Source organism: Myxococcus sp. CA033, from assembly GCF_013336625.1.
GTDB classification, from domain to species: domain Bacteria; phylum Myxococcota; class Myxococcia; order Myxococcales; family Myxococcaceae; genus Myxococcus; species Myxococcus llanfairpwllgwyngyllgogerychwyrndrobwllllantysiliogogogochensis.
This window is the reverse complement of record NZ_JABUMU010000005.1, coordinates 127,545-182,644: the sequence shown is the minus strand read 5'-3', so window position 1 is coordinate 182,644 and position 55,100 is coordinate 127,545. Positions and strand designations below refer to the sequence as shown.

General features: G+C 68.6%; 53 protein-coding genes and 1 pseudogene (2 of these 54 cut by a window edge). 30 read left to right on the top strand and 24 right to left on the bottom strand.

Translation table 11 applies throughout. From position 1 onward, the window contains the following. A protein-coding gene (locus tag HUA78_RS15860) for a hypothetical protein (RefSeq protein WP_174456354.1) crosses the window boundary here: on the bottom strand, window positions 1–670 show its 5' portion. Its footprint begins 434 nt before the window's first position; 670 of the gene's 1,104 nt are visible here — the first part of the coding sequence; its start codon is at window positions 668–670; its stop codon lies off the left edge, out of view. A gap of 325 nt (window positions 671–995) precedes the next feature. On the opposite strand from HUA78_RS15860, the gene HUA78_RS15855 reads away from it, so the two are divergent. Next, entirely contained in the window at window positions 996–1,178 is a 183-nt protein-coding gene (locus tag HUA78_RS15855) for a hypothetical protein (protein ID WP_174456353.1), read from the top strand. Between the two features lie 62 nt (window positions 1,179–1,240). On the opposite strand, the gene HUA78_RS15850 is transcribed toward HUA78_RS15855, so the two are convergent. Beyond that, a complete protein-coding gene (locus HUA78_RS15850) occupies window positions 1,241–1,810 on the bottom strand; it encodes a cysteine hydrolase family protein (RefSeq protein ID WP_174456352.1) in 570 nt (189 codons plus the stop codon). Window positions 1,811–1,921: 111 nt separating this feature from the next. Between HUA78_RS15850 and HUA78_RS15845 the strand changes: the two genes are divergently transcribed. After that, window positions 1,922–2,905: a GlxA family transcriptional regulator gene (locus HUA78_RS15845; RefSeq protein WP_141641448.1), complete on the top strand. Its 984-nt coding sequence runs from the start codon at window positions 1,922–1,924 to the stop codon at window positions 2,903–2,905. A gap of 78 nt (window positions 2,906–2,983) precedes the next feature. Continuing rightward, a complete protein-coding gene (locus HUA78_RS15840) occupies window positions 2,984–3,334 on the top strand; it encodes a nuclear transport factor 2 family protein (RefSeq protein ID WP_174456351.1) in 351 nt (116 codons plus the stop codon). Between the two features lie 67 nt (window positions 3,335–3,401). On the opposite strand, the gene HUA78_RS15835 is transcribed toward HUA78_RS15840, so the two are convergent. Beyond that, the gene (locus tag HUA78_RS15835) at window positions 3,402–4,430 is read right to left on the bottom strand and encodes a hypothetical protein (protein ID WP_174456350.1); all 1,029 of its coding nucleotides are present in this window, start codon (window positions 4,428–4,430) and stop codon (window positions 3,402–3,404) included. A gap of 263 nt (window positions 4,431–4,693) precedes the next feature. Between HUA78_RS15835 and HUA78_RS15830 the strand changes: the two genes are divergently transcribed. Beyond that, the gene (locus HUA78_RS15830) at window positions 4,694–5,707 is read left to right on the top strand and encodes a M91 family zinc metallopeptidase (RefSeq protein WP_174476625.1); all 1,014 of its coding nucleotides are present in this window, start codon (window positions 4,694–4,696) and stop codon (window positions 5,705–5,707) included. Window positions 5,708–5,764: 57 nt separating this feature from the next. Here HUA78_RS15830 and HUA78_RS15825 read toward each other — a convergent pair whose 3' ends face one another. Further along, a complete protein-coding gene (locus HUA78_RS15825; protein WP_371745592.1) occupies window positions 5,765–7,723 on the bottom strand; it encodes a PAS domain S-box protein in 1,959 nt (652 codons plus the stop codon). Window positions 7,724–7,953: 230 nt separating this feature from the next. Here HUA78_RS15825 and HUA78_RS15820 point away from each other — a divergent pair, with 230 nt between their 5' ends. From HUA78_RS15820 to HUA78_RS15805, 4 genes are all read left to right on the top strand, one after another. Further along, a complete protein-coding gene (locus HUA78_RS15820) occupies window positions 7,954–8,781 on the top strand; it encodes an AraC family transcriptional regulator (RefSeq protein ID WP_174456347.1) in 828 nt (275 codons plus the stop codon). A 75-nt stretch (window positions 8,782–8,856) separates the two neighbouring features. Then, complete coding sequence (locus tag HUA78_RS15815) at window positions 8,857–9,657, top strand: GNAT family N-acetyltransferase (protein ID WP_174456346.1); 801 nt, start codon at window positions 8,857–8,859, stop codon at window positions 9,655–9,657. 110 nt (window positions 9,658–9,767) lie between these two features. Then, entirely contained in the window at window positions 9,768–11,645 is a 1,878-nt protein-coding gene (locus tag HUA78_RS15810; RefSeq protein ID WP_254623737.1) for a M48 family metallopeptidase, read from the top strand. 141 nt (window positions 11,646–11,786) lie between these two features. Next, window positions 11,787–12,203: a hypothetical protein gene (locus HUA78_RS15805; RefSeq protein WP_174463946.1), complete on the top strand. Its 417-nt coding sequence runs from the start codon at window positions 11,787–11,789 to the stop codon at window positions 12,201–12,203. A gap of 56 nt (window positions 12,204–12,259) precedes the next feature. Here HUA78_RS15805 and HUA78_RS15800 read toward each other — a convergent pair whose 3' ends face one another. Next, the gene (locus HUA78_RS15800) at window positions 12,260–12,964 is read right to left on the bottom strand and encodes an NADPH-dependent F420 reductase (RefSeq protein ID WP_174456344.1); all 705 of its coding nucleotides are present in this window, start codon (window positions 12,962–12,964) and stop codon (window positions 12,260–12,262) included. Between the two features lie 315 nt (window positions 12,965–13,279). Between HUA78_RS15800 and HUA78_RS15795 the strand changes: the two genes are divergently transcribed. The 3 genes from HUA78_RS15795 to HUA78_RS15785 are packed head-to-tail and all read left to right on the top strand — an operon-like array spanning window position 13,280 to window position 16,836. Continuing rightward, complete coding sequence (locus tag HUA78_RS15795) at window positions 13,280–15,331, top strand: PAS domain-containing sensor histidine kinase (RefSeq protein WP_174476624.1); 2,052 nt, start codon at window positions 13,280–13,282, stop codon at window positions 15,329–15,331. 56 nt (window positions 15,332–15,387) lie between these two features. Further along, complete coding sequence (locus tag HUA78_RS15790) at window positions 15,388–15,984, top strand: hypothetical protein (RefSeq protein WP_174456342.1); 597 nt, start codon at window positions 15,388–15,390, stop codon at window positions 15,982–15,984. Between the two features lie 39 nt (window positions 15,985–16,023). Then, complete coding sequence (locus HUA78_RS15785; RefSeq protein ID WP_174476623.1) at window positions 16,024–16,836, top strand: hypothetical protein; 813 nt, start codon at window positions 16,024–16,026, stop codon at window positions 16,834–16,836. 26 nt (window positions 16,837–16,862) lie between these two features. Here HUA78_RS15785 and HUA78_RS15780 read toward each other — a convergent pair whose 3' ends face one another. The 4 genes from HUA78_RS15780 to HUA78_RS15765 form a co-directional block, all read right to left on the bottom strand. Continuing rightward, window positions 16,863–17,894 carry a class I SAM-dependent methyltransferase gene (locus tag HUA78_RS15780; protein WP_174456565.1) on the bottom strand — a complete coding sequence of 344 codons (1,032 nt, stop codon included), beginning with the start codon at window positions 17,892–17,894 and terminating at the stop codon, window positions 16,863–16,865. A gap of 470 nt (window positions 17,895–18,364) precedes the next feature. Next, a complete protein-coding gene (locus HUA78_RS15775) occupies window positions 18,365–19,147 on the bottom strand; it encodes a polymer-forming cytoskeletal protein (RefSeq protein WP_174463944.1) in 783 nt (260 codons plus the stop codon). A 76-nt stretch (window positions 19,148–19,223) separates the two neighbouring features. After that, window positions 19,224–19,877, bottom strand: coding sequence for a hemolysin III family protein (locus HUA78_RS15770; RefSeq protein ID WP_174464686.1), 654 nt, complete (start codon window positions 19,875–19,877; stop codon window positions 19,224–19,226). Window positions 19,878–20,198: 321 nt separating this feature from the next. Further along, a complete protein-coding gene (locus tag HUA78_RS15765) occupies window positions 20,199–20,642 on the bottom strand; it encodes a DUF4267 domain-containing protein (protein WP_174476622.1) in 444 nt (147 codons plus the stop codon). 146 nt (window positions 20,643–20,788) lie between these two features. Between HUA78_RS15765 and HUA78_RS15760 the strand changes: the two genes are divergently transcribed. After that, window positions 20,789–21,751, top strand: coding sequence for an AraC family transcriptional regulator (locus tag HUA78_RS15760; RefSeq protein WP_174464647.1), 963 nt, complete (start codon window positions 20,789–20,791; stop codon window positions 21,749–21,751). 86 nt (window positions 21,752–21,837) lie between these two features. Continuing rightward, a complete protein-coding gene (locus HUA78_RS15755) occupies window positions 21,838–22,263 on the top strand; it encodes a PaaI family thioesterase (RefSeq protein ID WP_141647832.1) in 426 nt (141 codons plus the stop codon). Between the two features lie 91 nt (window positions 22,264–22,354). On the opposite strand, the gene HUA78_RS15750 is transcribed toward HUA78_RS15755, so the two are convergent. Continuing rightward, window positions 22,355–23,311 carry a GlxA family transcriptional regulator gene (locus HUA78_RS15750; protein WP_141647833.1) on the bottom strand — a complete coding sequence of 319 codons (957 nt, stop codon included), beginning with the start codon at window positions 23,309–23,311 and terminating at the stop codon, window positions 22,355–22,357. Between the two features lie 92 nt (window positions 23,312–23,403). On the opposite strand from HUA78_RS15750, the gene HUA78_RS15745 reads away from it, so the two are divergent. Next, window positions 23,404–24,246, top strand: coding sequence for a dienelactone hydrolase family protein (locus HUA78_RS15745; RefSeq protein ID WP_174476621.1), 843 nt, complete (start codon window positions 23,404–23,406; stop codon window positions 24,244–24,246). Between the two features lie 232 nt (window positions 24,247–24,478). On the opposite strand, the gene HUA78_RS15740 is transcribed toward HUA78_RS15745, so the two are convergent. Next, window positions 24,479–25,714 carry a hypothetical protein gene (locus HUA78_RS15740; RefSeq protein ID WP_174476620.1) on the bottom strand — a complete coding sequence of 412 codons (1,236 nt, stop codon included), beginning with the start codon at window positions 25,712–25,714 and terminating at the stop codon, window positions 24,479–24,481. Between the two features lie 115 nt (window positions 25,715–25,829). Between HUA78_RS15740 and HUA78_RS15735 the strand changes: the two genes are divergently transcribed. Continuing rightward, window positions 25,830–26,654: a hypothetical protein gene (locus HUA78_RS15735; protein ID WP_174476619.1), complete on the top strand. Its 825-nt coding sequence runs from the start codon at window positions 25,830–25,832 to the stop codon at window positions 26,652–26,654. Between the two features lie 12 nt (window positions 26,655–26,666). On the opposite strand, the gene HUA78_RS15730 is transcribed toward HUA78_RS15735, so the two are convergent. Then, window positions 26,667–27,470: a helix-turn-helix domain-containing protein gene (locus HUA78_RS15730; protein WP_174476618.1), complete on the bottom strand. Its 804-nt coding sequence runs from the start codon at window positions 27,468–27,470 to the stop codon at window positions 26,667–26,669. 238 nt (window positions 27,471–27,708) lie between these two features. Here HUA78_RS15730 and HUA78_RS15725 point away from each other — a divergent pair, with 238 nt between their 5' ends. From HUA78_RS15725 to HUA78_RS15685, 9 genes are all read left to right on the top strand, one after another. Further along, window positions 27,709–28,719 carry a zinc-dependent alcohol dehydrogenase family protein gene (locus HUA78_RS15725; RefSeq protein WP_174463936.1) on the top strand — a complete coding sequence of 337 codons (1,011 nt, stop codon included), beginning with the start codon at window positions 27,709–27,711 and terminating at the stop codon, window positions 28,717–28,719. A gap of 431 nt (window positions 28,720–29,150) precedes the next feature. Beyond that, on the top strand, window positions 29,151–30,242 hold the full coding sequence (locus HUA78_RS15720; protein WP_217440866.1) for an acyl-CoA desaturase: 1,092 nt from the start codon (window positions 29,151–29,153) through the stop codon (window positions 30,240–30,242). Next, complete coding sequence (locus HUA78_RS15715; RefSeq protein ID WP_141647839.1) at window positions 30,239–30,610, top strand: hypothetical protein; 372 nt, start codon at window positions 30,239–30,241, stop codon at window positions 30,608–30,610. Before HUA78_RS15720 ends, HUA78_RS15715 begins: the two co-directional genes overlap by 4 nt. 149 nt (window positions 30,611–30,759) lie before the next feature. Continuing rightward, window positions 30,760–31,350, top strand: a complete 591-nt coding sequence (locus tag HUA78_RS15710; RefSeq protein ID WP_174456331.1) for a DKNYY domain-containing protein — start codon at window positions 30,760–30,762, stop codon at window positions 31,348–31,350. A 22-nt stretch (window positions 31,351–31,372) separates the two neighbouring features. Further along, on the top strand, window positions 31,373–31,753 hold the full coding sequence (locus tag HUA78_RS15705) for a GFA family protein (RefSeq protein WP_174463935.1): 381 nt from the start codon (window positions 31,373–31,375) through the stop codon (window positions 31,751–31,753). 8 nt (window positions 31,754–31,761) lie between these two features. Beyond that, complete coding sequence (locus HUA78_RS15700; RefSeq protein WP_174476617.1) at window positions 31,762–33,903, top strand: M28 family peptidase; 2,142 nt, start codon at window positions 31,762–31,764, stop codon at window positions 33,901–33,903. A gap of 248 nt (window positions 33,904–34,151) precedes the next feature. Next, a complete protein-coding gene (locus HUA78_RS15695) occupies window positions 34,152–36,047 on the top strand; it encodes a bifunctional UDP-sugar hydrolase/5'-nucleotidase (protein WP_254623736.1) in 1,896 nt (631 codons plus the stop codon). Between the two features lie 237 nt (window positions 36,048–36,284). After that, window positions 36,285–36,488: a cold-shock protein gene (locus tag HUA78_RS15690; RefSeq protein WP_141640366.1), complete on the top strand. Its 204-nt coding sequence runs from the start codon at window positions 36,285–36,287 to the stop codon at window positions 36,486–36,488. A gap of 218 nt (window positions 36,489–36,706) precedes the next feature. Next, window positions 36,707–37,138: a DoxX family protein gene (locus tag HUA78_RS15685; RefSeq protein ID WP_174456328.1), complete on the top strand. Its 432-nt coding sequence runs from the start codon at window positions 36,707–36,709 to the stop codon at window positions 37,136–37,138. Window positions 37,139–37,200: 62 nt separating this feature from the next. Here the strand turns inward: HUA78_RS15685 and HUA78_RS15680 are convergent, their stop codons facing one another. Both HUA78_RS15680 and HUA78_RS15675 read right to left on the bottom strand, forming a co-directional pair. Next, on the bottom strand, window positions 37,201–38,295 hold the full coding sequence (locus tag HUA78_RS15680) for an SGNH/GDSL hydrolase family protein (protein ID WP_371745591.1): 1,095 nt from the start codon (window positions 38,293–38,295) through the stop codon (window positions 37,201–37,203). A 211-nt stretch (window positions 38,296–38,506) separates the two neighbouring features. Further along, the gene (locus tag HUA78_RS15675; protein WP_174456327.1) at window positions 38,507–38,767 is read right to left on the bottom strand and encodes a hypothetical protein; all 261 of its coding nucleotides are present in this window, start codon (window positions 38,765–38,767) and stop codon (window positions 38,507–38,509) included. Between the two features lie 184 nt (window positions 38,768–38,951). Between HUA78_RS15675 and HUA78_RS15670 the strand changes: the two genes are divergently transcribed. Beyond that, window positions 38,952–41,279: an arylsulfatase gene (locus tag HUA78_RS15670; RefSeq protein WP_174476616.1), complete on the top strand. Its 2,328-nt coding sequence runs from the start codon at window positions 38,952–38,954 to the stop codon at window positions 41,277–41,279. 31 nt (window positions 41,280–41,310) lie between these two features. Here HUA78_RS15670 and HUA78_RS15665 read toward each other — a convergent pair. From HUA78_RS15665 to HUA78_RS15655, 3 genes and pseudogenes are all read right to left on the bottom strand, one after another. Then, window positions 41,311–41,478, bottom strand: a pseudogene (locus HUA78_RS15665) (deaminase); the annotation flags it as partial. Window positions 41,479–41,607: 129 nt separating this feature from the next. Further along, the gene (locus HUA78_RS15660; protein ID WP_174476615.1) at window positions 41,608–42,597 is read right to left on the bottom strand and encodes an aldo/keto reductase; all 990 of its coding nucleotides are present in this window, start codon (window positions 42,595–42,597) and stop codon (window positions 41,608–41,610) included. 229 nt (window positions 42,598–42,826) lie between these two features. Further along, window positions 42,827–43,699: a hypothetical protein gene (locus tag HUA78_RS15655; protein ID WP_141640362.1), complete on the bottom strand. Its 873-nt coding sequence runs from the start codon at window positions 43,697–43,699 to the stop codon at window positions 42,827–42,829. Window positions 43,700–44,109: 410 nt separating this feature from the next. On the opposite strand from HUA78_RS15655, the gene HUA78_RS15650 reads away from it, so the two are divergent. Beyond that, window positions 44,110–44,544 (top strand): DUF2147 domain-containing protein, encoded by a 435-nt coding sequence (locus HUA78_RS15650; protein ID WP_254614800.1) that lies wholly within the window; start codon window positions 44,110–44,112, stop codon window positions 44,542–44,544. 78 nt (window positions 44,545–44,622) lie between these two features. On the opposite strand, the gene HUA78_RS15645 is transcribed toward HUA78_RS15650, so the two are convergent. Both HUA78_RS15645 and HUA78_RS15640 read right to left on the bottom strand, forming a co-directional pair. Beyond that, a complete protein-coding gene (locus tag HUA78_RS15645; RefSeq protein WP_174476614.1) occupies window positions 44,623–45,108 on the bottom strand; it encodes a (2Fe-2S)-binding protein in 486 nt (161 codons plus the stop codon). Between the two features lie 2 nt (window positions 45,109–45,110). Beyond that, a complete protein-coding gene (locus HUA78_RS15640) occupies window positions 45,111–47,270 on the bottom strand; it encodes a molybdopterin cofactor-binding domain-containing protein (RefSeq protein ID WP_174476750.1) in 2,160 nt (719 codons plus the stop codon). A 373-nt stretch (window positions 47,271–47,643) separates the two neighbouring features. Here HUA78_RS15640 and HUA78_RS15635 point away from each other — a divergent pair, with 373 nt between their 5' ends. Beyond that, a complete protein-coding gene (locus HUA78_RS15635; protein WP_254614798.1) occupies window positions 47,644–47,937 on the top strand; it encodes a hypothetical protein in 294 nt (97 codons plus the stop codon). 107 nt (window positions 47,938–48,044) lie between these two features. Here HUA78_RS15635 and HUA78_RS15630 read toward each other — a convergent pair whose 3' ends face one another. Both HUA78_RS15630 and HUA78_RS15625 read right to left on the bottom strand, forming a co-directional pair. Next, complete coding sequence (locus tag HUA78_RS15630) at window positions 48,045–49,319, bottom strand: hypothetical protein (RefSeq protein WP_174476613.1); 1,275 nt, start codon at window positions 49,317–49,319, stop codon at window positions 48,045–48,047. Window positions 49,320–49,878: 559 nt separating this feature from the next. Continuing rightward, a complete protein-coding gene (locus HUA78_RS15625) occupies window positions 49,879–50,595 on the bottom strand; it encodes an SDR family oxidoreductase (protein WP_174476612.1) in 717 nt (238 codons plus the stop codon). A 61-nt stretch (window positions 50,596–50,656) separates the two neighbouring features. On the opposite strand from HUA78_RS15625, the gene HUA78_RS15620 reads away from it, so the two are divergent. Further along, the gene (locus tag HUA78_RS15620) at window positions 50,657–51,592 is read left to right on the top strand and encodes a LysR family transcriptional regulator (protein WP_174456321.1); all 936 of its coding nucleotides are present in this window, start codon (window positions 50,657–50,659) and stop codon (window positions 51,590–51,592) included. A gap of 147 nt (window positions 51,593–51,739) precedes the next feature. Then, entirely contained in the window at window positions 51,740–52,666 is a 927-nt protein-coding gene (locus HUA78_RS15615; protein WP_371745590.1) for a hypothetical protein, read from the top strand. 32 nt (window positions 52,667–52,698) lie between these two features. Here HUA78_RS15615 and HUA78_RS15610 read toward each other — a convergent pair whose 3' ends face one another. Both HUA78_RS15610 and HUA78_RS15605 read right to left on the bottom strand, forming a co-directional pair. After that, entirely contained in the window at window positions 52,699–53,532 is an 834-nt protein-coding gene (locus HUA78_RS15610; protein ID WP_174476611.1) for an NAD(P)H-dependent oxidoreductase, read from the bottom strand. After that, window positions 53,529–54,554 (bottom strand): NAD(P)-dependent alcohol dehydrogenase, encoded by a 1,026-nt coding sequence (locus tag HUA78_RS15605; RefSeq protein ID WP_174476610.1) that lies wholly within the window; start codon window positions 54,552–54,554, stop codon window positions 53,529–53,531. Before HUA78_RS15605 ends, HUA78_RS15610 begins: the two co-directional genes overlap by 4 nt. A gap of 74 nt (window positions 54,555–54,628) precedes the next feature. Between HUA78_RS15605 and HUA78_RS15600 the strand changes: the two genes are divergently transcribed. Next, window positions 54,629–54,973 carry a helix-turn-helix domain-containing protein gene (locus HUA78_RS15600; RefSeq protein ID WP_141640352.1) on the top strand — a complete coding sequence of 115 codons (345 nt, stop codon included), beginning with the start codon at window positions 54,629–54,631 and terminating at the stop codon, window positions 54,971–54,973. A 48-nt stretch (window positions 54,974–55,021) separates the two neighbouring features. On the opposite strand, the gene HUA78_RS15595 is transcribed toward HUA78_RS15600, so the two are convergent. Beyond that, window positions 55,022–55,100, bottom strand: the 3' portion of a protein-coding gene (locus HUA78_RS15595) for a hypothetical protein (RefSeq protein WP_174464665.1). It continues 269 nt past the right edge of the window; 79 of the gene's 348 nt are visible here — the last part of the coding sequence; the start codon falls outside the window, past its right edge; the stop codon is at window positions 55,022–55,024.

Genomic DNA, 55,100 nt, shown 5'->3' with positions numbered 1-55,100 from the left:
CGTCGGTGAGTCGGATCGCGCTGATGCGGGAGTAATGGGTGGTGGAGTAGAGGATGTCTCGGTCCGGGGACAGGACCGCCTTCACCTCCTCGTCGAACAACAAGGCGGGCAGCAGGGGTTCGCAGGTGAGCGTGGCCAGGGAGATCCTCACCAGGGACGGCTCCGGCGTCACGAGCGCGGGATGCGCGGCGGCGAGGGCCGGGTCCACCCTGCGCGTCTCGGACCTCACCGGGTTCCCGTCCGGGAACGCGAGCTTCCAGTTCGGGGACTGGGCGATGAAGTGCGCGTCGTCGACCCATACGAAGGGCCGCATGACGGGCAGCGTGTGGACGACCTGGAAGGAGTGCAGGTCGATCAACTGGCAGCAGGCATGCTGCCCGCCGATGCGCGCGCCTCCCGCGAGGAGCCAGCGTCCGTCCGGCGAGAGCGCCCCCGGGCCGATGAGGCCTGGGAGCTCGGCCTCAAGGTCGAAGCGGGGTCCGCTCCGTCGCCGCAGCCGCCCAAGCTCACGGGCGAGGTCGGGGGACTCGACGACCAGGAGCGAGCCTCGCGGCTCGAAGGCGAGGAACTCGACGAAGGGGAGCGTGTCCTTCGCGACGATGGTGGGCGCCGCGCGCGGTGACGCGGGCGCGGACCGGGGGAACACCTCCGTGCACTCAACCCTTTTCATGCGGGGACGCTATCACGAGCGCACCAGGCGCCCACCCCTGAGCGCCATGCCAGGAGGGCACGCTACGCCGCGAAGCGCGGCTCGCGAGGGTGAACGGGCAAGCTCTCGGCCACATCGCGCAGCGCGGCTCGCGAGGATGAACCGGTGCGCATCTCCGCCACATCGCGAAGCGCGGCTCGTGGAGACGTACCGGCAAGCCGCTCCGCCACGCCCGACACCGATGCGGCCTCCGCGCCAGGCGCAATGCCGATCAGTTAGGTGGCCCTTGCATGGGCCTACCAAGCTGGTGCGTGTTGAGATGGAGTGAGCCGCGGATGAGGCCGGCGTGGAGCCGACGCGCATCAGCTTCGTCAATGCGCTGTCGCTCATCCGCAACGCATGGCTGGTCTGGTCGACTCCGCCGCTGGCTCCCGGACGGATTCCGGAGCACCTGCTCGACCTGCGCAGGCACTGGGACTGCTGCTACTCCCGGAACGAAGAAGCGAGAGGCGCTACCCACGAGTCGTAAAGATGAGCAACTACGACAAGAAGTGGGTGAAACGCCCCCGCCCTCACTGACCGGCATTGGCGCTAGCGTCCGGACTGGGCGAGGAACTCGGCCGTCGGTACGAGCTTGCCGTAGCCCATGCCGAGCGCCGCGAGGAACGCGGCGTGGACCTGCGGCGCGGAGACGTGCTGGCCGTTGAACTCCAGGCTCCGGGCCGCGCAGGCATCGTGGAGGATGGTGACCGCGTAGCCCTGGTCCGCCGCCGCGCGCGACGTGGCGTCCACGCACATGAGCGTCATCATCCCGGTGACGACCAGGTGCTTCACGCCCAGGGCCCGGAGGCGCTCCTGGAGGTCCGTCTCCCGGAAGCTGTTGGGGAAGTGCTTGAGCACCACCGCTTCGCCGGGCCGGGGCTCGACGCGGGAATGGATCTCCGCCCCCGGAGTCCCCGGCAGGAAGAACGTGGCCCCGGGCTGCGGCGACTCGTGACGGATGTGGATGACCGGCAGGCCCCGCTCACGGAAGAAGTCGAGCGCCGCCCGTGCCTTGCCGGCCGCCACGTCGGCGCCGTCCAGCTCGAACCGACCTCCGGGGAAGTAGTCATTCTGGATGTCGATGAGCAGCAGGGCAGTGTTTTCCAGGGGCGTGTCCATGGGTGTTCTCCTCCAGCGGGTTCTCGTCTGTTGTCCGGCTGAATATCCAGGCGCCGCCCCCGGCAGGAGTGCTCGGATTGACAAAGTCCGGGCGGAAACCGACAAGCGCTCATGGCCGCCAGGTCCTCGTCACTCCACATCGCGGTGTTGGCCCTGGAGGGCTGCGTGGCCTCCAGCGTGACAGGACCGCTGGATGTGTTCGCCATGGCCAACCTCCTGAGCCGCGAGCAGGGCCGGAGCGAGCCCTTCACTGCCGAGCTGGTGTCCGCTCGCGCTGGCCCCGTTCGGAGCTTCCACGGCCTGGAGCTGGCCGCCGCGCGGGTGCCGGCCCCCACCGACTGCTTCGACGTCGTCTTCGTCCCCGCCGTCATCGGCAACCTGGAGGGCAGCGTGGCCGAGCGGTCCACGGCGGACTGGCTTCTGGGGCAGCACGCGAAGGGCGCGCAGCTGGCGGCGGTATGCGCCGGTGCCTTCCTGCTCGCGAAGACGGGCCTCCTGGATGGGCGGGAGGCCACCACCCACTGGGGCCTCGCCCAGGACTTCGAGGCGCGCTATCCGCGCGTGGCGCTCAAGCCGGAGCTGCTCCTGGTGGACCACGGCGACGTGCTCACCGCGGGCGGCGTGACGGCGTATCTGGACCTCTGCCTGCATCTGGTGGCGAAGCACGCCTCACCGGAGCTGGCGGCGCTGTGCGCGAAGATGCTCCTGGTGGAGCCCGGCCGTCGGTTCCAGGCGCCCTATGCGGTGCATGCCGCGCCTCGGGGCCACGGGGACGATGCCGTGCTGCGCGCCCAGGAGTGGCTGGAGGCCCACCTCTCCGGCCCGGTGAGCCTGTCGGGCGCCGCCGTGGCCGCGAGCCTGGGAGAGCGCACGCTGCTGCGCCGCTTCCGCAAGGCCACGGGTGACACGCCGCTGGATTACGTCCAGCGCCTGCGCGTCGAGGCCGCCCGGCGCCTCCTGGAGACGACCCCTCGCACCGTGGAGGACATCTCCCAGGCCGTGGGCTACGCGGACACCACGTCGTTCCGCCGCCGCTTCAAGGCTCGCACGGGGCTGACGCCCGACGCCTACAGGCGGCGCTTCGCCTTGCGTTGACCGGAAAGCAGTTCGCTCAATCCTGACACACCGGTGTCAGCGCCCTGGGAGAGGGTGGAGGCTCTTTCGGAGGTCGACATGGGAAGTCCAGCGGAAGTGGTGAAGGCGTACTTCGACGCGTGGAGCGAGAAGGACGAGGCGAAGTTGCGCGGCACGCTCGCGCCCGACGTGAGCTTCGTCGGTGCGCTGGGGACGGCGGACGGGGCCGACGCGTGCGTGAAGGGGTTGGTCAACGGCATGTGGAAGGTGTCGCCCCAGGTGACGGTGCTGCACCGCTTCGTGGACGGTGCCGAGGTGATGACCTGGTTCGAGATTCATCCCTCCGACGGAGCTCCGATTCCGGTCGCGAACTGGAGCCACGTCGAGAACGGGCGCATCACCCGCATTCGCGTCACCTTCGACCCGCGTTCGCTCCTGGCGAAGCGCTGACCGACGGCGACCTCCGGCTGTCCTGGCGCTGAGGCGGCCCCAGGACAGCCGCTGATGCGGCGCGCCGCTATTCGATGGAGGCGACCTTGTCGTCCTTGTCGAACGTGACCTTCACCTTGGAGATCTTGCTCTTCCAGTAGGTCCAGACGGTGGAGTCGAACGAGGGCGTCTCGTGCGGAGGAGGAGGGCCCCACGCCATGCGCACGGCGGTGCGGGACATGCCGGTCACCACCTCCGACGCGGAGACCTTCTTGCGGTCCTCCGCCGACAGCGTCGCGAGCTTGGGGGCCTGGTCCTCGGGGGCGAACGCGGCCTGGAACAGCGCCCAGGTGTCCGCACCAGAGCGCGAGTCATTCTCGAACACGAACTCCTTGCCCGTCTCCACGACCTTGAAGCTCACCTTCGAGTCGCTCTTGTCCAGCACCTCCACCCGGGTGTTGAACGGGAGGATGGGGCCCTTGAGGTAGTTCACCCAGGACAGGGTGTCGCCCTCGAAGTGGAAGTTCGCCGTCGCGTGGTGGAAGACCTTCTCCGTGGGGACGGGGGCGGGGGCGGGCGCCGGCTCATCGCCGAACGAAACCACCTTGCCCGCGCTGTCGAAGACCACGTCGAACGTGGAGAACTTCGAGCTCCAGTAGGTCCACTTGGTGCTCTCGAGCGACAGCGTCCGGTGCGGCGGCGGCGGCCCCACGGTCAGCAGCACCGCGTCCCGGGACATGCCCTTGGCCAGCTCACCCGCCTTGACCTGCTTCTGCTCTTCCGGCGTGAGCGCGGCGATTCGCGCCGCGGGGTCCGTCGCCGCGAAGAAGCCGGGGAACAGCGCGACGGCGCTCTTGCCCAGGCTCTTGTGGGAGACGAACTTGAACTCGGCCCCCGAGTCGAGCACCTTGCAGCGCACCTCGTCGTCGCTCCGCTTGAGGACCTCGACCTTGGTCCCGACGGGAATCGACAGCCCCTTGCCGCGATAGTTCACCGCGGAGAGCTGGTTCTTGTTGAGCAGGAGGTTGGCCTGGGAGAACAACACCTCGGCCTGGGCACTCACGGTCGTCAGCAGTCCCAGTGCGAGCAGGGTGCTGAGCACGTTCTTTCGATTCATACGATGGATGAGCCTTGGGTGGATGAAGGGCGTGCTTCTAGGCGCCCACCCCAGGGTTTGCCAGTCTGGAGGGCGCCGCGCCTGATGACGGCGGTCATCAGCCCCTTGTTCACGGTCATCAGCCAAGGCGCTCCGAAGAGCCCCATGCCTGGTGGAACCTCTTGAAATCAGGGCGCTCCACGGCCGCTGTTCGCCACGGGGAGGCTGGCACACCGGATGCTCTAGGGAGCCTCGTCACCGACTCCCTCCAGAGGCGATCCCCCATGAAGCTCCGCTCCAAGCCGTCTTCCCTTCGGTCCCCGTCCTCCTCCTCCAGCTCGCGTTCCCGGAGCACCAGCGCTCCCCCGAAGCTGGAGACGAGCTCGCCGAAGTCGCCGGAGAAGAGCCCGCCGAAGAAGACCGAGTCGGCCCCGAAGCCCGACGCTCCCCGCCCGACCCCCGCCGAGCTCCAGAACGGCAAGAACAACCTCAAGCCGACGGACTACGGCGTGGCGCACCCGGACCTCCAGGGCATCCGGACCCGCCGCGACAGCGGCCAGTCGGGCGCGGACTTCGCCGACTTCACCTCGGATGTCCGCGACTCCACGCACCGGCTGACGAGCAAGCCCGAGGGCGGCCGGTTGATGACGGAGCTCAATGACCGGACCTCCCACGTGAATCCGGGGGCCATCGGCACGCAGCGCAACCCGCTGACGGTGGCGGACATCTACTCGGGCCGCGACGCCGCGATGCCCATGTCGCACGCGCCCCGGCACAACGGCGGCCTCGACTCGCTCCGCCCCGCGTACCGCTACGAGGGCCAGCCCGGAGCGGGCACCGCCAGCCGCATCAACTACAACGAGAACGCCCCGGGGCAGCGCTTCAACAGCCTGGGCCACGAGTCGGTCCACGCCTGGCGCGCGGCCAATGGCGTGCAGGTGAGCCCGCTGGCGGCCAGCAAGCACCACGACGCGGACGTCTTCAAGCGCTTCCCCGAACACTCCGCCAACATGAAGGACACCGTCGAGACGCGCCTGCGTCTGCGCGAGGAGTTCGAGACGGTGGGCCTGCGTCCCACGCCGCACACGCCCGCGGGCTGGGCCCCCACCGAGAACAAGATTCGCCAGGAGCACGGGCTGCCGTCCCGCCAGGACTACTCGGGCATGCTGCCGGACCGGAACCAGAACGACGTCAACCTCGGCAACTATGACGCGGGCTCGGACACCCGGAACCCGTTCCAGAAGATGCTGGGCACGCCGTCGCCCATCGGGAAGATTCTCGGCGACCTCGAGAAGTGAGCTCCCGGGCGCGGCCCTTCATTCAGAGGGGCCGCGGCTCGCCGTCGAGAGAGGACTTCAGCGAGGCGCCGAGCTGCGCGCGTGGCGGGGCAGGGTCACGATGAACGTGGTGCCTTTGTCTGTCGAGGACCGCACGTCGATGCGGCCCCCGTGCGCGTCGACAATCGACTTCACGATGAACAGGCCGAGTCCCACGCTGCGGCCCGCCTTGTCCACGCCGTCGGTGCCCCGCTGGAAAGGCTGGAAGAGGGCGGGGAGCTGGTCCTCCGGAATGGGCGCCCCCATGTTGTGCACGCTGAACGTCACCTGCTCGCCGTCGCCCTGACAGGCGACGTGGATGGGCGTCTCCGGCTCGCCGTACTTCAGGGCATTCGTCACCAGGTTCTGGAGCACCTGGGAGAGCCGGTCCCCATCCCACGAGCCCTGCCCGTTTCCGCGCAGCTCCACGCGGACCCGGGCGGAGGGGTTGGCCGCTTCCACCTCCTCCACCATGGCGCGTATCAAGGCGTGGAGGTCCGTGGGGCCACACTCAATCCGGATGCCGCCGCCCATCCGGGCCTGGGTGAAGTCCAGCAGCTCGTTCACCATCCGCACCGCGCGCGCGGCGGAGGACTGGATGCGGGCCGCCAGCTTGCGGACACCCGGGTCCAGCCCGTCCTGCTGGTTCAGCCGGGCGGCCCCCATCAGGATGGCGCCCAGGGGATTGCGCAGGTCATGGCTCACGATGCCGATGAGCTGCTGTTCGAACTCCGCTTGCCGCCGCTGCTGCTCGACCGAGTGCTCTCGCTCCTTCGCCAGCCTCCGCTCGGCGGTGATGTCCTGGAGCAGCGCCACATAACCGCCCGGGTCCTGCCCCGGCTCCCGGTGCGCGATGAAGGTCACCTTCACGTCGCGCGTGCCGCCCAGGCGATAGGGGACGTCGTGCTGCTCGAACGAGAAGCTCTCGCCCGCGAGGCCTCGCTTCACGTACGGGCCGAGCACGGCGTACGCCGCCTCCCCGATGACCTCCCGGATGGACCTTCCCCGGAGGCTGTCCTGCTCAATCCCGAACCACTCCTCATAGGCCTTGTTGACCCGGCCGTAGGTCTCGTCCGGTGCGACATACGAGACGAGGACGGGGATGGCGTCGAGCAGCACGCGCAGCTCGGCCTCGCTGGCGCGAATCTTCGCGTCCAGGGCTTCACTGTGTCGCCTCACGCGCGTCTGCTCGGTGACGTCGCGGAAGACGAGCACGGCGCCGGTCAGGTCGCTCGCGCCCACGCGGATGGGGGCGGCGCTGTCCTCGATGGGGACTTCGGAGCCGTCCTTGCGCGACAGCAGCGTGGCCCCGATGAGTCCCTGGGGCGTGCCGAGCGTGAGCACGCGGCCCACGGGGTCCTCCACCGGGGCCCGCGTGCCCGCGTCGATGAGGCGGAAGACCTCCGACACGGGACGCTGGCGCGCGTCCGAGTCATGCCAGCCGGTGACCCGCTCGGCCACGGGGTTGAGGAAGGTGATGCGCCCGGCCCGGTCCGTGGTGATGACGGCGTCGCCGATGCTGGAGAGCGTCGTCGCCAGGTACGCCTCGCGCTCGCGCAGCTGCTGCCCCTGGGCCCGGATGCGCAGGAGGCTGCCCACGCGCGCGAGCAGCTCCGCGTCGTCATAGGGCTTGGCGACGTAGTCGCTGGCCCCGGCCCGCAGGCCCTCCGTGAAGTCCGCGTGGGCTCCGCGCGCGGAGAGAATCAGGATGGGCAGCGAGACGTCATCGTAGTGCTCGCGCACGTAGCGGCATGCATCCAGGCCCGAGACGCCCGGCAACTGCCAGTCCAGCAGGAGCACGTCGGGAGGCGGACCCTGGGTGAGCCGCTCGAGCATCGTCTCCGCGTCGCGGAAGGTCTCGACCGCGTGGTGCTTCGACAGGAGCGCGCGAGCCCGCTCCATCTGCATGGCGCTGTCATCGACCATCCACACGCGGGCCGGGTCCACCGCGCGGGGAGGTGCAGGGTCGATTCCAGGGCCAGGGATGCGCGAGTTCACGAGTGGGGCGGGGGAGGGATTGGAGCGGCGAACGGTGAGGCGAGGATTGCGTTGCGTAGCACGGAAGCGAAGGTGCCGTGCGAACACGACGTTCCGCGTTGAACTCATTCGCGGCCCGTGTGAGGTCCCGCTCGGCTGGCGCTGCGATGTTCATGAATCTGGACATACGCTGGCGTCGCCCTGGAAGCCGACCCGAGCTGGAGCGCCACGTGACAGGACCTGCGAGACGGATGGAACCCCTGGCCTCGGTGGCCTGGGAGGGCGTGGGCGTGGCCCTCTACCAGCATCAACAAGTGTGCACGGCGGAGCACCATCATCCGGAGTCGCAGCTGCTCATGCCGCTGGTCCGCCAGTCCCTCCAGGGACGGTGGCGGCCCGCCGGGCGTCCGGTGGACCTTCGCGTGACCTGCGAGGAGGTGGGCGTCGTCAGCCCCGAGCAGCCCCATGCCTTCGCGTGGGCGGAAGGCGCCCAGGTGGTGTCCTTCTTCCTGCACCCGGAGCGGCTCGCCGTGCTCAGCGGGGAGTCCGGCGCGGGGCGCGGACTGCGGTCCATTCCGTCCGCGTGTCAGAGAGACCCGGTGCTGCGGGAGCTGCTGCGCGCCAGCGGCGAGGCGCTGCGTGACGGCCTGCCACCCGCGCGGTTGGAGATGGAGGCGCTGGCCACGGTGGTGGGGCTGCGGCTGTTGCGGCTGGATGGGCAGCGGCGGCGCGCGAGCCTCCAGGCGGTGGGCCTCGCGACCTGGCAGCTTCGTCGCGTCACCGACTTCGTGGAGGCGAACCTGGACGGCCCGCTGGGACTGGAGGCGCTTGCGGGAGTGGTGGGGCTGAGCCCGTCGCACTTCGCTCGGAGCTTCAAGCGGGCGACGGGGAGCACGCCGCACCGCTTCGTCCTGACGCGGAGACTGGAGCGGGCCCGGGAGCTGCTCGTCACCAGCGCGCTGCCACTGGGGGACGTGGCGCAGGCGACCGGCTTCTGCAGCCAGAGTCACTTCACGGCGCTGTTCCGTGCCCGTCATGGCGCCACGCCCGCGCGCTTCCGCCGTGCGCGGCGGGCGTGAAGCAGCGCACGATTGTGACAAGCGGCGCCGGAAGCCGGTAGACGCCGCCGTCCGTCGTGGATGAGGGTGCGCGCCATGCAGCCCTCTTCTTCGCCGTCACGTCTGGTCGTGGACCCCTTGCTCGCCCGACGCCTGGAGCTGGCCCAGGCCGCGCAGAATCGCGGGGCCACGCCGCCCTCCGGTGTCCTTCAAGTCGCGGGGGGCCTGGCCCTCTTCAACGGCCCCGACTCGCCCCTCACGCAGGCGCTCGCGCTGGGCTTGGAAGAGCCCGTCAGCGCCGAGGACCTGGACCGGGTGGAGTCCCATCTGGGCCAGGGCGGCGGCGTGCTCCAGATAGACCTGCTGCCCTTCGCCCATCACACGCTGGCCCAGGGGCTGGCACAGCGGGGCTACCAGGTGGGCGAGTTCCAGCAGGTGCTCGTGCGCGAGTTGCCGGGAAGTCCCACTCCGCCGACAGTCGCGGAGGTTCGTCCCCTTCGCCCTGGCGAGGCGGAGGTCTTCTCGCGCACGGTGGCCCAGGGCTTTCTCGGACGCGAGGAGGTGTCGGACGCGGAGGCCTCGCTCATGTTGGGCACGGCGTCGATGTCGGGCACCACCTGCTTCCTCGCGCTGGTGGACGGAGAGCCCGCGGGCGGCGGCACCGTGGCCCTGCATGACGGCGTGGCGACGCTGTCCGGGACGGGGGTGCGGGAGCGCTTCCGGGGCAGGGGGCTGCAGCAGGAGTTGATTGCCGCGCGACTGGCGTGGGCCCTTCGCCAGGGGTGTACGTTGGCGGCGAGCAGCACCCTGCCGGCCAGTGCGTCTCAGCGGAACATGGAGCGCATGGGGTTCTTCATCGCGTACCCCAAGGTGGTGATGATGCGGCAGCGCTCGTAGCGCCGTGCGCGGCTGTGTCGGGCATCAGTGTTCGGTCCTGGCATGGCGGGAGTTCCAGACTCTTGGGAACGGAGACGTGCGCCAGGGGGCTGGTGAGGGGACACCCGCCCATGCGTAAGATTCCCGGCACCGAAATCATGCGCCCTACGACAACCGCTCCCGGCTTCCTGCGCGGCTATGTGCTGCCCGCCCTCTGGCTCTTCGCCCTCCCTCTCTTTGGTCTGTGGTTCACCGGCCACGCCACCTCCAGCGTGGACGGGGACGTGCTCTCGTCCATCGAGCGGCAGGTGGCCCAGGACACCCAGCTCGACGAGCAGCAGCGGCAGGAGACCCTGGCCTTCTTCCGCGCCGTGCCTGCCTCCGCGGCCTGCCTCAGCACGGATGCGGAGCTGGCGAACTTCCGGAGCAACCTCGGCGGGGTGTGCAAGGACGTGCAGCAGTTCGACTGGATGCACAGCCTGGCGCTGGGCTTGCTGGCACTCGGGCTCGCCACCACGGTGATTGCCCTGTTGTGTGGCCTGGCCGCGTTCGTCTCTCGCCCCTTCCAGTACGGCAGCTTCGTCATCGGCTGGAACGTGCTGCGCGTCACCGGAGCGCTCCAGGCGATAGGCCAGGGCGGCCTCGCCGTGTGGCTGTCCTATTGGGTGACGGCGCTCTGGTTCAACCGCTACTCCCCCAAGCTCATCCTGGTGGTGGGCGCGCTGGCCGCCATGGCCATCTTCCTGGTGGTGGTCGGAATCTTCCGTCGTCCGCCCATGGACTTCGAGGTGGAGGCGGAGGTGCTCGAGGAGTCGAAGGCGCCGGAGCTCTGGGCGCACGTGCGCAAGCTGTGCGCGCGGCTCCAGACGCCTCCTCCCAACAACATCCTCGCGGGCATCGACGCCAACTTCTTCGTCACCGAGGGCGACGTGCGCGTCGGGGACCGGACGCTCTCGGGCAGGACGCTCTACGTGAGCCTGTCCCTGCTGCGCCTCCTGGAGCAGTCGGAGGCCGACGCGGTGCTCGCGCACGAGATGGGGCACCTGCTGGGCGGAGACACGGGGCACGGCAAGCGGCTCGCGCCGATGCTCGCGCACTTCGGCCAGTACCTCCAGACGCTGCACGAGGGCGGACTGACGCGGCCCATCTACCACTTCATGGTGGCCTATCGCGGGCTCTTCGAGCTGTCGCTGGGACGCAGCCGGCGTGCGAGCGAACTCGCCGCGGATCGCCTCGCCGCGGGCCTCACCTCGGGTCGGGACATCGCCCGCTCGCTCGTGAAGGTGGGCGCGTACGCGGGCTTTCGTGAGCGCGTGGAGTCGGACCTCTTCTCCCGCGACGAGCGGCAGCAGTCCGTGGCCATCGCCCGGCGGGTCGCCCTCGGCTTCGCGGAATACGCGCAGTCCGACGCCGTGCATGGCGACCTGCACGGGACGGTGACGCCGCATCCGTTCGACTCCCACCCGCCGCTCTCCGCGCGGCTGGAGAACGTGAACGCGCGGCTGGCGCCGGCGGACATGGCGCAGGTGCTGCTCGAGCCGGTGACGTTCTCCTGGGTGACCACCATCGAGGACGTGGACGCCATCGAGGCGCGGCTGTGGGGCGCGTACGAGGCGCGCTTCTCCCAGGCACACGACCTGGTGCTCGCCTACCGCTACGTGCCGTCCAACGCGGCGGAGCGCGAGCACGTGGAGCGGCACTTCCCGCCGCTGACCTTCGAGGGCAAGGACGTCGGACTGGACGCCCAACTGGACTTCGCACAGGTGAGCTACACGGAGTGGGAGGAACCCGTGTTGCTCGAGCACGTGACGAACGCGAGCACCGAGGACCGCATGTTCAAGAAGTACCTGGATCTGCAGCTCGCGGGCGAGGGCCGCTCCAAGGAGAAGCGCTCCATCTGCTTGAGCAAGCTGAAGGACCCGGACGCCCTGCTGCGCGCCTTCGAGCACTACCTGGGGCGCAGCAGGGCCATGAAGGAATACCAGGCGCGCTCGCAGCAGGCAGCCTGAGGCGCGGGCCGCGGTGAGCCGCAATCAGTGGCGCCCTCCCGAGCCGCGAGCGGGAGGCTGAAGCAGACACCATGGACATGATAGAAGTCTGTCCATGAACCTCTCGCTCGGGCTGATGACTGGATTGGGTGTGGCGCTCCGATGGGGCTGTCCATCAACTCCAAGCGTTATGCGAATCTGGAGAAGATCGCCGCCGAGGACCTCAAGTGCTCCGAGGAGCTGACGCCCACCTATCTCGGCGAGAATCAGTACCAGCTGAGCGGCTGCGGTACCTCCGGCACCTATGAGCTGCGCTGTGTGATGGGGCAGTGCTCCTGGGTTCCCGACGTGAAGGCTCGCGCGGAGTTCGACCTGGGCTGTGCACGCGCGCAGCTCGAGTCGACGCGGCTCGACAAGCACACTGCGGGTGTCACGGGTTGCGGCAAACGCGCGACCTACCGGCTGCTCGGCTCGCGCTACTCGTTGAGCTGGGTGCTCAACTCCCAGGTGAGCCAGGACGAGGCGGCGCCCGCACCCGCGCCAGCGCCCGCATCCGCAAGCGACGTCTCGCCGCTCTGAGTGCACCGGGGGACGCGTCCCAACCTGGGGCCGCGCCACCCCGCCTGCCGACGCGGTCAGCCCTTCTTCTGCGCCTCGAAGAACGCCTTCGCCGCGTCATCCGCGGCCTTGCGGTACTCGGGGATGCGGCTCCGGTCCGCCGACGCGAGCGCTTCCTTCAGGCTCCGCGCGTCGAGGTCCCGGGTGTAGCAGGGCGTCCCCGGCTGCTGGCGCCACGACTCCTCGAGGCCGCCCACATCGACCGCGTCGAACCCGAGTTCGTCGACGAGCCGGAGGACCTTCGCTCGCGCGTCGGGCGGGTCGCCCGCGACGGGGAGCGCGATACGCCCGGGAGTCCCCTTCGGCGTGCCCTTCTCCGCCAGGGATTGGGAGTAGATGTTGTTGAACACCTTGACGACCGGCCGCCCGAGCAGGCCGCTGACCCAGGAACTCTCAATCTGTCCTCCCGTCAGCGCGGAGATGCCGCCGTCGCGGCTCGGGTAGTAGTTGCCGGTGTCGATGACGACCACGTCCGAGGGGACGCCCGCGAAGAGATTCTTCGGCAGGTCCTCCACCGCGCGCTGGGGGATGGTGACGACCACGACCTCGCCCCCGCGAGCGGCCTGTTCGACGGTGACGGGGGTGGCTCCAATCTCGGCCGCGAGCGAGCGGAGCGAGTCCGGTCCGCGCGAGTTCGCGATGACGACCTCGTGACCCAGCTTCACCCACTTCCTCGCCAGTGCCGCGCCGATATGGCCCGCGCCGATGATTCCAATCTTCATCTGTCACTCCGGTTGGTAGGGGGACGGCAAGGCGTGCGCCTCGCCACCTGACCCCGGTGATAACCCCTTCGCCGCGCGGGCGCTCGTGAGAGAGGGGGCGCCGAGCGAGGAGGGCATCCTCCGACAGGAGGTTCAGGGCCCGCGGGAGTGTCCCGGCCTGCGAGCGGTGCCTCCGTGAGCACGCGATGTCGAGGATGCGGCTGTAAAAAGGACCGGCCGGCCGCATGGGCGTGCCCGGCGTCGCGGAGTTGTTTCATGCAAGGGAGCGATGCTCTAGAACTCCGCTCCCGCGGCACGACCCGGGAGCGCGACCACGTGAATGCGGAGGAGCTGTTCAGCGGGACCGGGGAGATGGCGGCCCGGATGCGCGCGATGGACTGGGCCTCGACTCCCGTGGGCCCCGTGGAGCGCTGGCCCGGCTCACTGCGGACCACCGTCCAGACCCTCCTCCACTCGCGCCACCCCATGTTCCTCTGGTGGGGCCCCCAGCTCATCCAGTTCTACAACGACGCCTATGTGCCCAGCTTCGGCAAGGGCAAGCACCCCGCGGCCCTCGGGCGGCCGGGCCGGGAGACGTGGCCTGAAATCTGGCCCATCATCGGACCGCAAATCGAAGACGTGATGCGCGAGGGGAAGGCCAGCTGGAACGAGGACCAGCTCGTCCCCATCTTCCGCAACGGCCGCATCGAGGACGTCTACTGGACCTATGGCTACTCCCCGGTCTTCGACGAGTCCGGGAAGATTCAAGGCACGCTGGTGGTCTGCACGGAGACCACCGGGCGCATCCTCAGCGAGCAGGCCCTGCGGCGCAGCCAGGACCGCCTGCGCCGGGTCGTGGAGGCCTCCGGGGCAGGCACCTGGGAGCTGGAGGTCGCCACCAGGGTGCTGACGGCGGATGCGCGGATGACCGAGCTCTTCGGGCTGCCGGAGCAGGCGGAGTACGGCATCCCCCAGTTCCTCGAGCGCATCCATCCCGATGACGTGGATGCCGTGCGCGTGAGCATCGCCGCCGCGCTCGCGGGGGAGACGAAGGGTCATTACCTGCGGGAGCACAGGGTGAGAGGGGGCCCGGGTGAGCGGCCTCGCTGGGTCGAAGCGCGAGGTCAGGTCTCCTTCGACGCGGAGGGAAGGGCCACCCGGTTCATCGGGACGGCGCTCGACATCAGCGAGCGCAAGTGGGCGGAGGAGGAGGGCCAGCTCGCGCGTCAGGAACTCCAGAGCTTCCTGCTGCAAGCGCCGCTGGGCATCGCCATCCTCAGCGGGCCGCGCCACGTCTACACCTTCGTGAACGCCCCTTACATGTCCATGCTGTTCGGAGGGCGCCCGGCCACGGACCTCTTGCACCTGCCCGTCCGGGAGGCGCTGCCGGAGCTGGAGGGGCAGGGGTTCCACGAGATTCTCGACGGCGTCTATCAGACGGGCAAGAGCTTCCATGGCACGAAGCTGCGCGCGTCCATGGTCCAGTCCGACGGGGCCGAGCGGGAGCTGTTCATCAACTTCACCTACCAGGCGAAGCGCGACCCGGCCGGGCGCATCGACGGCATCCTGGTGGTCATCTACGAGGTGACCGACCAGGTCAACGAGCAGAAAGAGATTGAGCAGCTCGCGGAGAACCTCCGCGCGGCCATCGTCTCGCGGGACACGTTCCTCGGGGTCGCCTCGCATGAACTCAATACGCCGCTGACCACGCTCAAGCTGCAGGCACAGATGAGCAAGCGGCTCTTCGCGAACCAGGGCCTCGCGGCGTTTCCGCCCGCGCGCTTCGAGAAGCTGCTCGACACCACGCTCATCCAGGTGGACCGGCTGGGGCGCCTGGTCAATGACATGCTCGACGTGTCGCGCATCAGCACGGGCAAGCTGACGGTGATACCCGAGGAGACGAACCTCTCCGACCTGGTGCGGGAGGTGCTGGGTCGTTTCACGCCCCAGTTCGAGGCCGCTGGAATCCAGCTCGAGCAGCAGGTGGCGGACGGCCTCGTCGTCCGTCTGGATGCCGCGCGAATCGAACAGGTGCTGACGAACTTCATCACCAACGCCATCAAGTACGCGCCCGGCAAGCCGGTGCACGCGAAGCTCGAGTCGCGGGAGGGCTGGGTGAAGTTCAGCCTCCGGGATGAAGGCCGTGGCATCCCTCCCGAGCATCACGAGCGAATTTTCGTCCGCTTCGAGCGCGCGACTTCCGCGAGCGAGTCCAGCGGTCTGGGGCTGGGCCTCTACATCTCCAAGCAGCTCATCCAGGAGCATGGCGGGAGGATTTCGGTCGAGAGCGAGCCGGGCCAGGGCGCCACGTTCAGCTTCGAGCTGCGCCAGGGCGCGAAGGACTCACCCGGGCCGTCGGGTCGGGGCGGGCCCACCCCCCGCTCTTGAAAATGAGACACGCGCGCCGCAAGGTGGAAGACCCCCTGACAGGGCGAGGTCCGAGCATGGCCGCAGTGATTCTCGATGCCCGCTGTGTCGCTCCCTTCGTCGTCCGCGTGCGCTTCAGCGACGGGCACGAGGGCGAGGCGAGCCTCAAGCCGTGCCTCTTCGACTGGGAGCCCGCGCGCGTCCCCGACCTCACCGAGGAGACGCGCGACTGGCTGCGCTCGCCGGAGAACTTTCAGACCGTCCGCGTGGACCCCGAGACGGGCACGCTGGCCTGGGGGGACGTGAAGCCGTTCAGCACGTCCCTGGTGTACTGGCGCGTGGAGCAATACCGGATGAAGGTGACCGTTCGCTCGAAGCAGGGCGAGGTCCTCTCCAAGCTGCTGCTCGGTGGACGGCACGAGGTCTGGTCCAGTCCGCTCACCGTCGGACGGGCGGCGACCAACGTCATCGTCGTGGACCAGGAGGGGGTGGCCGAGCACCAGGTCAAGGTGACGGTCGGCGGGGGGCACCACCCCTGCTTCTACATCGAGGCGGTGGAGGGCGTGACGACGGTCGGCGCCAAGCAGCTGTCGACGCCCGGTGAGCGCTGTCGGGTCTCCGCGCGAGAGCCGCTCCTGCTGGAGGTGGGTGCGTGCGTCGTGGATATCGAGTGAAGTCGAGCCTCCCCTCCTGATGGCAGGCCCGGACGTCACGTGAGCGCGCCCCCGAGAGAAGCCACGCAGTTGTTGGCGACGCTGCTCGTCGCCGCTCCCTTGTTCCATGACGAGCAGGTGGGTCCGCCCGGGGCGCGAGCATATGGCTCCAAGGGCCGCGTCGCGGTGCCGGAAGGGCTCCTCGCCGTGCCCAACCGGGCAAGCGCGTTCGGCGAGGATGCGAGCGAGTCGTTCGTGATGGAGGGCGCCTCGCTCCTCGGGAAGGAGCGCGAGCTGGTGCAGCTCTGCCTCGACACGCCGAACTTCAATTGCTGTCGTCTGCGGTTCGGTTTGGAGGTCCGCATCGGGGGCCGGTCCTGGACGGAGGGGACCTTCGACCACTTCTGGCAGGTCGCGAGTTGGTTCACCGCGGTGGAGACCCTGCTCGTCGATGGCGAGCGCTCCTCCGCGGGCGCCATCGTCTGGGACCAGTCCGCCCTGGGCCTGGAGCGCGATGGCTCACGCGTCACGATGTCCGACGCGAACGTGGCGCAAGGTCTCTACGGTGCGAGGGCTCCCGACGAGGCGTGGATGCCTGTCCGCGTGAGCCTGGAGGAGCTGGTGTTCGAGCTGGCGAACGAGGGGCGGGTATTGGAGACGCTCCGTCAGGGCATGCTCGCGGACATCCAGCGCCGGGGCTTCTCGCTGGAGCAGCTCCAGGCTCGACTCCAGGGGCTTGGCGACAGGCCCGACGCCTCGCTGGGAGACGCCGAGCTCTGTCTGGCGATTCTCGCGCGTGAGCTGGACCAGCCTCGGCTCACGTCGGCGGTGCTGACGCTGGAGCGCGCGGACCCGGGGCGGAGCGCCTCGTAGTCAGGCGCCACCGCTCCCCCGCTGGATTACGGCGCCACCGCCGTGAGGCAGTAGAGCGTGGTCGTCTCGCGTGAGCGCGCCATGTGCAGCGGGTCCGAGGTGTCCTGGGCCTTGGAGTGCCGTGCCACCGTCGAGCGGCTCGACTTCACCGTCAGGCCGCACCGGGTGAACTGCTCCTGGAGCCATCCGGACGGACGCAGGCCGAGCAGCACCGCCAGGTCCGACAGAATCAGCAGCCCCTCGCCTCCCGGCGTGAGCGCGGCGGGGAGTCCTTCGAGGAAGCGCCGCAGGAACTGGCTGTCCTCGTCGAACACCGCGCGGTCCACCCGGTTCTTCGGCGGCTCGGGAATCCACGGTGGGTTGCAGACCACGAGGTCCGCCTTCCCCTCGGGGAAGAGGTCGGCCTCGGCCACCTGGAAGGACTTGCTCAGTCCCAACTGCTCCGCGTTCTCCCGGGCGCAGGCCACCGCGCGCGAGTCGCAGTCCGTCGCCTGCACGGACGCGGCGCCCCGCTGGAGGAGCAGGAACGAGAGCACGCCCGTCCCCGTGCCCACGTCGAATACGCGCTGGCCCTTCAGGAGGGGCAGCCAGAGCAGCAGCTCCACGTAGTCGGTGCGCGTGGGCAGGTACACGCCGTAGTGCGGATGGATGAGGCCCGTGAGGCCGGGCACCGCCAGGCCCTTTCGCCGCCACTCCGCCGCTCCGAGCATGCCGAGCAACTGCTTGAGGGGGACGACGGTGAACTCCGTCTCCGGCTCACCCCAGACCTGTCGGCACGCCTGGGCCACGTCGGGGGCCCGCGCGAGCGCGAGCCGGTAGTCTCGGTCGAGCGACACGACGATGCGCGACAGCGTCTCGTGCTCCAGCTGCCGTGCGCGACGCTCGGCCCGGAAGGCTTCCAGGGGTGAGCGCGCGTTCGACGCCCGTTCGAGCCTCCGACCCAGCGCGCCCAGGAGCTGCTTCGCGTTGTGGAAGTCGCCCGAGTACAGCAGGAACTCGCCATTCCGGACCCGCTTGAGCGCGGTGTCCGCGCTGAGCCGGTCATTCACCGCATGCAGCCGGGTGGGCGAGGGCTCGTTGCTCTCCGAGCGCCAGGTGAACGGGGCGCCAGGAGGGAGCGGGGTCGCCGGGGCGACGGGAGCCGCGCCCTTTGACGGGGACGTGGTGGCGCGGGGCGCCGACCCCTTGGACGGGGACGCGGTGGCGCGGGGCGCCGACCCCTTGGATGGGGACGCGGTGGCGCGGGGCGCCGACCCCTTGGACGGGGATGCAGTGGCGCGGGGCGCCGACCCCTTGGACGGGGACGTGGTGGCGCGGGGCGCCGACCCCTTGGACGGGGATGCGGCTGCGCGGGGAGCCGCCCTCTTGGACGGGGGGGCGGTGCGAGGGGAGCGGGGGGGCATGGATCCGAGGGGGTAACACGTCCGCGAGCCACCGTCGCGCCTGGGGTGACGGTCCTACCGGGCGCTGGCGTCCTGCTCGGAGGCCTTACCCCTCACGTCCCCGTGGAGGGCCCGGCGGCCCACCGTCACTTCTTCCGACGTCTGGGAGCCGCGGGCTGAGCCAGCGCGGGCTGCCCCCGGCGGATGAACGCCGCGAGCTTCTCCGCGTCGATGGCGTCGATCCACGGTGCCTCGGGGTCGGCCTCCTCGCCTTCTTCGTCCTCGAACACCTCGTCGGCGTAGACCTTCAGCAGCTTCGGTGAGAGGACTTCGCGGACGCGCGGGTCGGTCTCCTCGATGAACGCGTGCTTCTGTGCGCTGCGGATGTGCTTCGCGTCCCCGGTGACGAGCCGGGCCTTCACGCCGCCGTGCACCTTCACCGCGTGGTAGTTCGTGTAGACGAAGGGCGCGCTGACGTCGCCGAACACCTCGCAGCAGGCGTCATTGTCGAGGAACAGGATGGACTGGCTGGCGACGAGGTCCCCGTGTACCTCCAGGAACCCCGTGGTGATGACGTCCCGGGCCCGCAGCGAGCCGGTGACGATGACGACCGACTCCGGGTCGAGCGAGTCCTCGTAACGCCCCTTCACGGTGAGGTCGCCTTCGACGATGAGGAGGCCGATTCGCGGCCGGCGCCCGGTGACGAGCTCCTCCAGGGTGAGGTTCCCCACGTGGTGGAGGATGTCGCTGTCGGCGCGGTCGCCCCCGGCGCGCTGCTCGATGAAGCGCTTGGCGGAGCGGAGGGTGCTCGACTTCGCGAACTTCCCACGGGCGTGCTTCTTCAGCAGCGCCAGCGCCGACTCCTCCGTGAGGGTCCCCGCGCTGAAGCGCTGTGCCTTCGGGAGCAGATGTTTCTTCGTGCCCATCATGTTCGCCACGATACCGCACGGGGGCCACATCCCGATGTGTTCCCTGTCACGGCGGTTTTGCTTCGACCGCGCGGGGCTATGCGCCCGCGGCGCGCACGAGCCGCAGCACCACCACGAAGTGGAACAGCGCGCCGACGATGGTCAACGCGTGAAACAGCTCGTGATATCCGAAGACGCCGGGACGGAAGTCAGGGCGTTTCAAGGCGTAGGCGATGGCGCCCGAGGTATAGGCGACGCCCCCCAGGAGGATGAGCGTCAGCTCGACGCCGCCGAGCGCGGCGCGCACCTCGTCGAGGTAGGGCACCAGCGTCCAGCCGACCGCGAGGGCGAGGGCGGCGGTGAGCACCTTGGGAGCATGGGCCCAGAACAGCGACTTCACCACGCCAACGAGGGCGCCGCACCAGATGGCGAGCAGCAGGCTGTCACCCGCGGCTCCGGAGAGTCCAATCAATGCGATGGGCGTGTACGTGCCGGCGATGAGGATGAAGATGGAGGCGTGGTCCATCTTCCGCATCCAGGCCCGGCCGCGCACGGACCAGTCCACCCGGTGGTAGGTTGCGCTGACCGAGAACAGCACGACGAGGCTGATGGCATACAGCGCGGCGGCGGTGGCGGTCCGGAGCGTGGGCGCCATGGAGACCAGCACGCTGCCGGCGCCGAACGCGCCCACGGCGGCGAACTGGTGCAGCACTCCGCGCAGCTTCGGCTTCTCGACAGCCTGGGCGGTCAGGACAGGCCCCCGGCACCCACCAGGATGCGGGCGCCGGAAACGGGTGCGCGCAGGCCTGGCTTCTCTCGCAGCGCGAGGGCACCGCTTCCGTGGCGGGAGGAAGACGCTGCGAAGCCCTTGGCGCGGTGCGTGACGAACATGGGTACATCAGAAGCACAGGTGCCGTGTCAGAAGCGAGTGGCGCACCTCCCCGCACACCTCCGCGAGTCGAATCCGCGTGGGGGAAGGTGAGCCTTCGGACCTGGCCTGGCTCGGGCCTGCTCGTTCACCAGAACCGCCACGTCAACGGGGGTGGAGGCGCCGTGGGTCGAGCAGACCCGTTCATCGAACTCCTTTCTCCGGCAGCACGGCTTGCGACGGGTGACGGGGACGCAGCAGCGCGGTGGCCAGGACGACGCCGTAGACCGCGGCGCTTCCATGAACCATGAGTGCGTAGGCGAGTGAGGCCCCGTTCTGCATCACTGTCAGCGCATCCACCGTGGGCATCACGATGGTGGCGAGGACGAAGACGCCCGCGGCCTGCCGTTGCCGGGTCGCCACCAGGGCGAAGATCGCGAGCCCCAGGCCGAGGTCTCGCCCCGCCTTGATGTGCATCCAGGGAATGGCTTCGGAGCCGGTGAGCGGGAGGCCGAAGCCCGTCGCCGCCCCGACGGGGTCCAACACTCCCCCGACGCTGAGGTACAGCATGAAGGCCCCCAGCAGCAGCGTGAACAGCGCGGTGGGAGAGGTGAGCTTCCAGGACAAGTTCGAGGGGTTCGGATTCATGGGGCCTCCAGGGGGGAGTTCGGTGTCGCTTGTGAAGGGGAATGTGCCGTTCAGGCCCCGGAAGCGCCATTCGCCGATGACTCAGTCTTTTGTCTGAAACGCTCAGTGCGCGAGCGCCATGGACAGTCCGCTGTTAGCCTGGAGGCATGGACCTGACGCATCCTTCCGACCTGCTCGGGCAGATTCTCGAGCGCACCCATCTTCGTGGGCGGATCTACTGCCGCACCGTGGCGCGGGCCCCGTGGGGGCTGCGTTTCGCACCGACGGCCACGGCGGCCCTGCACCTGGTCATCGCGGGCACCTGCCAGTTGACGCAGGGCGGAGAGGTCATCGCGCTCGGGCCCGGTGACGTCGTGCTGCTGCCTCGTGGGGATGGACATGCCGTGGCGGATTCGCCGCGCAGCCCCAAGCTTCGGCTGGAGGACTGGCTGGCGACGCGAGGGGAAGGGGAGTCGTCCTACGTGCTGGGCGGGTCTGGCGTGGAGTCGCGCCTGCTCTGTGGCTGCTTCGCGTTCGACGAGCCCGGAGCCCATCCCGTGCTTCGACTGCTTCCCGAGCGGGTCCATCTGCGTGGAGCGTCCGAGGAAGCACGTGCCTTGTTGCCCACGGTGGCATTGCTCGAACGGGAATATGAGCGGGGGGAGCGGGGCGCCTCGGTGATTGTCTCGCGACTGCTCGACATCCTCCTGGTGCAGGTGCTTCGGGCCTGGGCCGATGCGCAGACCTCGGGAGGTGCTGGTTGGTTGGGCGCGCTCGGAGACAGGACGCTCGCGAGTGTCCTGGGTTGGATGCACGCCGAGCCAGGGAGGGACTGGACGGTGAGCGAGCTCGCACGGCGTTCGGGCACCTCGAGAGCGACACTCGCGCGGCGCTTCGCGAGCGAGGTGGGCGTGGCGCCTCACGAGTACCTCACCCGGCTGCGGATGCAGGAGGCCGCGCAAGCACTGCGCGAGGGCCAGGACGGGCTCGCGGCCATCGCGGGACGTGTGGGCTATGAGTCCGAGTTCGCCTTCAATCGGGCCTTTCGCCGGGTCATGGGCCTGCCTCCCGGCGAGTACCGACGCAGGGCGCGTGGGGAGCTCTCACCGTCGCAAGGGCACCCGCAGTGAGAATGAGGTGGACACTCCGGGCGCGTCGACGCGGGTGAGCGCGACTTCGTCACGCTTCGTCGAGGCATTTCCTGCAGACTCGGAGGATGGCAAGTCAGCAAGAAATCGCGGCCTTCATCGCCGCGGAGTTCCCGCAGACGCGGGTGCGGATTCTGGAGGTCGGGGACAAGTCCGCCACCGTGGCGCATGAAATCGGGCGCGCGGAGCTGCGGCCCGGAGGCACGGTGTCCGGCCCGGTGCTGATGGCCACCGCGGACGTGGCGCTCTATGTCGCGATTCTGGGCGAGCTTGGCATTGTCCCGCTCACCGTGACGACGAGCCTGAGCTTCAACTTCATGCGAAAGCCATCGGCGGACCGCCGCATCCTCGGGGTGTGCAAGCTGCTGAAGCTGGGCCGGACGCTGGCGGTGGGCGAGGTGTCCCTCTACTCGGAAGGCCTGCCGGAGCCCGTGGCCCATGCGGTGGGGACCTATGCGATTCCGCCCGTGGACCGGAGCGGCGCGGGTTCCTGAGCCCGAAGGTCGAGGAGGCCTCCCGCGTGGCTGAGCCCTCGATGGCGTCGAAGCGTTTCGCGGCCCGTCTGCGCGTTGATGGGCTCCTGCTCTACCGCGCCGGGCGAAGCGCACGCGGTGACCCGCCTCCGAGCTTCTTCATCAACCGGCGAAGCGTGCTCGCGTCCTGGTAGCCGACCTCGGCGGCGACGTCGTCGATGCTCAGGTGCGTCGATTGAAGCAGTGCCTGGGCGCGCCGCACCTTGACGCTGTGGACGAGCGCGAGGGGGCTTCGGCCCGTCGCACGCTGGACGTGGCGCGACAGGGTCCGCTCCGTCATGCCGAGGCGCGTGGCGAGTTCGGCGACTCCCGGGGGATTCGGGAAGCCCGCCTCGAGCGCCGCGGTGATGCGCGCAATCAACGCATCTCCGTTCGCGAGCAGCTCCGGCGCGATGAACTTCGCCTGCGCCTGCCTGCCGTCGAGCAGCATGGTTCGCGCGAGGAGGTCGACCAGTCGCGCGCCGCAGCGCTCTCGCAGCAGGTGCAACATGAGGTCTGTCTGCGCGAAGGCGGCGCCAGCGGTGATGATGGGGCCATCCGCGCAGACCATCGCGTTCGAATCAACCCGGCACTGCCGCTCCAGCTCGGAGAGCAGTCCTGCGAGCCACCAGGTGGTGGTGACTCTGCGGCCGGTCAGGACGCCCGCTTGTCGCAGCAGGAAGACGGCGGTGCACGAGGCCGCGACGCGCCCGCCGCGCGAGACATGACGGGCGATGGCCTTCGAGAGCTTCGTGGCGTCCGGCCTCGCGAGCCGTGCGTGCACGGCGGCGGCGTGGGTCATGCCGAGTCCCGGGATGACCCAGGTCGACGTGTCACCGCGGGCCATCGCACGCAGGCGCGACGTGTCGATGCTCACGCGCTCCGTGAGTGGGACCTGTCCGCCGTCTACTGAGCACACCTCGAAGCGCAATGACTCCGCCCCCAGGGCGCGCGCGGCCCGGAGCATGTCGAGTGTCGCCGCGACACTCGTCGCGAAGGCGCCCTCCATGACGATGATGGTGAAGGACATGGTGTCTGAATCTGCCCGAAAATCGTCTTTTCGGACACTGGCGACGTCGAGCGGGCCGGTGGTCTTCTGCGGGCGAAAGGAGTTGAACGCACATGACGACCCAGGCCGCGCCTGCCGTGCGCAATCTCGAAGAGGACGATTCCCTGGAGGACTTTCAGCGCCGCGACGTCACGCTGTTGGGGGAGATGCGGAAGGTCTACACGGCGGGAGAGGGGCCCGCGGTCCTTGTGATGGCGGAGATGCCGGGCATCAGTCCCCGCGTCGCGCGCTTCGCTCGCTGGGTGCGGGACGCCGGCTTCACCGTGTGGATGCCGAGCCTCTTTGGTCGTGATGGCGCGGTGCCGACCGCGAAGGAGGGGAAGGCCATCTTCGAGCGCGCCTGCATCAGCAAGGAGTTCCGGGCGCTCGGTGCGAATGCCTCCAGCCCCATCGCGGCGTGGCTGAGGGCGCTCGCCGCGCAGGCGCACGAGGAATGTGGCGGCCCGGGAGTGGGCGCGGTGGGCATGTGCTTCACGGGCAACTTCGCGCTGTCGATGATGCTGGAGAAGGCGGTGCTGGCGCCGGTGCTGTCCCAGCCGTCGCTGCCGCTCGACGAGCCCGGGGGCGTCAACATCGCTCCCGAGGAACTGGAGCGTGTGAGGCAGCGACTGGTGGATGAAGACCTGACCGTCCTCGCCTATCGGTTCCAGGGCGATTCCTTCTGTCGTGCGGAGCGCTTCGCCGCCTACCAGCAGGCACTTGGGGAGCGGTTCCTCGGGCGCGTGTTGCCCGACAGCGCGGCGGGCCCGAAGTCCGAGCGCCCTGATGACTTCTTCAAGTTCATCCCCACGCCCCACAGCGTCCTGACCGTCCACTTCGTCGATGAGGAGCACGCACCCACCACCGCCGCGCGAGACGAAATCCTGGCGTTCCTCCGCCGGAGACTCCTGGCGTAGTGGGAGTGCAGCGGGCCCATGCCGCCGGGGCGGGGCGTGCTGACCCAACGGGAGCTGCCACGACGAACTGGAACGGCGCCGCCTGCCCACGAACTGGCGGGTCGTTCGGATCCAACGGGGCAGCCACAACGGACTGGAGCCGAGCCGCCTGCCCACGAACTGGCGGGAGGCGGTCTCCGCTGGCGCTACTCATTGCCTCCGCCCGGAAGCCTTCGGGCGGCTCGCGCTCACTTCATTTCGCCGCGGCGGGCGGCGGTGGTTTCGCGGAGACGACCGAGACCTCGCCCTTCTCCTGCTGGACGGTGTGCGTGCTGCCGATGGCGAAGCGCTGGAACTCTTCCAGGGTCTCCGGCGAGTACGTGACGGGAGGATGGCCTTCGCCCTGGAAGACGACGGTGTAGCTCGCGCTGCGGGAGTTCCGCTCCTGCGTGCCCTTGGGCAGTGCCTTGGGCGGGCGCAGCTCGGCATCAGCGGGCCAGCGGGTCTCCAGCGTCTTCCCGCTCGCCTTCACGTCCCGCTCATGGCTCCAGGTCCACTCCTTCCAGGAGAACCACGGCGCGTCACGGGGCACGCTCCGATAGCGCGGCTCCTTGCGCGAGCGCCGCTCGTCGACATAGCGCGGCTCCTTCCGCGTCTTGGTCACCGAGCAGTAGCGGGTGGTGCAGCGCTTCTCCCCACCGGTGCACGTGGTCTTGCACGTGGCGAAGCCGTTCTTGTTGCTCGTGCAGTCTTCCTTGCACTTCTTCGGCGTGGTGGAGCAGTCCTCGCCGCAGGCCTCTTTGTCGCGGTAGGTCTCGGTGGTGTAACCGGACTGCTTCCGCTCCGTGAAGTAGACAGTCTCGTAGCCATTGAGGACCTGGTCGTCATGGTGGTGACGCTGTCCCTGGGCCTTCACCTGGAGGGCGTCCGACGGCTTGTCTTCGGCGAAGCCCTCGCGCTCGACCTGATGGCGACGCTCGACAGACACCGTGTGCTCCCAGGCGAGCTCCTTGACCTGAAGGCTCCTCGTCCACTCGGGGCCTGTCTGGACCTGCTCGGGTGGTTGCTGCACGGACGCCGAGCCCGACTTCCCCGAGTTCATCCACATGGGGCAGCAGCAGCCGAAGAACGCCACGATGAGGACGATGGAGATGCACCCGCGCCGGGACTTCTTCTTCTCGGGAGGAGCCGGGGCCTTGTCGGGCGTGCCAGGGCTCACCGGTGGCGAGGCGCCGCAGTTCTTGCAGCCGCCGTCCAGGGCTCGCTGGTCGCTGTCGCAGTAGGCGCAACGCCAGTGGGGGCCGGCGGTGGCCATTCGCAGGAGCGCCGCGTCGGTCACCGTCACCGCCGAGGCCGTGTCCTCTGGCATCTCGTACTGCTCACTGCCGTCCTTGGCGTTCTTGCAGCCCTGACACACCATGTGACGACCGAGGTTGCGGTGCTGACAGCTGGAGCACCGCCAGAACATCTCAATATGCCGCTCCGACATCCGTGATTTCACCTCTGGGGCTCATCCTGCGGGGCGGCCCCTATACCATGAGGGCTCGTGGGTCGCGGGGCGCGCCGGCTTGACTTCGCGGAGGTGCTGCGTTCGGTTCCGCGCCATGGACTCCACACCCCCGACATCTGACTGGCCCACGTGGGCGAAGGCCTTCCCACCCCAGGAGGGTGAGCACGTGCTGGCGACGGGAGGCCCGTGGTTCATGGCGTATTTCCTCGCGTTCATGGTGTCCCTGACGCTGCTGCCGACCGTGGTGTTTCCCCTGCTGGGCATCTGGTTCTTCTGGGGCCGGTCCGGGAAGTTCCTGCTCACCAGCCACCGCCTCATCTGGAAGCCGAACCTGGGCAAGGCGGTCATCGTTCCCCGCGACGCGCTTCGGAGCCTGGACGTCGATGTCGGGCCTCGCTTGAGGAGCGTGCAACTGCGTGGTGAGCGGAAGGTCTCGATGCCGCTGCTGTGGAAGTACAAGCAGTTGTGGGGTGGATTGGCGCTGCTCCAGCAGTGGAAGCCGCCTGCGCCGACGTCCTCGACCCCGGCCCTGAAGGTAGCCTCCGCGTGGCTCGTGTCTGGAATGGAGCTGCAGCCCGGCGCGGTGGTGATTGAGTCGAACGGCGTGCGGTTCTTCCCGGCGGAGCCCCGCGCGAACGTCGCGTCGGAGGCGGGCGCCGCGCTGGTGGGACTGGCCCTGGGCGTCACGCGCCGGACCCACCGGGCCCAGGTTCCCGTGGAGGCCGCGCTATCGCTCGTCGCCAGGGCGGAAGCCGTCGAGCCCGAACTCGACGCGTTGGGCCTCATCTTGCGGAGCGAGCTCTGGCAGGGGCCTCCCGTCGCACAGGGGAACGCCGGCGCGGGACGCACGCGGATGACCTATCAGCAGGGAAAGCGGAAGCTGACGTTCGTGGTGCCGACGGCGCTGCTGCCCGGCTGAGCGACAGTGTGGCTACTGTTCGCCGCGTGCGAGGGCCTTGGGCGTCACTCCCAGGACGCGTCGCATGCAGCGCGCCAGGTGGCTCTGATGGGAGAAGCCCGCTTCGAGCGCCACCTGACTGATGGGCAGCGTCCCCTCCTGGAGGAGCGCCCTGGCCCGCTCCACCCGGCGCAGGATGACGTACTGGTGCACGGGCATTCCGAGTGAGCGCTTGAACAGCGTCCTGAAGTGGGACGTGCTCACCTCGACCAGACGGGCGAGCCGCGCCAGGGAGAGGTTCTTGTCCAGGTGGCTTTCGATGTAGTCCGTCACCTGTCGTGACTGCCGGGCGGACAGCTGGCCGCGGGCCTCCTGGGGCGCGGGGTAGTGGTTCAGGAGATGGACCGCGAGGGCCAGTCCCAGGCCCTCCGTGTAGAGCCTGCCGTTGGGGCGTGCGGCGGTGCGGTCTGCTTCGAGCGCGTGGACGATGTGCTCGATGCGGGCGTCGCGGAATCGGTGCTGGGGCGTCAGGCCCGCGCGCTCGGGAGGCAGTCCCAGGTCCTCCGCCGCGAGTCGCAGCAGCGCCGGTGCCAGCCGCACGGTGAGGGAGCGCCTGGGCTCCTCCTCCACCCAGCTTCCAGAGAAGCCCGCGGGCAGGAGCGTGGCATCTCCCGAGGAGTAGCGCTGCCGGACATGGCAGGTCATCCGGGCGGAAGGTCCCACGTGGATGGACAGCAGGTGCTCGGTCAGAGGCGCCAGCTCCACCCGGCCTCGCGGCTCCGTGCGCGGCTCGACGCGCAGTCCCACCCGGCCTGGGGCGCCCGAGTGTCGCGCCATGCCCAGGTCTCCGACTTCACTTGCTGCTCGTGGGGCGCTCGCCCCGTCCCGCAGGTCCATCTCGCGCTCCGGTCCGGAAGCGACAGATGTAGTGGGGTGTCCGCGCCCACGCCCGGCTTTCCGTGGGGGCTCGCGAGCAGCCGATTGTGCTCCGCGCGAAGCGGAGTGTGCGCGATGCGAGCACCGTGTCGGAGAGAGGGTGCGCCCACTCGGCAAGTCCGCCGAGCTGGAGGTGCGAATGAAAGCGATTGTGTTCGACCAGATGGGCCCGCCGCTGGAGGTGCTTCAGCTTCGAGAGGTCCCCGTGCCGGAGCCCCGCGAGGGCGAGGTGCAACTCAGGCTGCTCTCGGCGTCCATCAACCCGGGAGACTTCCTCTTCATCCAGGGCCTGTATCCGGAGCCGAAGAAGCCCGCGTTGCCGGGGCAGGTCGCGGGCAACCACGGCGCCGGCATCATCACCCGCGTGGGCAAGGGTGTCGTCTCGTGGGAGCCGGGGACCCTCGTCGCGTTCAGCCACTTCGACTCCTGGGCCGAGCACGTGGCCCTCCCCGCCGAGCGGCTCATCCGGCTGCCACCGGACTACCCGCTGGAGAAGGCCTCCCAGTTCTTCAACATCATCACCGCTTGGGACCTGCTCGAGCGGGCGAACGTGCGGTCGGGGCAGTGGCTCGCGCTCACCGCGGGCAACTCCACGGTGGCGACGCTGGTGGCGCAGTTCGCCCGGCTTCGCGGTGTGAAGGTCCTCTCCATCGTGCGACAGCGACAGGCGACGCTGGACCTGGAGTCGCTGGGCGTCTCCGCTGTCCTGGCGCTCTCGGACGGAAGGTCGGACCTCGGCGCGCGTGTACGAGCGCTCACGGATGGGCTGGGGGTCCACGGCGTCATCGACTGCGTGGGTGGGGCGCTGTTGGAGGCCCTCATCCAGGAGAGCGCCCCGGGCGGACAGGTGATTGTTTATGGAGGCTTCAGTCCGGAGCGCTTCAGCCTCCACAACTTCGACCTCCTGATGAAGGACCTGCACCTGCGGGCCTACGTGTATCGCTACTTCTTCGATGCGCCGAGGCAGGAGGACGAAGCGTTGCTCCAGCACCTCGTGAAGCTCTCCGCGCCCGCCAGCTTCCAGGTCCCCCTGGGCCCCTCCCATGCGCTGGAGGACTTCAAGCTCGCGGTGGAGGAGAGCCTCGGGCGCCCCGAGGCCGGCAAGCGCTTCTTCCGGATGCCGAAGGAGTCCACGGTGTCCGGACGCTGACGGAGCCATGCCCTGGCGGAGGAGCTCGAAACACCTCTCTGCGGACCGACGCCGCGCGCCGCCCCTGGAATGGCGGCGGGCGAAGTCGGCCCCATCGAGGAGCACGCCATGGGTGGGAAATCCAAGCCGCTGCTCAATCCGCATGCGTCCGAATCACGCCCCCGTGGAATGTCGATGCGGGGGAAGGCGGCTGCGCACAGAGGCCCACTGTTGGCGCGGTGTTGGATGCAAGGGTTCGACATGGACGCCAGGGGGGCGTTCTGTTTGGCGACGGCCCGGGGAGCTACGGGGCCCAAGAGGCCGGAACAGTTCGTGGGGTCGATGTGTTACATGGACCTTCGGCACCAGGCAGGCGATGGCCGCGGCGGGGTCCTCCCAGCGCGACTCCAGACTCCACCGATGGTGTCCCTGGGGCGTGAAGGTGGTGGACGTTGTCGCACGCGACGAAGGCGAAGTTTCTCGAGTCAGGGGCCTTTCTCCAGGACCTCCAGGCGCGAGTGGAGCTCTACCTGGGAGCAAGCGGGCGCTCACCCCGCGACCTCCCCTGGATGTACGCGAAGACGGTCATCATCCTGGGCTGGTTCACGGCGTCGTACGCCTGGCTCGTCTTCGGCGCCACGGGCCCCTGGGGCGCGGTCGCCGGATGCCTGTCGCTGGGGCTGGCCATCGCGGGCGTGGGGTTCAGCGTCCAGCATGACGCCAACCACGGAAGCTACTCCGCGCATCGTGGCATCAACGAGCTGCTGGGCGGCACGCTCGACGCCATCGGCGGCTCGTCCTACGTGTGGAGCTGGAAACACAACATCTTCCATCACAGCCACACGAACGTGGTGGGGCTCGATGAGGACATCGACATCCAGCCGCTGTGTCGGCTCGCACCAGGCCAGCGACTGCTGAAGGCGCATCGCTTCCAGTACGCCTATATCTGGTTGCTCTACGGGCTGTTGACCGTGAAGTGGCACTTCGTCGATGACCTCAAGGATTTGGTCAACGGGCGCGTGGGGCGACAGAAGATGCCGCGCCCGAACAAGCGGAAGCTGGCCGGGGCCGTGGGCGGCAAGCTCCTGTTCTATGGCTGGTCGCTGCTGTTGCCGTGGTATTTCCACCCGCTCTGGCAGGTCCTGCTGTGCCACGCGCTCACCTCATTTGTGCTCGGGTTGATCCTGGCCACGGTGTTCCAGATGGCGCACTGTGTGGAGGAAGCGGACTTCTCCCTGCCACCCGAAGGGGGCGCCACCTTTCCTCGCGACTGGGCCTCACATCAGGTCGCCTCGACGGTGGACTTCGCGCGGGGCAACCCGTTGGTGAGCTGGTACCTGGGGGGGCTGAACTTCCAGGTGGAACACCACCTCTTCCCCAGGGTGTGTCACCTGCACTACCCGGCGCTGTCTCGTATCGTCGAGGACACCTGTCGGGAGCACGGCATCCGCTATCGGGCGAACGAGAGCGTGGGTGCGGCATTGAAGAGCCACGTGCGGTGGCTCAAGCGGATGGGGCAGCCTGCCATCGAGGTCGCGGTATGAGTGACGAGACAGAGAAGGTGCGGTACGGGCGGGCGCAGAAGTTCCGGCTTTCGCCCAAGGGCACGGAAGCCGTGGCGGCGTATTCCGTGATGATTGAAGCGGCCAAGTCCGGCACGGGTCGTGCCCAGTTCGACGCGGCTCGCGCCACCTGGGGTGCGTCGCTCGGGCTCGCCGCGGAGGATGGGCTCTACCTGGTGGAGTTCGAGGCAGGAGGGCGGACCGTCTCGGAGGCGACGCAGAGCCTCGAGGGCTGCGACATCTCCGCGAAGTCGGTCAAGGAAGCCGTCGACCGGCTGTTGAAGTGCGGCATGCTGGAGCCGCTGCCGGCGCCTCCGCCGCGCGTGGCGCCTCCCCGTCGCTACTGGTAGGCGGGGCGGTGGAGTGGCTCGCCGCTCCACCCCGCGCCCTGACGGGACGCGACTCCGTGGACGCGGTGGGTGACACCGCCGTCCGGCGCGGCTGACGGAGTCGGGGGTTTTGCTGCGAGGTGAAACGCCCCACGCTAGGCTCGGCGGCCATGAGCCCCACCCGAATCATCGTGCTCGCAATTGGCGTCCTCGTCCTCGTGGGGGTCGTGCTGTTCTTCTCCGGCGGCTTTCTCTTTTTCGCCTTCCGGAACAGCTACGAAATCAAGGGCGGGAAGGTCTTCTATCACGCGGCCGGAATCGGCTTGTCCGAGGTGCTGGGCGCCGACGCCGAAACCTTCCGGGAGCTGAGGAGGGGAGCTCGCGGGTACGCTGAAGACAAGCACAGCATCTACTTCCATGAGCAGCGGCTCCCGGGCGCTGACCGGGACAGCTTCGAGGTGCTGCGCGAGACTTCGTACTGGTCGAAAGACCAGGACACGGTGTTCTACGGCGCCAGCGCCCTGCCGGGCGTCGACGCCGAGCGCTTCCGGCTGCTGAGCGCCTACTACGGGACGGATGGTGTCGCCGTGTATGGCGTGGGGCGGCGCATGGAAGGTGTCGATGTCGCGACCTTCGAGCTGGTCGGCCAGGACGGGGCGATGGCGAAGGACAAGAACGCCTCCTACCGGCTGGAGGAGCGCGGCCGGATGGTGAATGGCGAATTCATCAGCGACGCGGAAGCGGCAGAGGACTCCCAGTAGACGACGAAGAGAGGAGCACGCCATGCACAGAGGATCCTGCCTTTGCGGGGCCATCACGTTCGAAGTCACGGGCCCCCTTCCTCCACCCAATGCCTGTCATTGCTCACAGTGTCGCAAGCAATCGGGACACTTCTGGGCCTCCACGGACGTCCCCCGCGCCGCGGTGACCATTCATGGCGCCGACAAGGTCACCTGGTTTCGCTCCTCCGAAAAGGTGCGGCGAGGGTTCTGCTCCACCTGCGGCTCGGTGCTCTTCTGGGAGCCGCTCAACAAGGACGTGGTGGCCATCGCCATGGGCGCCTTCGATTCGCCCACGGACACCCGGCTCGCGAAGCACATCTTCGTGGCCGACAAGGGCGACTACTACGAGTTGGGCGACGGCCTGCCCCAGAACGCACAATAGGACGGCGCATGCACACCCTCCCACGCCCCTTCGCCGCCCTCGTCGTCCTCGCCGCGCTCAGCGCCGCCGCCCAGGCGCCCTCGTCTCCACTGGGGCCCGTGTCGCCCACCACCGGCCTGGTGCTGCGGGACGACGTGGTGCGCGCGCTCATCCAGGAGAGCTCGGGCGACCGCATCCACGATGGGGTGCAGCGGCTGGCGCTGCTCGCCCGGGACAATCAGGGGGGCTACACCGAAGCGGCCGAGTGGACGAAGGCCGCCGCCGAGGCCGCCGGCTTGAAGGATGTGCGCCTGGAGCCGATGAAGGATGCGCCCCAGTGGCGCGCCGCGCGGGGCGAGCTGTGGGTGACGGGCCCCCACCGGTACAGAGTCACTTCCCACGCGGACCTGCCCATGTCGCTGGCGCTGAAGAGCGGCAGCTTCGAGGGCACGGGCCTGGAGCTGGTCGACGTGGGCACCGGCGCCCGGGATGAGGAGTACGCGGGCAAGGACCTGAAGGGCAAGGTGGCGCTCACGCGCGGCCATCCCAGTGCCACCCTGCGCACGGCCGTGACGAAGCTCGGAGCGGTGGGCGTCGTCTCCTCCTACTCGACGCCGCCCTGGAACACGCCCCACCGCATGGACGGCGACTTTCCGGACCAGGTGGGCTGGGCCATCGTCCCGCCGGGCCTGGTGCCCCAGGGCGCGCGGAACCCCTTCCTGTTCATGGTCTCCGACCGCCAGGGGCGCGAGCTGCGAGCCCAGATGCGCACGGGCCCGGTGAAGGTGGACGTGAGCGTCGCCACCGAGGAGTACCCGGGGCACTACAGCATCGTCAGTGGCGTCATCCCCGGCACGCGCGCCGGTGAAGAGGTCGTCCTCACCGCGCACCTGGACCACTACAAGCCGGGGGCGGATGACAACGCCTCGGGCTCGGCCACCTTGCTGGAGCTGGTGCGCACGTACACCACGCTCATCCGCCGGGGCGTGCTGCTGCCTCCCGTGCGCACCGTGCGCGTGCTGTGGCTGCCGGAGTTCGAGGGCACCCGCGAGTGGTTCTCCCACCACGGCGCGGACCCCGTGCGGAGGGTGGCCCACTTCAACTTCGACATGCTCGGCGCGAGCCTGTCCCGCGTCCACTCCCGCTTCCTGGTGTCCTATACGCCGGACTGGAATGGCAGCTTCGTGAACGCGGTGTCCGAGTCCACCGTGGCCTTCATGAACCGCTTCAACGGGGTGACGTATCCGCCTCGGAAGGACTTCCGCATCGGCTCGGTCACCGGCTCCCAGGACCCGCTGGATGCCCATATGGACCGCTACAGTCGCGGCTCGGACCACCAGCTCTTCAACGACCACGGCATCCCGGGCGTGGCCTTCTCCACCTGGCCCGACGACGGCTACCACACCAGCGGCGACCGGCCGGAGAACGTGGACCCCACGCAGCTTCACCGCGCCGCCTTCGCGGGCCTGGCCTCCATCACCGTCGCCGCCTGGGCGGAGGGCTCGGGCGCGCTGGACCTGGCGCGGCTGGTGGCGGTGCACGGTGTGCGGCGCGTGGCGGAGGACGAGTTCCGGGCCCGTCGCGACCTGGCCTCGGCCCCCGTCGCTCAAGTCGCGGGCACCTCCCGGCTGGCTCGCGCAGTGGTGCGCGCCGGCTACCAGCGCGAGCGCGAGGCCCTGCGCTCCTGCCAGCTCCTGGGCGCGCCAGCGACCGCCGTGCGTGCGCTGACCAGGACGCTGGAGACCTCCGAGGCCCAGGCGTTGGAGCGCGTGGAGGCGGACGTCAAGGCGCGCGGAGGGGCCTCGCGAGAACCCGCGCCCACCGAGGCCGAGCGCCGGGCCCGGGCCTTCGTCCCCCGCCGCGTGAAGGGGCAGGAGCTGGCGGCGTTCGACGAGTTGGTGACCAAGGCCAGCCCCGAGACGAAGCCCCGCGTGGCGGCCGTGCAGGCCGCGCTGAACGACGCGACCACCACCCTGCGAGAGCGCGGAGAAGGCGAGCTGCGCTTCTACCAACTGCCCGACGCCATCGCGAGCTACGCCGACGGCAGGCGCTCCGTGGCGGACATCCGCGACGCGGCCTATGCCGAGTACGGCTACGTCTTCCCCGTGGAGGCGCTGCTGGACCTCTTCGGGCTGCTGGAGCAGGGCGGCATCATGACGAGCGCCCGCTGAGGGCGGGCCTCGCGAGGAGCGGCACTTCCTGGTGAAGGACAGCCCGGGCGGGCCCGGCTCTTCATTCGCGGGGACGCCACGGCCTGTCGCCATGGCGGCGCACCCGGAGCTTCCGCGGGGTGTTGGCCACGGGAGGTTCACGGGTGGGCATCGCGGGGGCTCGAGGGTGGGACGCGTCAGAGGGGAGCGTTAGGGTCCCCTCGCGCTGGGCGGTTCGTCCCGGCATCACTCCTCGTCGAGGTCTTCTGATGCGTTTCCCTGTCCTGATGCGCGAGCTGCGCACCGCCTCCGTTTGCCTCGTGGGGGCCGGCTCGCTGCTGACAGCCTGTGAATCCACCGACGTGCCGCCCCGGCCCATTCCTCGGGACACCTCGCCGCGCACGCTGACGCTGCTGCAGACGAGCGACCTGCACACGAACATCTTCCCGTGGGACTACTTCACCGGGAAGCCCGACGCGAAGCGCGGTGTCGCCAAGGTGGCCACGCTCATCAAGCAGGAGCGCGAGAAGAACCCGGACTGCACGCTGCTCGTCGACACCGGTGACACCATCCAGGGCACGCCACTCGGCACCTACTATGCCCTGGTGGACAACGCGCCCCGGCACCCCATGGCCGCCGCGATGAGCGAGCTGGGGTACGTGGCCATGGCCGTGGGCAACCACGAGTTCAACTACGGCCTCGACGTGCTCAACAAGTTCAAGAGCGAGGTCAACTTCCCCCTGCTCGGCGCCAACGTGCGCAACAGCGCGGACGGCTCCGAGGTCTTCACGCCCTACGTGCTCACCAAGGTCTGCGACGTGACGGTCGGCATCCTCGGCCTCGTGACGCCCGGCGTGGCGACGTGGGAGCGCGCGGAGAACATCCCCGGTCTGCGCTTCGATGACCCGCTGGAGACGGCGAAGACCTACGTGCCGAGGATGAAGCAGGCCGGCGCGGACGTGGTGGTGGTGGCCATCCACAGCGGCCCGGACAGGCAGCCCGTTGGCAGCGCGAGCAACCCCGACTCGTGGCTGGCCGACTACGCGGATGACTCGAAGTGGGCGGACCGGGGCAACCTCCCCGGCGAGAACGAGGCCGTGCAGATTGCCCAGGGCGTGCCCGATGTGGACGTGCTCCTCACCGGCCACACCCACCAGCCCATCCCGAAGATGCTGCTGAAGAACCCACAAGGCCGCGAGGTCCTCCTCACCCAGCCCAACCGCTGGGGCAGCCACCTGGCGGACGTTCAGCTTCAGGTCACCTGGAACGGGGAGCGGTGGGGCGTGGACGCTCATGACGCCCGGCTTCACGTCGTGGACGACAAGGTCGCCGCGGATGCCGCCGTCACGCAGCTCACCCAGAACTACCACGACACCACCGTTGCTTACGTGAACCAGAAGATTGGCACCACCACCGCCCCGTTCCCCGGAGGCTTCGCGGGACGCTACGTCGACAGCCCCCTGGGGGACCTCATCAACATCGTCCAGGAGGAGGCCGCTCACGAGGCCGGCTTCGACGTGGACCTGTCCCTGGCCGCCCTCTTCACCAACGATGGGGCGCTGCCGGCCGGCGACGTCACCCTGCGAGACGCCTACAGCATCTACATCTACGACAACACGCTGTACGTGATGGAGATCAACGGCTCCATCCTCCGGCGCGCGCTGGAGATGAACACCCTCTATTTCGGCACGCTCGACGCGAGCAACCTGCCTGCGAGGCCCGAGGGCGCCAAGGCCACCTCGCCCGTGGTCGCCGACTACAACTGGGACCTCTACTCGCGCATCGACTACGGCTACGACCTGACGAAGCCCGCCGGCTCCCGGCTCACGCACCTGCGCTTCCAGGGCGCGGATGTCACCGACGACCAGGTCTTCATCGTCGCCATCAACAACTACCGCGCGGGTGGAGGAGGCGGGTACGCCATGTTCAAGGAGGGCCGCGTGCTGTGGACCTCCGCTGACGGCGTTCGCGACTACGTCGCCCGCTACATGCAGTCGCACCAGGGCCTGTCGCCGGAGGCGGTGAACACCTGCAACTTCTCCCTCGTGCCCGACCTCTACACGCCGTACTTCGCCTCCACGCTCGGCCCCGCGAAGTGCGGTCCCTCCGTTGGCCGCCAGGGGGGCGGCCTCCGAGGCCTCGGACGGCTCCCCGGGCACCAGTAATCCCGGGCTGGCGGAGCTGTCAGACCGTCAGCAGGGGAAAACTTGGAACAGAGCGGACGTTGGCTCGCTGCGTTGCCCCGTCCAGAAGTGAAAGAAGGGGCAGAAGCGTCATGGGTGACGTGCGTGGGGGTGGACATCTTCCAAGGCAGATGCTTAGGCTGCACCGTCTTGTAGGGTTGATACTCTGTGGGGCCGGACGGCGACTCTCCCTGTCCGCGATGAAAGAAGAACAAGGCAATGGCAACCGGTACCGTGAAGTGGTTCAACGATGCGAAGGGCTTCGGCTTCATCACCCAGGACGGCGGGGGCGAGGACCTGTTCTGCCACCACACGTCGATCCAGGCGGACGGCTTCCGCTCGCTGGCCGAAGGCCAGAAGGTGGAGTTCGATGTCGCCCGGGGCCCCAAGGGCCTGCAGGCTCAGAACGTTCGCCCGATCTAAGCCCATCGTCATCCTGACGACTTCGTGATTCACCCAGAGGGTCCGATCCATTCGTGGGTCGGGCCTTCTGTATTTTCCGGGCCCCGCGGTGTCCGCCCCGCGTGAGGTCCGCCGGCTTCGGCAAGATTCCAATCCATTGGCAGCGAGAGCGCGTGCGCGGACCCGCCGGTTTATGTCCCCGCTCCGGCCCAGGTGCCGCGCTCCTCGAAGGGACTGCCATGAAGCTCGCCTCGCTGTTTCCTCCACCCCCATCGACGCTGGCCAGCACGGGGCTCCTGCTGCTCCGGGTCGTCGCCGGGGCCGCGTTCATGTTCCACGGCTGGTCGAAGATTCAGGACCCGTTCCACTGGATGGGGGCCGAGGCCTCCACGCCGGGCGTGCTCCAGGCGCTGGCGGCGCTCTCCGAGTTCGGCGGCGGGCTCGCGTGGATTCTGGGCGCGCTGGTGCCCCTGGCCTCCTTGGGAATCTTCTTCACGATGGCGGTCGCGGTGCACTTCCACGCGGTGATTCGGGGAGACCCCTTCGTCGGCCACACGGGCAGCTACGAGATAGCGCTCCTGTACCTCGTCATCGCGGTGGTGCTGCTGACCGTGGGGCCCGGACGATTCTCGGTGGACGCCTGGCTGCGGAAGAGACTCGCCAGCGCTTGAGCCGTGGCCGCTCAGGTCGGTGAGCGCGAAGGTGGGGGACTCATCGGTGTTCCAGGTCCACGTCACGGAGACGTGCGACAGGGGCACACGACTGTCTCGATGAACTGGCTCAGCGCCGCCGCCATCTTCCGGTGCGTGGCGGCGGACGGGTGCCAATCCTCGCCGACACCGTCGAGCTCGGGGACCTGCTCGGCCATCTCGTGGCGGTAGACCCGGGCATCCCCCTGTTGGTGACGTTCCGCCACGAGGTCGGAAATCCATTGGCCGACATGCACCGACGGCGGCCCGCCAGCCCCTTCGGCGTCCTTGTGGCCGTCCGTCATGCTGCCCAGCGTGCAGACGATGTGCGCCCGTGGGTGCAGCGTCCGCAGTCGCTCGAGGAAGGCCCGGTAGGCGGACTTGAAGGTCGCTTCATCTGGAAGGTACGCGTCGGTGCCACTGCCGGCGAAGGTGTCGTTGGTGCCGGCGTTGACGACAATCACGTCGGGCGACTCGCGCGAGAAGTCCCACGGGACGGCCTGGTCCGGGACGGCGAACTCGTAGATGGCGGGCAGCAGTCCCAACGTCGACGCGTCCAGGTTGCGATACACCCCCCGGCCGGAATAGCAGAGGAGGACGGGCTCCGCGCCCAGCGCCAGCGCCGTGAGCCAGGCGTAGCTCCGCTGGGGATTCTGGTGCTTCGAGGTGAAGGTCGGCGCGCTCCAGGGCGGTGGCTGGGGGATGACGGTGACGTCGTTGCCGTAGCCACAGGTGATGGAGTCTCCGATGAACTCCATCCGGAGCCCCTCGTGGGCGGGAGGCTCCTGAAGCTCGCCATGGACCTCCAGTGCCACCAGCTCGCTTGCGCCCACCGAGGACTCGGTGCGCTTGACGAGCTCCACCGTGTGCCGTCCCTCGTCCAGGCCGGTGGCGAGCACATAGGTGAGCTGGCCGCGATGAACCGCGAGCTGCTGGGGCGGTGCTCCGTCAATCACGACATCGAAGAAGTTGGTCCCCGCATCGCCGCCCAGCCCCATGTCGTTGAGCTGCATCCGCACGGCGTCTCCCCAGAAGCTCGCGCGAATCGTGACTCCGGGGTGGGAGAAGACGACGCCGGTGGGTGCGCGGTGCGACCGCCCGGTGTAGCGCAGCCGAGGGTCCGTGGCGGGAATGGTCACCCACGTCAGGGATTTGGAGGGAGGCGCTGGTGGTCTGCACGCGGCCATCGTCAAGCCGAGGCCGAGGATGACTGCGATACCGCGCGGCGCATGCAGGCTCATCCTCATGCCCTCGATGCGTACCACGGCGCGGGGGCCGGTGCCCTGCGGCCGCGCCGCGAGGCTCGACCCGCGCGACACGCGGGCCGAGGTTTCCTTGGGGCGACGCTGCTCAACAGTTCTCGGGGAGATACACGGCGAAGTCCGTCTTCTGGCCGACGACGCGCAGCGTGTGGCCACAGCTGCAGTCCCCATGACCGACCTGCACGCTGTAGGTCGCGTCGCTGTAGTACGTGACGAAGGAGAACCCTTCACAGAAGGGGAGCTCGTCCGCGCGCGTGCCCAACTGGGAGTCCTCACCCACGTTGTCGACACCGCCGCAGCCCGCCAGCATTCCGACCGCCAACAGCCCACCCATGATGCTCTTGCGCATGATGAGACCCTCGGAGAGAAATTCGGGGATGTGAAGCCTTCCTAGGATAGCGAGCTTCCGCCCGGAGGGCACGCGTGAGGAGCATTGGCTGCTGTGTCTTCCGCTCGCGGCATGCGGGGAGTGGTCATTGCCTGCGCACCCTCCGCTCCCCAGTCTCTTTTCTCCATGAAGAGGGGGGCCTCGCATGACTTCCAGGAAACACAATCACTCCACGCCGGAACGCACCGTCCTGCCGCCCGAGCCGTCTGCCTTTGGTGGGACGATTGGCGAGACCTACCAGGACTCCGTGCCCGACTGGACACCCGCGCTCCCCCTGGTCGCGCCGGAGGGTGCGCCGAACGTGCTCATCATCCTCCTGGACGATGTCGGCTTCGGGCAGTTGGGGTGTTACGGCGGCCCCATCGAGACGCCGAACCTCGACACGCTCGCGAGCACGGGGCTGCGGTACAACAACTTCCATACGACGGCGCTCTGCTCACCCTCGCGCGCGGCGTTGCTCACCGGTCGCAATCATCACTCCGTGGGGCTCGCCGCCATCACCGAGGCGGCCACGGGTTTTCCTGGCAGCTACGGGTCGATTCCGAAGAGCGCCGCCACGGTGGCTGAAGTACTGAAGCAGAATGGTTACAACACCATGGCCCTCGGGAAGTGGCATCTCACCCCGTATACCGCCTACACCGCCGCGGGGCCGTTCGACCGCTGGCCGGTCGCCATGGGCTTCGAGAAGTTCTACGGGTTCCTCGGAGGAGAGACCGACCAGTGGGCGCCGTTGCTGGTCCAGGACAATCAGTTCATCGAGACGCCCACGCGTCCGGGATATCACCTGACTGAAGACCTGGTGGACCGGACCATCACCTACATCCGGGACCAGCAGCAGGCGAACACCGGGCGACCCTTCTTCACGTATCTCGCGCTCGGGGCCTGCCACTCACCGCTCCATGCGCCCCGAGAGTTCGTCGACAAGTACCGGGGTCGGTTCGCGCAGGGCTGGGACAAGGTCCGCGAGGAGGTGCTCGCGAGGCAGAAGGCGCTGGGCATCCTTCCCGAGAGCGCGCGACTGACTCCGCGAGACCCCGCGGTCTCCGCCTGGAGCGACTTGAGCGAGGCGCAGAAGGCGGTGTACTGCCGGCTCCAGGAGGCCTTCGCCGGGATGCTCGACCATGCCGACCACCACATCGGTCGCCTGCTCGCCGCGCTCGACGAACTGGGGCTCCGTGACAACACGCTCATCCTGGTCGCTTCCGACAACGGGGCGTCTCAAGAAGGGTTGGAGCACGGCGTCACGAATACGGACCGCTATCGGAACTTCAACCCGGAGACCGTGGAGGAGATGACCCTGCTCCTGGACCAGGTGGGCGGTCCCGAGACGGACCCGCTGTATCCGATGGGCTGGTCCCTCGCGGGGAACGCGCCCTTCAAGAAGTGGAAGCAGGACACGCATATGGGCGGCAACACCGACGCGCTCATCATCTCCTGGCCCGCGAGGATTCGAGCGCGGGGAGCGATTCGCAATCAGTACCACCACATCATCGATATCGTTCCGACCCTGCTCGAAGTGGGTGGGCTTCCCGAGCCCACGTCAGTCAACGGCGTCAAGCAGATGCCCGTTCAGGGGGTGAGCCTCGCCTATACGTTCGACGATGCGACGGCGAAGACGCGCAAGAAGGTGCAGTACTACGAGATGCTCGGCAGCAGGGCCCTGTGGTCGGACGGCTGGACGGCCGTGGCGTGGCACAAGAAGGGCACGTCCTGGGACGAGGACCGCTGGGAACTCTACAACACCGACGTCGACACGACGGAGTTCGACGATGTCGCCGCGAAGCACCCCGAGAAGCTCCAGCAACTGATTGCGCTGTGGGAGGTCGAGGCCAGGAAGTACCAGGTCCGGCCGCTCGACGACCGGCGCTATGAGCGTGCCGCGGACCCAGGGCGCCCCGTCGCCGCACTGCCCAAGGAGCGCTATACGTTCTACACGGGCACGTCGAACCTGCACCCGCTGGCGGGGCCCTCGCTGCTGGGCAAGCCGCACACCGTCACCGCGTTTGTCTCCCTCCCTGACGCTGGCGCGGAGGGGGTGCTGGCTTGTTTTGGCGGGGCGTTCGGAGGATGGACCCTGTTCGTCCAGGAGGGCCGGCTGCACTACGTCCACAATTACCTCAAGGTCGAGGAGTACGCCGTGTCCTCGACCCGGGTGGTCCCGGCTGGGAAGCACAGGCTGGGGGTGCGCTTCACGCCGACGGGAAAGCACCTCAAGCCGGACTTCTCCACGGGCGACGTGGTCCTGTTGATGGACGACGAGCAGGTCGGGGCGCTCAAGGGCATCAAAATGGGGGCGATGTACAGCGCCATGACCGGGTATGGCCTGCTCGTGGGGCGGAACACGGGCACGGCCGTCAGCTCCCGCTACGAGGTGCCGTTCGCCTTCACGGGGACGCTGGAGAAGCTCGTGGTGGACGTGAAGGGCGAGCGTGACGCGGAAGGGGAGCTGCGGCTCGCCTTCTCCCAGGAGTGAGGAGGAAGGCCCTCCCCACGGTGAAGTCAGTTCAGCGCCTGGGCTTGTAGCGCAGCCAGAGCAGGTCGCCGGTGCGCTTCTCGAAGGAGACCCGCTTGAGATGGCGAGTGGGTCCCTTCCCCTCGCGTGCATCGAAGAGCGAGGGGGGGCCGATGGAACCATCGGCGATGGGCGCCACCAGCACGCTCAGTTCGTCGATTGAAATCAGGCCAATCATCCACGCATGGACGCTTCACGTCACGCATCTGCGGTGTCCTCGCGAAAAGGCCGGGGCGCTGCTCCCCGGAGGATTGCTGAGCGCCTGTGCTGGTGTGTGGGGCTCGGTGATTCAGCGGCCTGTCGTCTTCTCCAACGCCTCCGGGTAGCGCGCGCCCTGCACGGTGATTTTCGAGGCCGCGTCCCTGAGTTCGTGAAGGTCTTGCGCCGTCAGCTCGATGCGGGCCGCGCCGAGGTTCTCCTCGAGGCGGTGCAACTTCGTGGTGCCTGGGATGGGGACGATCCACGGCTTCTGGGCGAGCAGCCACGCGAGAGCAATCTGCGCCGGTGTCGCCTGTTTCCTGGCGGCGACCTGGGTCAGTAGGTCGACCAGCGCCTGGTTCGCCTTCCGGGCCTCGGCGGTGAAGCGCGGGACGATGTTGCGGAAGTCGTCCTTGGCGAAGGAGGTCGTCTCGTCGATCTTCCCCGTCAGGAAGCCCTTGCCGAGCGGACTGAAGGCGACGAGGCCGATGTCCAGCTCCTCGAGGGTCGGCAGCAGGTCCTCCTCCGGCCGTCTCCACCAGAGCGAGTACTCGTTCTGCAGCGCCGTGACGGGCTGGACCGCGTGCGCCCGACGGACAGTCTGCGCACCAGCTTCGGAGAGCCCGAAGTGCCGCACCTTGCCTTCGCGGATCAGGTCCTTCACCGCGCCCGCGACGTCCTCGATGGGCACGTTCGGGTCCACACGGTGTTGGTAGAAGAGGTCGATGGTCTCGACCTTGAGCCGCTTGAGCGAGGCTTCGGCGACCTGCTTGATGTGCTCGGGCCGGCTGTCCATGCCGGCCTGCTTCCCGTTCTCATCGAGCTTGAACCCGAACTTGGTGGCGATGGCCACCTGCTTGCGGAAGGGCGCGAGCGCCTCGCCCACGAGCTCCTCGTTCGTGTAGGGACCATAGACTTCGGCGGTGTCGAAGAACGTGACGCCCTTCTCGACGGCCGCCCGGATGAGCGCAATCGCTTGCTGCCGGTCCATCGCAGGGCCGTAGCCGAAGCTCATGCCCATGCAGCCAAGTCCAATGGCCGAGACTTCCAGGTCGCTCTTCCCAAGTCCGCGCTTCTTCATGGCGCTACCTCCCGTGGGTCTTTCGGAGCCCCTGCCTGGCCGCCCGCTCGCGTGATGTCCGCGACGACGGCCTCAAGCCGGTCTGTCCGACGCGCGCCGAGGGTCAGTTCGGGTCTGCCGCACCCTGTTCACGAAGAAAGGTACGCCCCGGGTCCTGAGTGGACCAGGCGCGCCGAAGCCCATGGGCTTGTAAGGCCTGATTGAAAATGCGACGTGCGGTTGGGGCGCTTCAGTGGCCCAGCTTGCTCATGACCACGAGGAGCCCGAACGGAATGCCCAGCAGCCCCAGCGCCATTGCCATGGGCGGCAGGTAGCTCTCCCACCGTCCATGGAGCGGATCAGCGGACACCCGTGCGTCGTATTGGTTGGGGTCCTCTTCCACGCCCCCTTCAACGACGTTTTGATAGAGGGCGAGCGGCGTCCAGAACATGCCCCAGGGAATGCCCCACCAGCCGACCAGGGCGCTGCAGAGCGTGGCGGGAAGGGCGCGCAGCAGGGCATGGTGCCCGCACAAACGGTGGAACTCCCCCGTCCAGCGCGTCGTCACGACGAGCATGCTGACGCACCACACCGGTGCCACCACCCGGGCGTTGCTTTCGCCGCAAACCTCGCAGCCTCCCCAGCGGCTCGGACGGCGAGGTGCTTGCTTCGGCTCGGGAGTACTGCCCGCGAGTCGTGCCAGCAAAGGGGCTCTCCACTTCAGCATGGCGACAGAGACCATGACTGGTAGCGCCGCGAACACCGCGGTCTCGGCGAGCCCCATCGTGATGAAGCCGAGGCTCGTGAGGACTCCCAGCCCCCACAGCCCCTGCGCGACGTGCCACGACAGCGCGAACCAGGGCAGCAGCAGGTGACTCACCAGCATCAGGACCGCGTAGAGCCCCAGGAGCGCGGCGGAAAGCGGCTGGTCGTCGAGGTACAGCCCCACGGCGGCACCGGCGAGCGGCAGGGAGAGGGACGCGCCGAAGTTGCGGAGCGTGTCCAGCCAGGCATCGAGGATGGCGACCTCGGTGCCGTATGGCCGGTGCCGGACCGCGCGACACCACCGGCAGCGCGGCCATCGCGCGGCGACAGGGCGGGAACAGTCGTTACAGCGGAGCATCAGGCAAACCTTCCTCGGCGCGAAGCCAGATGGAGATCTGGAGTGCCTGTCTCGTGAGCGGGCGGAGAGGGGACATGCGACCTTGGGACCTCCCGGGAGTGCCATTTGTTCCAGGGGGTGGACGACGGCAGCATAGGGGGCTCGCCGTCTCCTCGTCAGCATGGGGGCGCTCCTCCCGGGGTGACAACTCCACCATGCAGGGGAGGCACCACGGGCCGTGCATGCCGCGAAGCGGCACGTTTGAGCGCTGCACAGAACGCGAGGAAGGGCTGCCGGTCCGCACAGCGGTGGAGTACAAACGACGTGATGGGACGCTTGAGCGCAAGCCCCCTCCGTTGTGAGCCCCCCGCGCAGAAGGACCTCAAGACATGAATGCAACCCGGTGGTTCGGACTCGCTTCCCTGACCCTGATGCTTGCCTCGAGTGCCCTGGCCGAGGACAAGGCCCCCGCTCCCGCCGCGACGAATGGCGCCGTCGGCAAGTGGACGACCATCGATGACGAGACCAAGAAGCCCAAGTCGGTCATCGTCATCTCCGAGGAGGACGGCAAGCTCGTCGGCAAGATTGAAAAGCTCTTCCGCGACCCCAAGGAAGAGCAGAACCCGGTCTGTGACAAGTGCCAGGGCTCGCTCAAGGACCAGCCCATCATCGGGATGACCATCCTGCGCGACCTGAAGAAGGACGACGACGAGTGGACCGGTGGCACCATCCTCGACCCGGCGAACGGCAAGACCTACAAGTGCAAGATCGCCCTTGAGGACGGCGGCAAGAAGCTGAAGGTCCGTGGCTACATCGGCATGTCGCTGCTGGGCCGCACCCAGCACTGGGTCCGCGCCGAGGAGTAGCGCGTCGCCGCGTGAGCCCGGGTGGACTCCCTGTTCGAAGGGAGTCCACGCCAGCACGGGATGCAGCGGCTCACGGCATCACCCGCCGTTGACGCCCGCTCCACTTCGCAGCAACAACGCCGCGCGTTTGATGGCGGCCCGGATGCGGACATAGGTGCCGCATCGACAGACGTTCTCGCTCATGGCCGCGTCGATGTCCGCGTCGGACGGGTGGGAGTTCTTCCTCAGCAGCGCGACGGCGGCCATGATCTGCCCCGGCTGACAGAAGCCACACTGGGCCACATCCTCGGTCACCCACGCCTGCTGCACGGGATGCAGCCCCTGGGCGCCCAGTCCCTCGATGGTCATCACCTCGCGGCCCGCCGTGCTTCCCACGGGGTGGATGCAGGGACGGAAGGCTTCTCCATCCAGGTGGCTGGTGCAGGCGCCGCACACGCCCACCCCGCAGCCATACTTGGGGCCGGTGACACCCAGCACATCGCGGAGCACCCACAGCAGGGGCAGGTCCGCAGGCGTCTCCACCGTCACCGGCTGACCATTGAGGATGAATTGATGGGCCACCATGGTCAGACTCCCTCGTCGAGGATGGGGAAGCGGGTGGGCATCGTGCCGGTCGCCCGGGCAATCGCGTTGGCCAGGGCCGCCGCGGCGCTGGGATAACCCAGCTCTCCCACACCGCCCACGCGGTCATCCGACCGGACCAGGTGCACCTGGATATCGGACGGGACGTGCTTCATTCGCAGCCACCGGTAGTCCGCGAAGCTGCCCTCGCGCACCGCTCCCGCGTCGATGTGGAGGCCCGCGCTCAGGGTGGTGGACATCGCGTCCACCGCCGCGCCCTGGAGCTGCGCCTCGATGCCCTTCGGGTTGATGGGCAGGCCGACATCCGCGGCGATGACCACGCGCAGCACCCGAGGCGTGCCTCCCGTGACGTCCACTTCGATGAGGTGCGCGATGGCACTCTCCCACTCCTCGAGGACGGCGACGCCCTGGGCGACTCCGGGCGGCAGCGCTCGGCCCCACTGGCCCTCGGACACGACCTTCTCCAGGACCGCCTTGAGCCGGCTGGACGTGAGCCGCGAGCGCCTCAGGGCCACGGGGTCGACCTGGAGCTCGCGGGCCAACTGGTCGACGAAGACCTCGTTGGCGACTCCCACCTGACTGGTGAACACCGAGCGGAAGGAGGCGGTGGGAATCGGAATCGCGACCTCGCGCAGCTCGTGGCCCACCAGCCCGAACCGGTAGTGGAGGCGCTGGGAGAGGGCGAAGAACACCGCGCTCGTCACGTTGGGGAGGACTTCGCCAGCGAGCGCCGTGAGCACATCTCCAAAGCCGTGGGGGAGCTCCACGGTGGGAATGGCGGCGCGGTGGTTCCAGCCGAGGAGGCTTCCTCCCAGCCCCAGGTGGGCGAGGATGCGGTGGTGGCTGGCGGGCCGGAAGTGTCCGTGGCGCATGTCGTCGTTGCGGCTCCACATCAACTTCACCGGCCGGCCAATGGCGCGCGAGACGAGCGCGGCTTCCACCGCGACCTGATTGAAGAACCTGCGACCGAAGCCGCCACCGGCCCGGACGACGTGCACGGTGACTCGCTGCGGGGCGAGGTCCCAGCCGAGCGCCCTGGCGACCTCGCGCTGCGCGTACTTGGGGTCCTGCGCTCCGAGCCAGATCTCCGCTTGAGTCCCCTGCACCCGGGCCACGCAGCTCTGGGTCTCCATCGTCGCATGCGCGAGGTAGGGGAAGTCGAAGCGTCCTTCCACGGTCCGGGTCGTCAGCAGCGGGGGCAGGGGCCTGGGACCTATCGCGTCGCGCAGCCGGGCCCGGATGTCGACGTCGGACAGCGTGCTGGCTGGGCCCGCTGCCCAGGAGACCTGCAGGGCGTCACGCGCCGCGAACGCCTGCGCGAAGGTCTGGGCCACCACCGCCACACCCGAGGCCAGGGGCACCACGCCGACCACGCCTGGCATCGCTCGGGCCACGGCATCGTTGAAGGATTGGACGGTGCCTCGCAGCGTCGGAGGCCGAGCCACCACCGCGGGCAGTGCCCCGGGGACGTCGAGGTCCAGCGCATAGCGCGCCGCACCGGTGACGATGTCCAGCGCGTCGATGCGTCCCGTGGGTCGACCGACCACGGTGTACTCGCTCGGAGGCTTGGGCTGGGAGGAGACCGCGGGCAGCAGCACGTGCGCGGCGTCCTCCGCCAGTTCGCCATAGCCGACACGGCGGCCGTCGGGTGCGTGCACCTCACCGTTGGCGGTGGTGAGGGTGAAGGCGAGGGCCCGAAGGCGGAGCGCGGCGGCGGTGACGAGCCGTGCCCGGGCCTCCGCCGCGGCGGAGCGAAGCGGCCCCGCCAGGTAGCGCATCGTCGAGGACAGCCCGGTGAGCTGGATGAGCCAGCGAGGGTCCGCGTCGGCGCTGCGCACGTCGACCGAGTCGAGCGCCACGTCGAGCTCTTCGGCGACCAGCATGGCCACGGCCGTGGTGATGCCCTGGCCCATCTCGGTACGCGGCAGCGTGGTGACGACACGCCCGTCCAACTGGATGGCGATGTAGAGGCTGAGCGGCGTCTGCGCCTCCGTCACGGGCGCTTCGGCTGCCGCCGCCTCGGGCACGTCCAGCCCCAGCCGGGCTGCAATCATCAACGTGGGAGAAGCCACCACCCACGTCAGGAACCGGCGGCGGTCCATCCCTCCTGGAGCCGCCGCGTCTGATTCGAGCGCATCCGCCATGGGCAAAGCATCGCACACGGCCACGGTGTGCCCAAGACGACGTGGCCGCCTGGTTCATCGGGCTGACAGGCCCTCCGTCCAGGCGAGGACATCCGTCCCGGTTTGTGTCGAAGGAGCCGCACGCCTGGGCGAACATTCGAGTCGCGCGGTACGTCCGCTCCGGAGTTGAGCGCCACATGTGAGGGATTGTGGAGTGTCAGTCTCGCGCACGGGTATCACGCGCACGACGTTCTTGTTCTCCGTCGACAGCAGGACCTCTTCGCGGCTGGCCACGAGCCACCCTCCGCGGCGCGAGACTGGCGCTGGATGGACGCCCGATGATGGACCTTGCTAGGGTTACAATTGAAACATCGATACTTGTCACAAGGAGTTCATGATGACGCTGTCCCGTTGGGTCGTTGGGATGTCCGCGCTGCTGGCCAGCGCTTGCGGTGGGCCGCCCCCGGAGCAGTCCGAGGAGGCAACTCCCGCGGCCGAGGTGAGCACGGTGGAGCAGCACTCAGAGCCGCCGGGCGGAGAAGTGCGGTACGGCGAGCACCGGACCTATTACACCAGCGCGACCAAGACGACCTGGGCCGGGGCCTGGCACTACGACTGTGAGGGGTACATCACGGTGTCGGGCCAGGTGACGCCCTACTATACGGACATCCGTTTCATCTGCCCGTAGTCGTCCTGTTGAAGCTCGGAGTCGGCGGATGCGCGGTCGCCTCCGAGCAGGCACGAGGCGTTCCAGGGAGAGGCGCGAAGCGGGACACGCCCCTCCCCGGGCGCTGCTCACTCCTCTGGAGCGGGAGTGGTTCGCGGGCAGCTCGGTGACCCGGGGAACGGCGACCAGCCCCGTTCACAGGCCGTGGCGCTGAGCCTGGCGAGCCGAGACAGCACTTCAGGCGTTTGCATGGCGGGCAGGAGCTGCCCGTTGATCAACGCCGCCTTGAAGGCGGGCTCCGTCGCGGCGGGGACGAGCACCCCCCGCAGTCGAGCGAAGACCACCAGTTCGTCATAGACAGCGGAGAGCGTGGCGGCCGTGGTGCGGTCCTGTGGGCTGAGCTTGGAGAAGTCGACGCCAATCTCATACAGGTGCCGGAGGGAATGGAGCCCCTGGCCACATTCATGGCCCGTGAAGTCCTGGCGGAAGCCGCCGTCGACGCCAAGGGGGCCGACGAACTCCGCGCGGTCCGTGCAGACGTGGTGGGAGATGCGGTCCGCCAGCGCGTGCAGGTGGATGCCGAGCCGCGCGTCCGCCACATGGGACGCGCCGCCACCCACCCAGGTGTCGAACTGATTGGAGAGCACGGGAGGCGCGCCGCTGTCGGAAGCCACGGAGATCACCTGCTCCCCCGTGGAGAGGGTGAAGGGAATCGCCAGGTCGTCGTACAGGCCGATGAGCCCCTTCACCTCCACCGACTCGCCGCCCTTGTCGGTGTAGCAGGCCGAGCCGGTCGCGAGGTCTCCCCCGGGGCTCGCCACCGTCAGGCCCGCGGTGCACAACGGCGCGGCGGCGCCCGCGCCCTCCATCGCCCATGCACGCGTGTGGGCGAGCATCACCTCGGTGTCCGCGTCATCGACCTCGGGCGCGAGCCCATTCACCCCCGTGGGCGGCACCGCCAGCACGCCGTTGTAGGGCGCCAGGTAGTGGTAGAGCACGCCTCCCGTGCTGAGGTTGGTGCGCACCAGTCCACTGACGTCGACCGTGGTCAGGTCCGCCGCACCCGGCACGGGCTGCCCATAAATGTCTCGCGGGATGAATTGACCGAGGTCGGTCGCCTCGTCGTAGGCCGCAATCCAATAGGCATCGGAGAAGGAGAAGCCCACAGCCCGCGCCATGAGGTAGGTGGCGTCGGAATGGACGACGCTCCGCCCTCCGTCGAACTTGTTCGGGGCCGAGAGGAGCACCTCCAGCGCCTCGGCGCGGCACCGGGGGCTCGTCGGCTCCTTGAGTGAGCAGCTCTTGGGCAACGTCGTGCAGTTCGCCACCGTCCCCGAGCCCTTCGGGTAGCACACGTCCTCCGCGAAGGCCCGCGCCGCTGCCGGCACCAGGACCGTCATCATCACCGCGGCCCCACACCACCATGATTGTCGATTCCGCATTGGCTGACCCCCCACGAAAGGTGAACTGAGACACCGAGGCTCGGCGGGACGGGTCGCTCAACGTCCTCGTGGCGCGTCGGCGTCGGGATGTCGAACTGCTGGAAGTGTGTCAGGCCGCTCCGGCGGGGAGCCTGCCGTGCGAGGACTCGATGGGGCGCCCCTGTCCGCGGTCCCCGTCGAAGGGCTGCCTGCCATCCTTCGTGGAAATCGCGCCCATGCGAAGAGTCCTTGAAAGAGGTGAAGGGGACACCGGAGTTGAAGCTCCGGCTCGCGAAGTCCTGAGGCAATCCTCCTGAAAGGCTTGCGGATAGCCGAGAGCCAACACTGGGTCCTGGAGCCCACTCCCCGCGAACCACTCCTTCCAGAGCGGGTGGGCCAGGAGGCTCTCCTCCTCGAGCCCCACCGCGTTCAACGGCTGCTCACACGCTGCTGGGAGCTCCTTCTCGGACGGTGCCGATGGAGGGACCTCGAACTGACGTCTGAGCGGGGGAGGAAGGTCCACTGGCCAGGCGGGCCGTAGTCAAACCAGTGGATGTCCACCATCCACGTGCAGCACCTCGCCCGTGGTGAACCCATTGTTCATCAGGAACACCGCGGCATGGCCCGTGTCGGTGGTGGTGCCGATGCGTCCCACAGGGAGCCGGCGCGCGTGTTGTTCGAGGAGCGGGCCCTTGGCGTCCCCCGCGACCGCGTCCCAGACGGGGGTGTCAATCCAGCCGGGCGACAGGACGTTCACTCGCACCGGCGCGAGCTCCAAGGCCCAGGCTCGCACGGCGGACTCGATGGCGCCATTCACCGCCGCGATGACAGAGCCGTTCTTCATGGGGCGCACCGAGGCGATTCCCGTGGTGAAGACGAGCGAGCCGCCGGGCTGGAGCCGCGCATGCTTCGCGACATGGAACGCGGCCATGAGCTTGGAGTCGATGATGCGGCGCGCGGCGGCGAAGTCCATCTCCTTGATGGGAAGGTAGCGAGCCTCCACCGCCGTGACGACCACGTGGTTCACCGGGGGGAGCACTTCGAAGAGCCGGCGCACCGCGTCCTCCTCGGTTGCATCGGCTGCGATGGTTCGCACACGGTCCGGGCTCCCGAGCTGCTCGGCGGCTTGGGCCAGCTTTTCAGGGGAACGGCTCACGAGCGTCACACGCGCGCCTTGCTCCAGCGCCGCCTGGGCCACTCCGAGCCCGATGCCCGAGGAGCCTCCCACCACCACGACATGTTGTTGTTCGAGGGTCATGACGCATGACTAGCGCTCGAAGACGATTGCAACCACGGGATGAAATGAAAGACTCCATCCCATGGATGGGATGATGATGAGCGAGAACCTGCGCCTCTTCGTGGCCGTGGCACGACAGCTGAGCTTCGTGGAGGCCGCGAGGCGCCTGGGCATTCCCACCAGCACGGTGAGCCGTCGGGTGGCGCTCCTGGAGGAATCGCTGGGGACTCGGCTCCTTCAGCGCACCTCGCGGAGGGTCGGGTTGACGCTGGAGGGGGCTCGACTGCTGGAGCGCGCGGGGCCGCTCCTGGACCAGTTGGGCGAAGTGCTCGACCAGACCATGGACCGGGAGGAGGAGCCCGCGGGCAGGTTGCGGATGACAGCGCCCGTGACGTCCGGAGCCCAGCGGATCGCCCCCTTGTTGTTCTCCTTCATGGCCCGGCATCCCCGCGTGGACGTGGAGCTGTTGCTCACCAATTCGAAGGTGGACTTGGTGGAAGAGGGTTTCGACATCGCCTTCCGGGTCGGCCCCATCCTCGACGCCGAGCTGGTGGCCCGACGGTTGTGGAGCATCGAGTCGGTGTTCGTGGCCTCCCCACGCTTCGTGCAAGACGTCTTGAAGGGGCGAACCCTGCTGACCCGGGAGGAACTCCAGGACGTGCCAGCGGTGCTCTCGCAGCCTCAAGGTGTGTGGCGTCTGCGCCGCCGCGACGGCCGAGTCGAAGAAGTCCGACCCAGGGATGTTCGCGTCACGGTGAATGACCCCCGGGTGGCCCTGGCCGCTGCCCAGGAGGGGCTGGGCGTGGTCAGCGGAATCAAGGAGATGGTCGAGCAGCAAGGCTCCGCGCTCGTGCCGCTCACCGTGAAGGGGCATACCCTGGAGCCGCGAGACGTCTTCGCGGTGTATCCCTCACGCCGGCAGCTCTCCACGCGGGCGCGCCGGGTGCTCGACTGGGTGATGAAGCACGGCTCGACGGCCCCATCGGCGAAGCAGCGGGCAACCCGCGCTCACGAGTAGCTGATGACACGGGACATCAGGGGGATGAATGCCGTCATCGGGCTCCTCGGTGTCGAGCGGGCTGAGCTGTCGCGTGCGTCCGTCCCAAGTGCTTGATCTCCCACGAGAAGGAGCGCCACGGCCCTGGTGGGTGATGAGACCGGAGGGGTGGCATGCGTCCTGCTCTATGCCCCCGCGTGCCTCGCCATGGCGGCCTGGGTGTCCTCCCTGGGCTTGCCCTCACTCTTCGACTTCCCCGGGTCTGAAATGTCCATCTCGGTCCTCAATCGCTCCTGCTTCTCCCTTCCCCACGCGAGCACTTCCACCAGCCAGCCCGTCTCGGCTCCGGTCCAGGGAGTGGAGAGCACGGCCGCGCGCCAGCCGCGCAACGACGTGTGGCAGAAGCTCATGACGGACTCCTTCGAGCCGGCCCCGACCCGGCCAGGAAGCTCTCGCGCGGCGGGCGTGCCCTCGGGGGCTTCATCAGCCAGTGACGCGGGGCCCGGGTTCGGCGCGCCCTCCGCTGGGTCCACGCAGCAGGCGAACCCGAGTGAGCCGTGGCTGAGCCGCAACAACGTCGGCTCGCCCTACAACAGCAACATGCTGCTCATCGACCCGGGCCAGAAGAGCCAGTACAAGTACACGAACACGTTCACCAACAACACGGGCCAGCCGCAGACCGTCACCCTCTGGAACAAGACGGGTGAGAATGGCGGTCCGAATGATGGGCAGAACTTCGACAAGAGCACGCCGAAGACCTTCACCCTGCAGCCCGGCCAGTCGCAGGTCGTGGCGTTCGACACCAACAGCAGCGTGGCGTGGTGCGTGTCCAAGGACGGTACGGCGAATCCCGGCGCGAACTCAGGTCAGACCTGGGGAGAGGCGACGTTCGCGAATGCCGGCACGGGCTGGAGCGGCTACGACACCAGTCAAATCAGCCCCGCGGGCCACAATGGAAACATGTCCATCAAGAACGACGCCGGGGGCGCCACCGTGACGCAGGCCAACGCCTGGCAGACGCCCTCGGATGACCCCGCGGGCCGCGATGTGGGCGTCCCCGCGGGTCCGTTGAACCTGACCACGACCTTCAGCTGAGCTGGACGTCGTCGCTCGCTCCGGGCGAGTGCTCAGCGCGTTCCCGTCGCGCGCGGGCTCACCTCGACTGGCAGTTGCTCCGGCTCGCCCGGTTTGACCAGGTGGATGCTGGTGCCGGAGGCCGCGTGCCCGAGGCCGGGCTTGAGCACCTGCTGGGTGTCGTAGTGGCCACCGTTCTGCCTCCGGAACGGGATGACGTCATCGGTGAACAAGCCGTCCAGGCGCGCCTTGAACGCCGCCGCGATGGACGGCCACTGCTCTTCTGTCAGGCGGTCCACGTGATACGCCGTGAATGGCGGCAGGACCTCCATGCCGGGATAGAAGAGGACCCCGTGCTGGATGGGGAAGAGGAGGTCATCCAGGGCGCCGTTGACGCCTCGCTCGGTGTAGTGCGGCGCGCGCCCGCCAATCGTGACGGACAGCATGGCGCGGCGGCCCACCAGCGTGCCTTCGCCATAGCGGTCGCCCCAGCGCTCGCCACCGTGTTCGCCCACGCCGTAGGCGAAACCGTAGGCGAAGACCCGGTCAATCCACCCCTTCAGGATGGCTGGCATCGAGAACCACCACATCGGGAACTGGAAGAGCACCGCATCGGCCCAGAGCAGCTTCTCCTGCTCGGCCTCGATGTCCGGGCTCTGAGAGCCGTTGGCGAAGGCGTGCTTCGACGCCCCCACATAGGACAGTCGCTCCCTGGCATCATGGTTCAGGAAATCAGCGCCATCGGCGACCGCCTTCCACCCCATGGCGTAGAGGTCGGAGACGCGGACCTCGTGACCCAGCGCGGTCAGGTGGTTCACGGCGAGGTCCTTCAGCGCCCCGTTGAGTGAACGCGGTTCGGGGTGGGCATAGATCAGCAGGACGTTCATGACGTCCTCCCGGCGCGGCTCACGACGACCTTGCCCAGGTGCTGGCCGCTCGCGAGGTGCTCCCAGGCGGCGCGCGCATCGTCGAAGCCGAACACGCGGTCGATGACGGGCCTGATGCGGGTGTGCTCGAGCGCCGCGACGAAGCGTTCGAACATCGAGACCGAGCCGACGTAGACGCCGTGCACGGTCTGCCGCCGGTAGAAGACCGAGTGCAGGTTCACCTCGCCCCGTCCGCCGGTGAGTACGCCGAGCATGCTCATCGTGCCGCCGTAGCGCAGCGCCGCGGAGGACTGGTCGAAGGTGGCTTGGCCACCGACGTCGACCACGAGGTCCACGCCGCGCCCACCCGTGAGCGCCTTCGCCCGCTCGCCCCACTTTGCCTCGGCCCGGTAGTCGATGACCTCCTCGGCGCCGAGCTCGCGCAGCCTCGCCGCCTTGTCCGCGCTGCTCGACGTCATCAGCACGCGCGCGCCGGCGGCCTTCGCGAGCTGCAGCGCGAACACCGAGACGCCGCCGGAGCCCTGGAGCAGCACCGTCTCACCCGGCCGGAGCGACGTGACCTCGAACAGCGCCTGCCACGCGGTGAGCCCGGCGCAGGGGAGCGTCGAGGCCTCCTCGAACGAGTACCCCGCAGGGATTCGCACCCAGCTGTGCTCCGGCAGCACCACCTCTTCGCGAAGCATGCCGTCCACCCCGCTGCCGCCGAGCGCACTGGCGTGGTGCGCGTCGCTCAGCTCGCCGTCGACCCAGTGAGGGAAGAAGTTGGCCATCACCCGGTCGCCTGCCTTCCAGCGCGTGACACCAGGACCCACCTCGATGACCTCGCCGGCGCCATCGGAGGTGGGCACGCGCGGTGACTTGAGGTTCTTCTCGGCGCCCTTCGCGATGAGCACGTCGCGGTAGTTGAGCGACACCGCCTCCACGCGCACCTTCACCTCACCCGCGCCCACGCTGGGCGAGGGGCGCTCGGCCGGCGTGAGTGCATCAAACCCCGGCTTCGGCTGCAGCTCCCATGTCTTCATGGTGAAGACGTACGATTCAGGTTATTTTTTCGCAAGTACGCACAAGTTTGGTGAGTACGCACAAAAAGGGAACCATGGCCCGGAAACGCGACGACGATTCGAAGACCAACTGCGCGGTGGAGGCGTCCCTGGGCGTCATCGGCGGGCGCTGGAAGGGCGTGGTGCTGTACTGGTTGTTGAAGGGCACGCACCGCTTCGGCGAGCTGCGCAAGCGGTTGCCGAACTGCAGCCAGCGGATGCTCACCTTGCAGTTGCGCGAACTCGAGGAAGACGGACTGGTGAAGCGCACCGTCTACGCGGAGGTGCCGCCGCGCGTGGAGTACGAACTCACCGCCTTCGGTCGTTCCCTGGAGCCGGTGCTGATGGGGTTGCGGGAGTGGGGTGAGAAGTACAAGCGCCGGTTGCAGCGCGCGGCCTGAGCGCACCGGGCCTGCCCACCCGACCGCATCATTGGGTCCAGCCCGCCGCTACAGCGTCACCCGGTGCTCGGCGTCCGGTCTCCGGATGATGAGCTCCGAGAGCTCCACCAGCCGAGGCTCCGGCCCC

Excerpts from the sequence above, each read along its gene's own strand:
- HUA78_RS15850 (WP_174456352.1), bottom strand. The coding sequence starts at position 1,810 with ATGGACACGCCCCTGGAAAACACTGCCCTGCTGCTCATCGACATCCAG.
- HUA78_RS15845 (WP_141641448.1), top strand. The coding sequence starts at position 1,922 with ATGGCCGCCAGGTCCTCGTCACTCCACATCGCGGTGTTGGCCCTGGAG.
- HUA78_RS15840 (WP_174456351.1), top strand. The coding sequence starts at position 2,984 with ATGGGAAGTCCAGCGGAAGTGGTGAAGGCGTACTTCGACGCGTGGAGC.
- HUA78_RS15835 (WP_174456350.1), bottom strand. The coding sequence starts at position 4,430 with ATGAATCGAAAGAACGTGCTCAGCACCCTGCTCGCACTGGGACTGCTG.
- HUA78_RS15830 (WP_174476625.1), top strand. The coding sequence starts at position 4,694 with ATGAAGCTCCGCTCCAAGCCGTCTTCCCTTCGGTCCCCGTCCTCCTCC.
- HUA78_RS15820 (WP_174456347.1), top strand. The coding sequence starts at position 7,954 with ATGGAACCCCTGGCCTCGGTGGCCTGGGAGGGCGTGGGCGTGGCCCTC.
- HUA78_RS15815 (WP_174456346.1), top strand. The coding sequence starts at position 8,857 with ATGCAGCCCTCTTCTTCGCCGTCACGTCTGGTCGTGGACCCCTTGCTC.
- HUA78_RS15810 (WP_254623737.1), top strand. The coding sequence starts at position 9,768 with ATGCGTAAGATTCCCGGCACCGAAATCATGCGCCCTACGACAACCGCT.
- HUA78_RS15805 (WP_174463946.1), top strand. The coding sequence starts at position 11,787 with ATGGGGCTGTCCATCAACTCCAAGCGTTATGCGAATCTGGAGAAGATC.
- HUA78_RS15800 (WP_174456344.1), bottom strand. The coding sequence starts at position 12,964 with ATGAAGATTGGAATCATCGGCGCGGGCCATATCGGCGCGGCACTGGCG.
- HUA78_RS15790 (WP_174456342.1), top strand. The coding sequence starts at position 15,388 with ATGGCCGCAGTGATTCTCGATGCCCGCTGTGTCGCTCCCTTCGTCGTC.
- HUA78_RS15775 (WP_174463944.1), bottom strand. The coding sequence starts at position 19,147 with ATGATGGGCACGAAGAAACATCTGCTCCCGAAGGCACAGCGCTTCAGC.
- HUA78_RS15765 (WP_174476622.1), bottom strand. The coding sequence starts at position 20,642 with ATGAATCCGAACCCCTCGAACTTGTCCTGGAAGCTCACCTCTCCCACC.
- HUA78_RS15760 (WP_174464647.1), top strand. The coding sequence starts at position 20,789 with ATGGACCTGACGCATCCTTCCGACCTGCTCGGGCAGATTCTCGAGCGC.
- HUA78_RS15755 (WP_141647832.1), top strand. The coding sequence starts at position 21,838 with ATGGCAAGTCAGCAAGAAATCGCGGCCTTCATCGCCGCGGAGTTCCCG.
- HUA78_RS15750 (WP_141647833.1), bottom strand. The coding sequence starts at position 23,311 with ATGTCCTTCACCATCATCGTCATGGAGGGCGCCTTCGCGACGAGTGTC.
- HUA78_RS15745 (WP_174476621.1), top strand. The coding sequence starts at position 23,404 with ATGACGACCCAGGCCGCGCCTGCCGTGCGCAATCTCGAAGAGGACGAT.
- HUA78_RS15740 (WP_174476620.1), bottom strand. The coding sequence starts at position 25,714 with ATGTCGGAGCGGCATATTGAGATGTTCTGGCGGTGCTCCAGCTGTCAG.
- HUA78_RS15735 (WP_174476619.1), top strand. The coding sequence starts at position 25,830 with ATGGACTCCACACCCCCGACATCTGACTGGCCCACGTGGGCGAAGGCC.
- HUA78_RS15730 (WP_174476618.1), bottom strand. The coding sequence starts at position 27,470 with ATGGCGCGACACTCGGGCGCCCCAGGCCGGGTGGGACTGCGCGTCGAG.
- HUA78_RS15725 (WP_174463936.1), top strand. The coding sequence starts at position 27,709 with ATGAAAGCGATTGTGTTCGACCAGATGGGCCCGCCGCTGGAGGTGCTT.
- HUA78_RS15715 (WP_141647839.1), top strand. The coding sequence starts at position 30,239 with ATGAGTGACGAGACAGAGAAGGTGCGGTACGGGCGGGCGCAGAAGTTC.
- HUA78_RS15710 (WP_174456331.1), top strand. The coding sequence starts at position 30,760 with ATGAGCCCCACCCGAATCATCGTGCTCGCAATTGGCGTCCTCGTCCTC.
- HUA78_RS15705 (WP_174463935.1), top strand. The coding sequence starts at position 31,373 with ATGCACAGAGGATCCTGCCTTTGCGGGGCCATCACGTTCGAAGTCACG.
- HUA78_RS15700 (WP_174476617.1), top strand. The coding sequence starts at position 31,762 with ATGCACACCCTCCCACGCCCCTTCGCCGCCCTCGTCGTCCTCGCCGCG.
- HUA78_RS15695 (WP_254623736.1), top strand. The coding sequence starts at position 34,152 with ATGCGTTTCCCTGTCCTGATGCGCGAGCTGCGCACCGCCTCCGTTTGC.
- HUA78_RS15690 (WP_141640366.1), top strand. The coding sequence starts at position 36,285 with ATGGCAACCGGTACCGTGAAGTGGTTCAACGATGCGAAGGGCTTCGGC.
- HUA78_RS15685 (WP_174456328.1), top strand. The coding sequence starts at position 36,707 with ATGAAGCTCGCCTCGCTGTTTCCTCCACCCCCATCGACGCTGGCCAGC.
- HUA78_RS15675 (WP_174456327.1), bottom strand. The coding sequence starts at position 38,767 with ATGCGCAAGAGCATCATGGGTGGGCTGTTGGCGGTCGGAATGCTGGCG.
- HUA78_RS15670 (WP_174476616.1), top strand. The coding sequence starts at position 38,952 with ATGACTTCCAGGAAACACAATCACTCCACGCCGGAACGCACCGTCCTG.
- HUA78_RS15660 (WP_174476615.1), bottom strand. The coding sequence starts at position 42,597 with ATGAAGAAGCGCGGACTTGGGAAGAGCGACCTGGAAGTCTCGGCCATT.
- HUA78_RS15655 (WP_141640362.1), bottom strand. The coding sequence starts at position 43,699 with ATGCTCCGCTGTAACGACTGTTCCCGCCCTGTCGCCGCGCGATGGCCG.
- HUA78_RS15650 (WP_254614800.1), top strand. The coding sequence starts at position 44,110 with ATGCTTGCCTCGAGTGCCCTGGCCGAGGACAAGGCCCCCGCTCCCGCC.
- HUA78_RS15645 (WP_174476614.1), bottom strand. The coding sequence starts at position 45,108 with ATGGTGGCCCATCAATTCATCCTCAATGGTCAGCCGGTGACGGTGGAG.
- HUA78_RS15640 (WP_174476750.1), bottom strand. The coding sequence starts at position 47,270 with ATGGCGGATGCGCTCGAATCAGACGCGGCGGCTCCAGGAGGGATGGAC.
- HUA78_RS15635 (WP_254614798.1), top strand. The coding sequence starts at position 47,644 with ATGATGACGCTGTCCCGTTGGGTCGTTGGGATGTCCGCGCTGCTGGCC.
- HUA78_RS15630 (WP_174476613.1), bottom strand. The coding sequence starts at position 49,319 with ATGATGACGGTCCTGGTGCCGGCAGCGGCGCGGGCCTTCGCGGAGGAC.
- HUA78_RS15625 (WP_174476612.1), bottom strand. The coding sequence starts at position 50,595 with ATGACCCTCGAACAACAACATGTCGTGGTGGTGGGAGGCTCCTCGGGC.
- HUA78_RS15620 (WP_174456321.1), top strand. The coding sequence starts at position 50,657 with ATGGATGGGATGATGATGAGCGAGAACCTGCGCCTCTTCGTGGCCGTG.
- HUA78_RS15610 (WP_174476611.1), bottom strand. The coding sequence starts at position 53,532 with ATGAACGTCCTGCTGATCTATGCCCACCCCGAACCGCGTTCACTCAAC.
- HUA78_RS15605 (WP_174476610.1), bottom strand. The coding sequence starts at position 54,554 with ATGAAGACATGGGAGCTGCAGCCGAAGCCGGGGTTTGATGCACTCACG.
- HUA78_RS15600 (WP_141640352.1), top strand. The coding sequence starts at position 54,629 with ATGGCCCGGAAACGCGACGACGATTCGAAGACCAACTGCGCGGTGGAG.